Source organism: Leclercia sp. GLN_9, from assembly GCF_043105735.1.
In the GTDB taxonomy this organism is placed as follows: domain Bacteria; phylum Pseudomonadota; class Gammaproteobacteria; order Enterobacterales; family Enterobacteriaceae; genus Enterobacter; species Enterobacter adecarboxylatus.
This window is the reverse complement of record NZ_JBICLV010000017.1, coordinates 681,552-739,222: the sequence shown is the minus strand read 5'-3', so window position 1 is coordinate 739,222 and position 57,671 is coordinate 681,552. Positions and strand designations below refer to the sequence as shown.

Here is a 57,671-nt window from a genome sequence, read left to right as displayed (position 1 = left end):
ACGACTGGACTGACGGCCATTGGGTAAAAGGCTCCGTTCCTCGTAGCGATACTGTTACTACCACTTCATTTGCAACCACCGGCACAAAAGAACCTCTTGCCATCACCGCCGCTACCTTTAATTTCGTGACCAACCTGGTTATTCAGAAAACGAAAACTCTGGCTATCACCGACGACACGCCTTTCGAAGGTCAGTCAACCATGACGCTGGTTTACCTCTAATCGTCATGATCTAATTATACCGGGCCAATAACTGGCCCGGTTGTTTTTGTTTTATGACTGCAAATAGACCACCTGCGTTTGCAAATATTCATGCAGACCGTGTTTGCCGTCCGCCCCACCGATCCCGGATTTACGCCAGCCCGCATGGAAGCCCTGCATCGCTTCAAAGTTCTCGCGGTTAATATAGGTTTCGCCGAACTTCAGCCCTTTGATGGCTTTCATCGCCACATTTAGATCTTGCGTATAGAGAGAAGACGTTAAACCGTAGTCACTGTCGTTGGCCATTTTCAATGCCTCTTCCAGCGTCTCGAATACCACCACCGGCAGAACCGGCCCGAAGGTCTCTTCGTGCATGATGGTCATATCCTGGCGGACATCCAGCAGCAGCGTTGGCGGATAGAAATACCCTTTCCCCTCCACCGCTTTACCACCGAGGACCACTTTTGCCCCTTGCTGCACGGCAAGTGCCACTTTCTGCTCGACGCGCTCCAGTGCCGCAGCGTTGATCAGCGGCCCCATGGCAATATCATTGCGCTCGGCAGGATTGCCAAACTGCACCGCTTTCATCGCTTCGCCCAGACGGTTCACAAAGCGGTCGTAAATGCCCTTCTGCACATACACACGCTCGGCGCAGTTACAGACCTGCCCGGTGTTAATCACGCGGGAGTCAACAATCGCTTTCACCGCCAGCTCCAGATCCGCATCGTCCATGACGATGGCCGGGGCTTTACCGCCCAGCTCCAGGCACACTTTGGTAATGTTCTTCGCGGCGGCGGCCATGATCTTCTCCCCCGCCCCCACGCTGCCGGTCATGCTGACCAGTGCCACTTTCGGGTTACCCGCCAGCTCCTGGCCTACGGTTTCGCCGCGCCCCAGCACCAGGTTGAAGACCCCCTTCGGCAGACCAATCTCGTCAACGATTTTGGCAAAGGCAATGGCGTTGTTCGGCGTGAATTCGCTCGGTTTAATGACGATGGTGTTACCGGTCAGCAGCGCCGGACCCAGCTTGCGGGCGATCAGGAAGAACGGGAAGTTCCACGGCAGAATGCCGGTGGTCACACCAAGGGCACGTTTGAACAGCAGAATGTTTTCGCCCGGGCGATCGCTCTGGATGATTTCGCCTTCGTAGCGACGTGCCCACTCGGCCATATAGTCGAGATAATCGGCGGTGAAAGCCACTTCCACCTCCGCGAGCTGCTGGATCTTGCCACCTTCAGCCACGATCAGGGCGCTGATTTCGCTGGCGCGTTCGCGGATACCCGCCGCAATTTTACGCAGCCAACCCGCGCGCTGGATGGCAGGCAGTGCCTCCCAGTCGGCCTGAGCGCGCTCGGCGGCGTCGATGGCCTTGCGGGCATCGTCGGCACTGCCATCGGGAATACGGGAAATGACCTCTTCGGTGGCCGGGTTGATCACATCAATCCAGGCTTCACCCTGCCAGGCAACAAACTGTCCATCAATATACATAGGATGTTGTACGGGTACTGTCATGACCTGCTCCTGTAATTGCACTGTTTTTAACAAGTAAAATTATTGTTAAAAACTACAGTTCCCGATCCGCAATCCCAGCCTATCGCGCTGTTTTTGTGAGATATCTCATAAAAGAAACGGGTCAGCAGGCGGAAATAATTACAACCTGACAACAAAGATTGCCCGTTTGCGGCAAAGTCATCGCAAACGGGCAATGCATTACAGCAGAGAGCGGCTGGCCAGCGCCTCGGTGAGGATGACATCGTTACGCAGGATCTGCCAGGCGGCCTCCACCTCAGCAGGGATATCGACATGAACGATAAAATCGCGCCCAAGCGGACCATAGCCATTAATGTCATCGCGCAGGCGTGGAAGCTCGCCCAGTACCAACGACAGATAGCGCTCGACGGGCCACAATCCTTCGCCGCCGCCGCGGAACACCAGCCCGTCCTCGCTGTTTTGCAGTTGCGGCACAATGCCGGGATGGCTGGTCCACGCCGGGGCATCGGGCTTATCACGCCAGACCCGGGCAAAGGTAGCCATCGTGCGACGCTGCATGGTCGGATCCTGTACCACAATTCCGCGTTTCACCCGCAGCTGATGATGGGTGATGGCCGCGGCGCTGAACCGGGCATTTTCACCACAGTTGGTGGACTGATCTTCCATCAGCAGGTGTTCCGGTGGAATCTGCCAGAACGCCCGGGCAATCTCCGCCAGGATGGTGGCTTCGGCTTTGCCGGTGGTTCGTATTCTGTTGTAACGCGGATGACGCGCAATGGCAGCGTATAAGAAGGTGGTCGAATGGCCAATGCCGCCGCTGATCAGCAAAGGAATGCCAAGCTCAGACGCCAGACGGCAGGCCGCATCAATGGAGGGGATCACCGCATTACCGGCCAGCACCACCAAATCCGGCAGCAGTGCGGGCGGATTATAGGGCAAGTTATCTTCAGCGAGCCAGGCGCCGACGGTATTGACCGCAGCCAGCGTTTTATCCGGCAGAGACGGGAAGATTGTGAGACTCATCGTTACCTCCTTCCAGCAATTACGTTAAGGGTAACGCGCGGGCCGTGACTTAACAGAGGATCCCTCTGAAAGCGAAATCGGCAGTTACCTTATAAGGATAGTCATTAAACTGAAATAACCAGAAAAGTCTAAAAATCAGTCGGTTGCACCTGCATTATATGCTGTGACTTGCGACATTAAAAAAATTAAGCGCCAGAATACCTGCTATTAAAAGCATCGATTGCTGCTTATTTCACCGTGATCTGACCAGTTTTAGCCCCCTCTCGCTTGCCAAACGTAATAGCCCTCCCTAAGTTGCTTAACAATTCGACAACCTTTTTCCTTTATCGGTTGCACCCGAAGCGCGCCGGGTGTCACCCGATTCATCCTCCACTAAGCGGGATCACGGGTATGACACAACAACACGAAAGCAGTACCGCAGTTTTACGCAAAAACAAAAAGGTGCTGGTCGCCAGCCTGACGGGCAGTGCTATTGAATGGTTTGACTATTTTCTCTACGGCACGGCCGCCGCGTTGGTGTTCAACAAGATCTTCTTTCCGATGGTCGACCCGGTCATCGGCCTGATTTTATCCTATCTCTCGTTCTCGTTGACCTTCTTTATCCGACCCATTGGGGGCGTGATCTTCGCCCACATCGGAGATCGGATCGGGCGCAAAAAAACATTGGTATTAACCCTGTCGCTGATGGGGGGGCAACCGTCATGATTGGGCTGTTACCGACCTATGAGCAGATTGGCCTCTGGGCGCCCGCCCTGCTGATCCTGATGCGTATTATTCAGGGGATGGGGATCGGTGGCGAATGGGGCGGCGCCCTGCTGCTGGCCTATGAGTATGCCCCCGAGAAGCGCAAAGGCTTCTTCGGCAGCATTCCGCAGGCGGGGGTGACCATTGGCATGCTGATGGCGACCTTTATCGTCTCGCTGATGACGATGTTCAGTGAAGAGGATTTTCTCTCGTGGGGCTGGCGTATTCCGTTCCTGTTAAGCTCGGTGCTGGTGCTGCTGGGCCTGTGGATCCGCAAGGATATCGACGAAACGCCCGAGTTTAAAAAGGTCAAATCCTCCGGCAAGGTGGCCAAAGCTCCGCTGCGCGACACCCTTAAATACCACTGGCGAGAAGTACTGATCGCCGCCGGGCTGAAGGTGGTTGAGACCGCGCCGTTCTACATCTTTTCCACCTTTGTGGTCAGCTATGCCACCACTACGCTCAGCTATCAAAAATCGCAGGCGCTGGAGGCCGTGACCCTCGGGGCGCTGGTGGCGACCATCATGATCCCATTGATGGGGCTGCTGTCAGATAAGGTTGGTCGTCAGCGCATGTATGCCGTCAGCGTATTTACCCTCGGCCTGTTTATCGTTCCCTGGTTTATGCTGCTCAACACCGGCACGACCTGGGGGATCGTACTGGCGACGGTCATCGCTTTCGGCGTGCTGTGGGCACCGGTAACCGCGGTGCTCGGTACGCTCTGTTCAGAAATTTTCACCGCCAATGTGCGCTATACCGGCATCACTCTCGGCTATCAGCTGGGTGCTGCGCTGGCGGGTGGCACCGCGCCGCTGATTGCCACCGGCCTGCTGGCAAAATATAACGGCGACTGGGTACCGGTGGCCTGGTATCTGGCGGTGACGGTGACTATCTCCCTGATTGCCATCTTCTTCGCCAGCCGGGTAAAACGCGCCGCCCCGGCCATCAACGCACAAACCAACGAACTGTGATCCCCAGGAGGCCAGCGTCGCTGGCCGCTATCATACTTATCCCTCACATTTGCTTAACCCGCTATTATCATATTCACTTGAAACAGACTTTGCGTCAGACGTAGAATCATTAGCCCTCTAACTATTCACTAATTCAATAGGTAATAACCGCTATGCGACTGCCCCAACGCGACCCCTATGCTCCTCGCGAGTGGCAGCCTCACGAAAAGCCGATGCTGTTGGGCTCCCCGTCCACGCCGGTGCACAGCACCCCGAAACGCATTGCCTACGGGGTGGTGGGTTTGCTGGTTTGTCTGACCGGGGCGCTGGGCAATGCGATGGTCGCCGCCAACCTGCAAAATTTACAGGGTACCTTTGCAGCCTGGTCCACCGAAATCGCCTGGCTGCCCGCAGTGTACGTCATGACCAACGTGTCGATAAACCTGCTGCTGGTAAAGTTTCGCCAGCAGTTTGGCCTGCGCGCCTTCACCGAAGGCTTCCTGGTACTGTATGTCCTGGTGACCTTCTTTCACCTGTTCGTTAACGATCTCAGCTCGGCCCTGATGGTGCGCGCCGCCCACGGCATGGTGGCTGCGGCCCTCAGTTCGCTGGGGATCTACTATCAGATCCAGGCCTGGCCGGCGAAACACCGCCTGAAAGCGCTGACTATCGGCATCACCGGCTCGTCGCTGGCGATCCCCATTGCGCGGCTGTTCTCCACCGAGCTGCTGCAGCTGGACGAATGGCGCGGGCTGTACCTCTTCGAGTTAGGACTGGCGCTGATTTCGTTGGGCTGCGTCATTGCCCTTAAGCTGCCTCCCGGCGATCGGCGCAAAGTGTTCGAGAAGAAAGATTTCATCACCTTTATCCTGCTGGCCCCGGGTATGGCCCTGCTGTGCGCAGTGCTGTCGCTCGGGCGGGTGGACTGGTGGTTTGAAGCACCGTGGATCGGCTGGGCGCTGGCGGGTTCGCTGGTGCTGATTGTCTCCGCGATTGTCTTCGAGCATAACCGCAGCAACCCGCTGCTGAACACCCGCTGGCTCTCCAGCGGCAGCATCCTGCGCCTGGGGCTGATCATGCTGCTGATCCGCATCGTGCTGGCGGAGCAGAATACCGGGGTGATCGGTTGGCTGCAGTACGTTGGCCTGCAAAACGAACAGATGACCCATCTGGCATGGTCGATTTTTGCCGGGATCGTCTGCGGCATTGCCGCGAGCTGCCTGACCATCAAACCCACTAAACTTGCCTGGCCGATTATCACCTCGCTGGTGCTGATGATTATCGCCTCGCTGCTCGACAGCCAGTCCACCAGCCTCACCCGCCCGGATCAGCTGATGCTGAGCCAGTTCCTGCTCGGGTTTGGCAGCGCCTTCTTCCTTGCCCCGGCGATGCTGGCGGGGATTGGCGGGGTCATTGCCGATCCCCGTAACCTGGTCAGCTTTTCGGTGCTGTTCGGTATGAGCCAGAACATCGGCGGCCTGCTGGGTTCCGCCATTCTGGGCACCTTTCAGACCTGGCGTGAGAAGTATCACTCCGGCCTGCTGGCCGAGCAGCTCACCAGCCTCAATCCGCTGGTAACTGAACGGTTGCAGATCTACAGCCAGATGTTCCAGAACCAGATTAACGACAGCGCCCTGGTGAGCGTCCAGTCAGCGCTCCAGCTGCAGAACGCCAGCACGCTGCAGGCAAATATTCTGGCTTACAACGATACTTATCTTCTGACGGCAGGCATTGCCACCGCCACGCTGGTCTGGATTTTATGGCGCTTGCTGCGCCTGCGCATCACTGCCCGTCTGGCGCTGAAAAAGGCCACGGGCAGTCAGTAATGGATAAAAATAAATGATGTTTCTGGAGAAGTTATGAGTCAGCAGGATGCCGCTAAAGAGCAGGCCAATACCCGTAATAATCTGCGCGTGGTGTCAGTGTTCGCCGCCGCCGCGATCGGCATCGTTGGCGTGCTGGTGATCCTCTATGCCTGGCAGCTACCGCCCTTTACCCGCCACGTCCAGTTCACCGATAACGCCTACGTGCGCGGCCAGACCACCTTTATCAGCCCGCAGGTAAACGGCTATATCACCGAGGTCAAGGCGCAGGATTTTGAACAGGTGAAGAAAGGCGACCTGCTGCTGCAGATCGACGATCGTATCTACCGCCAGCGGGTGCACCAGGCCGAGGCGCAACTGGCGATGAAAATTGCCACCCTCAACAACAACCTGCAACAGCGTAAAAGCGCCGAAGCGGTGATCCAGCGTAACGAGGCGGCGCTGAAAAACGCCCGCGCGCAGAGCCAGAAAACCCAGGCCGACCTGAAGCGCGTGAAGGATCTGACCGCCGACGGCTCGCTGTCGATCCGTGAGCGGGATGCCGCCCTGGCGAGCGCCGCCCAGGGCAGCGCCAATATCGACCAGGCAAAAGCCACGCTGGAGATGTCGCGCCAGGATCTGCAAACCGCTATCGTCAATCGCGCCGCATTGGAGGCCGATGTCGAAAATGCCAGGGCGGCTCTCGAACTGGCGCAGATCGATCTGCAAAACACCCGCATCGTCGCCCCGCGCGATGGACAACTGGGACAGGTTACCGTGCGCTTGGGCGCGTATGTGACGGCCGGAACCCACCTCACCACCCTGGTGCCCCCGCAGCACTGGGTGATCGCCAATATTAAAGAGACCCAGCTGGCGAATCTGCGCGTCGGACAGCCGGTGAAATTCACCGTCGACGCCCTGAACGACAAAGCCTATGAGGGCCGGGTGCAGAGCATTTCCCCGGCCACCGGGGTGGAGTTCAGCGCCATTACCCCGGATAACGCCACGGGCAACTTCGTCAAGATCGCCCAGCGTATTCCGGTGCGCATCGAGGTGCTCGGAAACGCCGAAGAGGCGGCGCGGCTGCGCCCGGGGATGTCGGTACAGGTGACTATTGATACCCGGGAGGCAGAATGATACGCCGCCCGCTCACCGCCCTGCTGATGACCGCCGCCCTGAGCGCCTGCCAGTCGGTGGATGTCGCGCCGGCGAAGCCCACCCTCCAGATCCCCGCCCAGTGGCGCGCCAGCACCGGCCCCGCCAGCCCGGCAGAGCAGATGTGGTGGCGCAATTTTCATGACAGCCAGCTTAACGCCTACGTGGACCAGGCCCTGCGCAACAATAGCGATGTGCTCATTGCCCGGGAGCGAATCAACGAATATCAGGCGCGGGTATATGCCAGCGAGGGCAGCCTGTTTCCGACCCTGGATGCCGGTTTGAATGCCGGTCGCACCCGGTCCCAGTCTGCCGCCACCGGTTTACCCGTCTACGGCGCGCTGTACAAAGGCAGCCTGACGGCCAGCTATGATGTGGATCTCTGGGGCGTCAATCGCCGCACCGCCGATGCCGCAGAGGCGACACTCGAAGCGCAAAAAGCCGCCGCCGCCGCCGCGGATCTGACGGTGGCCTCCTCGGTGGCTTCAGGTTACGTCACCCTGCTGGCGCTGGACGAGCAGCTCAGGGTCACGCAATCGACGCTGAAGGCGCGGGAAGAGGCGTTTAAACTGGCGCAACGGCAGTATCAGACCGGCTACAGTTCGCGCCTGGAGCTGATGCAGTCCGACTCAGAGCTGCGCTCGACGCGGGCGCAGATCCCGCAGGTGCAGAATCAGATTGCCCGCCAGGAGAATGCATTAACCCTGCTGCTGGGGGGTAACCCTGGCGCGATTGCCCGCAATGCGGATTTCGACACCCTGACACCGCTGCGCCTGCCGTCGCAGCTGCCTTCCTCGCTCCTTAATCGCCGCCCGGATATCGTGCAGGCGGAACGCCAACTGATTGCCGCCGATGCCTCGCTCGCGTCCGCGCGCGCCAGCCTGCTGCCGTCGATCAACCTGACCGCGACCGGATCGATCCAGGATCGCACCCTGCCCGGCCTGCTGGACAACCCACTGGAGCTATGGAGCATCGGCGGCAGTATTCTGGCCCCGCTGCTGAACCGCCAGGCGCTGAACGCCCAGGTGGATATCGGCCAGTCGCAGCGTAACCAGGCGCTTTATAGCTATGAAAAAACCGTGCGCAACGCCTTTAAAGAGGTGAACGACAGTCTCGACGCCATCACCCGTTACGGCGAGCAGTTGACCGAGTTAGTGGCCCAGCAGGAGGTCGCACAGGAGACATTGCGTATCGCGCAGAACCGCTATAACAACGGTTATTCGTCCTATCTGGACGTGCTGGACGCCCAGCGCACACTGTTCTCGGTGCAGACCAGTGTGGTGCAGGCGAAAAACAATCTGCTGCTGGCGCAGATCGATTTGTATAAAGCGCTGGGCGGAGGATGGTCGGCATCGTAAACGCCGGGCGATGTGCGGCCTGATGTCCTCACCCCGGCCCTCTCTCACAGGGAGAGGGAGAAAACATTCGTAGGCCCGCGCAAGCGTAACGCCGCCGGGTAACGCTCTCACTAAGGGGTCAATCTATGCAACAACAGTGGTCTGCCGTAGATAATTACATGATTTCCGAGCTTATTCCGCAGGATGAGGTGCTCCAGCAGGTGCTGGAAAATAACCAGCGCGCCGGTTTACCGGCCCACGATGTCGCCGCCAATCAGGGCCAGCTGCTGGCGCTGTTTGTGCGTATGACTCAGGCCCGGCGCATTCTGGAAATTGGCACCCTGGGGGCCTACAGCAGCATCTGGATGGCGCGCGCCCTGCCGCCGGACGGGCAGCTGATCACCCTTGAGGCCGATCCGGTACATGCTAAGGTGGCGCGCCAGAACATCCATCTGGCGGGTCTGGATCAGCGCATCGAGCTGATCGAAGGCCCGGCGCTGCTCTCCCTTGAACATTTCGGCGACACGCCGCCTTTTGATCTGATCTTTATTGACGCCGACAAACCCAATAACCCGGGCTATCTGGAGTGGGCGCTGCACTACTCCCGCCCCGGGACGCTTATCATCGGCGATAACGTGGTGCGTGACGGGGAAGTGATTAACGGCCAGAGCGAAGATGCTCGCGTACACGGCGTGCGGCGGTTTATCGAGATGATCGGGGAGAACCCGCGCCTGACCGCGACGGCGTTGCAGACGGTGGGCATAAAGGGGTGGGATGGATTTACGCTGGCGATGGTGAACGGTTAAACCCCGTCGGGCGGCGCTACGCTTGCCCGACCCAGGGTCCGGTGTTCTCCCTCGCCCCTTTGATATGCTTGCCCGACTCAGGGTCCGGTGTTCTCCCTCGCCCCTTTGGTATGCTTGCCCGACCCAGGGTCCGGTGTTCTCCCCCGCCCCTTTGGTATGCTTGCCCAACCTACAGTCCGGTGCTCTCCCTCACCCCTTTGGTATGCTTGCCCGACCCAGGGTCCGGTGTTGTCCCTCGCCCCTTTGGTATGCTTGCCCGACCTGCGGTCCGGTGTTCTCCCTCGCCCCTTTGGGGAGAGGGCTGGGGTGAGGGGAACATAGCGCACGCACGCTACGCCGAAATCTGCTCCATCGCCTGCAAGATACGCTTGTCGGAGATCGGGTATGGTGTCCCCAGCTGCTGCGCGAAGAAGCTGACACGCAGCTCTTCGATCATCCAGCGGATCTCCTGGACATCTTCGTCATCGCGGCGGGCAGGTGGCAGCTTGTTCAGCCACTGCTGCCAGCGCTGCTGCACCGCTTCTACCTTCAGCATCTGCGCCCGGTCACGGTGCGGATCGATGGCCATTTTCTCAAGACGTTTTTCAATCGCCTGCAAGTAGCGCAGCGTATCCCCCAGACGCTTGTAGCCGTTCCCGGTGACAAACCCGCGATAGACCAGCCCGGCCATCTGGGCCTTCACGTCCGACAGCCCCAGCGCCATGGTCATATCCACCCGCCCTTTGAGGCGTTTGTTGATATTGAACACCGCGGTGAGGATCTGCTCGACCTGTTTCGCAATGTTCACCACCGTCTCGTTAAGCTCGGCGCGCACTTTTTCGTGCAGCTTCGCAAAGCCCTCTTCTGTCCACACCGGGCCACCCGCGGCGTTGATCAGCTGATCCACGCCGCAGGAGATGCAGTCGTCGATCAGATCCAGCACCTTGCCGTAAGGGTTAAAGTACAGCCCCAGCTTGGCTTTGTTCGGCAACTTCTCGTGCAGATACTTGATCGGCGACGGGATGTTCAACAGCAGCAAGCGGCGCAGCCCGCGCCACATCGCCTGCTGCTGCTCCTGCGGATTATCAAACAGCTTGATTGCCACGCTGTCGCGCTCGTCCACCAGCGCCGGCCAGGCTTTCACCTTGTAGTTGCCGCGCTTCTGCTCGTAGCTTTCCGGAAGTTGACCGAAGCTCCAGATATGCAGCCCGCTCTGCTCGATACCGTCGTCGGCCACAGCAGATAAGGTCTCCTGCACTTTCCCTTTCAGGGCATCTTTCAGTTCGGTAAGGGAACGGCCTTCCTGCAGCTTTTTGTTCTTCTCGTCCACCACCCGGAAGCTGATTTTCAGGTGATCGGGCACCTGATCCCAGTGCCAGTCTTCACGGTCTATGGTGACACCGGTCATCCGGCGCAGCTCGCGCTCCAGCGAATCCAGCAGCGGCAGCTCCAGCGGCGTCGCGCGACCTAAAAACGCCTCGGCGTAGTTCGGCGCAGGGACAAAATTGCGGCGCACCGGCTTCGGCAGCGATTTAATCAGGGCGATAACCAGCTCGCGGCGCAGTCCGGGGATTTGCCACTCAAACCCGCTCTCTTCCACCTGGTTGAGCAACGGCAGCGGGATATGGACGGTCACGCCGTCGGCATCGGTGCCCGGCTCAAACTGGTAGCTCAGACGGAGCTTGAGGTTGCCCTGATGCCAGAAATTCGGGTAATCGAGCTTGCTGACCTGCTCCGCCCCCTCTTTGATCAACATGCTCTTTTCAAAGTTGAGCAGATCCGGGGTTTCACGGCTGACCTTTTTCCACCAGCTGTCGAAATGGCGGGCCGACACCACATCATGGCTGATGCGCTGGTCGTAAAATTCAAACAGCGTTTCGTCATCCACCAGGATGTCGCGCCGACGGGTTTTGTGCTCCAGCTCTTCCACTTCGCTGCGCAGCTTCAGGTTCTCCCGGAAGAAGGCGTGACGGGTTTGCCAGTCGCCCTCCACCAGCGCATGACGGATAAACAGCTCACGGCTGAGGGCCGGATCGATCTGGCTGTAGTTGACCTTACGCGCGGCCACCACTGGCAGGCCGTAAACGGTGACCTTTTCGGTCGCCATTACTGCGCCCTGCGCCCGCTCCCAGTGCGGTTCGCTGTACGAACGTTTCAGCAGATGCTGCGCCACCGGCTCCACCCATTCCGGGTCGATACGCGCGGCAATGCGGCCCCACAGGCGGCTGGTCTCCACCAGCTCGGCAACCATCGTCCACTTCGGCGGCTTCTTGAACAGCCCGGAGCCCGGGAAGATGGAGAAACGGGCGTTACGCGCGCCGGTAAATTCCTGTTTATCAGCATCTTTCATCCCGATATGCGACAGCAGACCGGTCAGCAGCGCGATGTGAATTTCGCGGTACTCTGCCGGTTCGCTGTTCACCGGAATGCCCAGCTCCTTCACCACCTGACGCAGTTGGGTGTAGATATCCTGCCACTCGCGCACCCGCAGGTAGTTCAGGAAATCCAGCTTGCACTGGCGACGGAACTGGTTCGATGACAGCGCTTTCTGCTGTTCGCCGATATAGTTCCACAGGTTTACAAAGGCGAGGAAATCGGACTCTTTATCGTGGAAACGGCGATGTTTTTCGTCGGAGGCCTGCTGTTTGTCCATCGGACGCTCACGCGGATCCTGAATGGAGAGCGCCGAGGTGATGATCATCGCCTCACGCACGCAGCCGTGTTTTTGCGCCTCCAGCACCATTCGCGCCAGACGCGGATCCACCGGCAGTTGGCTGAGCTGACGGCCCTGCGGCGTCAGTTTGTAGGCCGTGGCCTGTTCGTCGGTCGTGATCGCCCCCAGCTCTTCCAGCAGGCGCACACCGTCCTGAATATTACGTTTATCCGGCGCTTCGACGAACGGGAAGGCGGCGATATCACCCAACCCGAGGGCGGTCATCTGCAGAATGACCGACGCCAGGTTGGTACGCAGAATTTCGGGGTCGGTAAATTCCGGGCGCGACAGGAAATCGTCTTCTGAATAGAGACGAATACAGATCCCTTCCGAAACACGCCCGCAGCGACCTTTACGCTGGTTGGCCGAGGCCTGTGACACCGGCTCAATCGGCAGACGCTGCACCTTGGTGCGGTAACTGTAGCGGCTGATACGCGCCGTGCCGGGGTCAATCACATATTTAATACCCGGCACGGTGAGGGAGGTTTCCGCCACGTTGGTCGCCAGCACGATGCGGCGGCCGCTGTGGGACTGGAAGACGCGGTTTTGCTCGCTGTTGGACAGACGCGCATACAGCGGCAAAATTTCGGTGTGGCGCAGGTCGCGCTTGCTGAGCGCGTCGGCGGTATCGCGGATTTCGCGCTCGCCGCTCATAAAGATCAGAATATCGCCCGGGCTTTCGTTGCCCAGCTCGTCTACGGCATCAAAAATGGCCTGCAGCTGATCGCGCTCGGTGTCGTCGGCGTCTTCCACCATCGGACGGTAGCGTACTTCTACCGGGTACGTGCGGCCTGAAACCTCAATAATTGGGGCATTATTAAAGTGGCGCGAAAAACGTTCCGGGTCGATGGTGGCCGAGGTGATGATGACTTTCAGATCCGGGCGACGCGGCAGCAACTCCCGCAGATACCCGAGCAGGAAGTCGATATTCAGGCTGCGCTCGTGCGCTTCATCGATGATGATGGTGTCGTACTGCATCAATAGCCGATCCTGCTGGATCTCGGCCAGCAGGATCCCGTCGGTCATCAGCTTGACCATGGTATTGTCGCTGACATGATCGCTGAAACGCACCTTATAGCCGATGCAGCCGCCCGGCTCGGTTTGCAGCTCTTCAGCAATACGGTTTGCCACCGTTCGCGCCGCCAGACGACGCGGCTGGGTATGGCCAATCAGGCCTTTTAGCCCGCGTCCCAGCTCCATACAAATTTTTGGCAGCTGGGTGGTTTTACCCGACCCGGTCTCCCCCGCCACAATCACCACCTGGTGGTCGCGTACGGCTTCGAGAATTTCCTGTTTCTTCTGGCTGACGGGCAGGTTTTCCGGGTAGGTGATCGCCGGACGCGCCGCTTCGCGCAGCACGACTTTACCCGCCGCCTGTTCGATCTCTTTTGCCATCTCCTGGTAGATGGCCTGTTGTGCATCAGGATTTTTAACCTTCTTAACCCCGTGCAGACGGCGGGCAAACCGCTGTTTGTCACGTAACATCAGCGCATCCAGCTGTTGCATCAGCATCGGAAAGGTTAATTTCTGTTGTTCTGTCATAGCGTTAACGGGCAGTGCACTGCCGGATAAAATCTCTTTTTAATGATTGCTATAGAGTACCACATCGCCGGTTTTTACGCCTTATTCAAAAAATTCGAACATAGGCTTCGATATATTGCGCTATCCCTGCGACAGGATTGTGAATAGAGTGTCAACAAGCAACGGGGCAAGCCCCCTCATCAAATACAACAAAGGAATCACCCATGAGCAAAGTATTAGTTCTTAAATCCAGTATTCTGGCAGGGTACTCTCAGTCTGGTCAGCTGTCTGATTATTTCGTTGAACAGTGGCGTGAACAGCACAGCGGTGACGAAATCACCGTCCGCGATCTGGCCGCTCAGCCAATCCCGGTACTGGATGGTGAACTGGTTGGTGCCCTGCGTCCGAGCGATGCGCCACTGACTCCACGTCAGCAGGAAGCGCTGGCACTGTCTGATGAGCTGATTGCCGAGCTGCAGGCGCACGACGTGATCGTGATTAACGCCCCGATGTATAACTTCAACATCCCGACGCAGCTGAAAAACTACTTCGACCTGGTGGCGCGCGCTGGCGTAACCTTCCGTTACACCGAAAAAGGCCCTGAAGGTCTGGTCACCGGTAAACGTGCGATCGTGCTGACAAGCCGTGGCGGTATTCACAAAGATACCCCAACCGACCTGATTGCCCCGTACCTGTCCGTGTTCCTGGGCTTTATCGGCATCACCGATGTGAACTTTGTGTTTGCTGAAGGTATCGCTTACGGCCCTGAAGTGGCGACCAAAGCGCAGAACGATGCGAAAGCTGCCATCGACAGCCTGGTAGCGGCATAAGATTTCGCCCTCTCACCGCCCGGTGGGAGGGTTTTTGTTTTTTAGCTCTGGCCACTCTTTTTCCAGGGTAGCAATATTCTTCCCGTCCCGGCATTCAACATCAAACCTGTCAACCGACAGCAGGATCAGCTTCAGACCACGCCCGCTTTCCGCCAGCAGCGCATCATCATCAAACGTCTCTTTACGTGCCGCAACAAGGCGTTCTGAAGGAAAGATCGCGCCCGCGTCGGTAAACCGCAGGCGCACGCCCGCGTCGGTGGTGATAAATTCCACCCTGAAAAGGCTGCGCGCATCCTCGTGCAGCGCATAGCGAATAATATTGGTCGCCGTCTCACAGACGGCGAGATCGAGCGCAAAGCGCCACCCCTCATCGACAGGCAGCGAAGCAAGCTGGTGTGCCAGCCACTCCGCCAGCGGCGAGAGCGAGGTTAACGCGGCCGGTAGCGCGATATCGTTAGCCACGGACATATCACGGATTCAGCTGCGCAAGCGCCGCGGCGCGATCCGGGCAGATGCGGAAAATGCGGTCCATCCGGGTCAGGGTAAACATATTGCGGATCCCCGGGTTCAGGGCGCACAGCACCATGTCGCCTTTACCGTTCATCATTTTCAGCAGAGACACCAGCATTCCCAGCCCGCTGCTGTCGATAAAATCAATTTTACTGAAGTCGATAATCAGGGCTTTGCGATCCTCGCCTGTCTCGCGGATGATGGCCTCCTTAAAAACCGCTGCCACCGAGGCATCCAGCCTGCGCACCGCGGGGGTCATAATGTTCACGTTGGGCTGCCGCTCTGTATCAATATTCATGGTTCTTCTCCTGTACGCTCAATCACTAAAAGTGAGACATCATCAGCCATCGCCAGCGGTTCTTTATTATCCCCACTGCGCCAGTGAACAAGATGCCGGGCAAACTGCGGCAGGAGTTCGTTCAGCGTGAGGCCCGCGCCCGCCTGTAGCGACGCCTGGAGCCGCATCTGACCAAATTGTTCACCGACGAGGTTTTCGCATTCGGTAATACCATCGCTGAACAGGCAGAGCCGCTCACCGGCCGACAGCGAGAAGTTAACATCCGTCCAGCAGAGATCCGGCATCAGCCCTACCGGCGCGCCGCCGTTGCCGACTGTCCTCGCCTCGCCCTCCGGCGTGACGATAAAGGGAGTGGGATGACCGGCCTGGCACAGCCTGCCCTCGCCCGTCGCGAGATCGATAACACCGTAAATCATGGTGAAATAGCTCACGATCTCCACCTCGTCGCTGCAAAAACGACCGTTGAGGATCCGCACCACTTCGGCGGGAGATGCCACCTCGTTGTCAGCGGTAAAGAGAAAACGCTCCACCGCCCTGCCGTGCAAAAACTGGCGGGCCACAGCGAGGGACATCATCGCCGCGCCGACGCCGTGGCCGGAGACATCCACGCAGTAGAACCCCAGATGGTTATCCAGCGGGAAGACGTTAAAAATATCGCCGGAAACCCAGGCCGACGGCAGAAAGATCCAGTCGGAGAAGTAGTCCTGGTGACGCTGCTGGTGTGCAGGCAAGACTGACTGCTGAATACGCGCGGCGACCTCCAGATCCTGTTCAATCTGACGCAGGGCCTCACTCAGACGTGCGTTGCGTGCGGCGAGAGTGGACTCCAGGGACAGCACTCGCGCCCCCGCGTGCAGCCGCGCCCGCAGCTCGCTCTGCTCCACGGGCTTACTGAGAAAATCATCCGCCCCGGCGTCAAACCCCAGCGTTAAATCGTCCGGCGCTTCGCGGGCGGTCAGCAGAATAACGTAAACATAGTGCCCAAACTGACGGCTGCGAATTTCCCGGCACAGGCTAAGGCCGTCCATCTCCGGCATCTCCCAGTCACTGATCACCAGACTGACCGGCTGGTTTGCCAGGATGTCCAGCGCGGCGACGCCGTTTTCCGCCTCGCTGACGGTATAGCCCCACTGGGCAAGCATCCGCGCAAGCAAACGACGGTAGACCGGCGAATCTTCAACAATCAGGACGTGCTGTGCTGACATAGCGCCCCCTAAAGCGGTAAGAACCAGACAAGGCTGACCGTGCCTTCACGAAACTTGCCGTTGCCGCTCTCGTGGCCGGGATAACGGGTGCCAGAGTAATTGGCATACTGAACGGAGAAGGAGCCGGGTGTATACCCTGCGTAGCCAAAGCTGTAGCTGTAGTCGCCGTTCCAGGGCTGCTGCTGGCTGCTGTCCGGGTACCAGAAGGCCGTGGCGCGCACAAAGAAATGTTGCTTAAAGGTGTACCCACACCCGCCCAGCATCACATTCTTATTGCTGCGGATATCATTGCTTTCAAGGTCGTAATAGCGCGGCACCCAGCTGTAGCCCACCTGGCAGATGATGGAATCACCTTTGTTAATCAGCAGGCTGTTTTCCAGGGGCTTCGGCAGCGAGAACTTATAGGCCAGGGTCACGGCCCCCTGTTCAAAGTAGGTGTGGCGCTGGTTCCCGGACGTCCAGAAACGGTTATCGCCGTAGTTACTGTAAACCAGACTCAGGGTGTTGGCGTGCCAGTCATCGTAGCCAAAGCTGTAGCGGAAATCGGCCGTATAGCGACTGGTATCGGTGACTGGCAGACGCGATGTCACATTGGCAAACCAGTAGCTGTAGGGGGAATATTGCAGGCTGAGGTTCAGCGTCTGGTTATATTTGCGCTTTTGCTCTGCGCTGTCAGAGCTGTTGGGGATGGACATCCACTGCTCTTTTAAACCCGAGCTAAAGCTCAGGGCACCGGAAAACACATCGTCATTACCGGAGAAAAGCCGTCCCCAGCGGCTGGTGAAAACCCCTGCCTGCACCGGCTCGCCGTTCTTGTCGCGCAGCGGCTCCTCACCCTCTTTCTGAGCGGCCTGTGCCCCCGCAGCGGCGCATAACAGCACGCAGGCCAGTAGATATTTCTCCCGCATTTGCCCTTCCTTAGTTAGGTATCCAGCGTGCGGCGACGTTATATTTCGCCAGTAACCACAGTACGCCCAGTGCTGTCGCGTGAACGAGGGTGTTCACCATCCAGTCCTGACGCCAGAGATCGAAGGTCACGAACTGGCTTACCGCGAGCACGACGTAAACATGCAAAATAAAGGTATAAAGTGAGCGCTGGCCGAGCGGGATCAGAAACCAGCCTGCCAGCCGGTACAGGGGCTGCCAGCACCATGTCAGCAGCAGATAGACCGTCACCATCAGGCAGATATCGTTAAGCACGCGTATCGGCCCGAGACCGTTCTTCGCCGCCCAGGTGTGGTAAAAGGCATTAAACTCCGCCGGCGGGATAACGTGCATCAGGAGCGCGGGCGGCATAAAGGGGTTGGTATGGTTCTGGGCGACAAAGCCGAGGACGAGCGCAACGATCACCAGCGCCACCACCACCACTTTGCCCGGGGAGGTGCGGGCGAAGGAGATGAGTTCCTCTTTGTACCAGCCGCTCGCCATGCCCAGCACAAAAATAAATTGCCAGGCCAACAGCGGGAACGCGAATTCGAACTCAGAGGGCGTGACACGCACCGGCCAACGCTGCCAGCAGCCATAAACCAGCAGTGAAAGACCCAGCAGCCAGTAGACGTGTCCCCTTTGCAGCATCCCTAAAAACAGGGGGCTTAACAGCAGAAGAAAAATATAGAGGCCGAGGATTTGTGTCTGATGGGGACCGATTTGCAGGTACAGAATAATGTTAAACCAGGTCTCTTTTATTTGCGGCGTAACCGGATAGAGCGACCAACTGGTACCTGAAAAACGATCGGTAAAATGGGTCACTTCAAAAACATCAATAAAGGGCAAATACCCCAATAACAGAAAGGATACAATGATAATAATATTAACCCGGTATATTTTCCATGCTCTGAGATAAAGCCCCCATGAAATAGTGAGTAAGACCGCTTTCTGTAATCGGGCGCGATTTAACATGCCTAGCATAAATCCGGAAAGAATAACAAAGCCTTCGGCACCGGTCGTCAGGCCAAAACGTTCCCAGGTAAATATATTAAATATCGACATCACTTCCGTATGCGCGACCACCATCATCACCAGCGCAATGCCACGCATAAAATCAATACGCAGATCGCGATTCCCTGCCAGAGAATAACGCCATGTCATTGATAATATGCCTTTATTCTGCGTTAACGCAGGCGCAATCTGGCTCATAGGGAGTCCTGTTCATGATCCTGAAAAAGCGTCGTGCCAATTATTTAGATAGCGTAAATGTATTCATCTGGCAATTATTGCGGCGCGCTGAATAAAGCTTATTAATAATTAACCTTCATTTAAGCCACCCTAAACTGTTGCAATTTCCCCTGCTGGAATAATTTTTTCCGCGTTCTACACTTACCTTAAATTTTGTTTTTGTGGACGTTATTTTACGTGGCGCTCTGATCGTCGGTAGCAGGCCTTTAATTAATCGTCATCGTGGAATCAGGATATCCTTCGCTATGGATTTTTATTTTTCCCGTTTTGAACATCGCAAGCCGCCTGAACCGCTAAAGACACCGCGCTGGGTAATGATGACCTGGCAGGTATTAGCGGTTGCCGCACTGATTCTTGGGGCCAATTATATTTACTGGCGCTGGACCGCTTCGTTAAATACCGACGCACTCTGGTATGCCATTCCGCTGGTGCTGGCGGAAACCCTGGCCTGGATCGGCACGGTGCTGTTTACCATCAATCTGTGGAAGGAAGAAGATCCGCCGCAAAACCCGCCTCCGGGCGAAATTAACGACTGTCTGCGACCGGAGGATGCGGAAGCGTCGAGACCGATAAAGGTCGATCTCTTTATCGCCACCTATTCAGAAGACGTGGAGTTGGTCAGGCTCTCCATTCGCGACGCCATGAAAGTGGTCTACCCCGGGCCGCTGGATTTTAAGGTGCATGTGCTGGATGACGGCCGCCGCCCGGAGATGAAAGCCGTGTGCGAGGAAGAAGGCGCCAATTACATTACCCGTCAGACTAACATTGGCTTCAAGGCTGGCAACCTGCGTAACGGACTCGAGCAGACCGACGGCGACTTCCTGGTGATCTGCGATGCCGATACCCGCGTCTTCCCCACGCTGCTCAGCCACACGCTGGGCTATTTCCGTGACCCGGACGTGGCATGGGTTCAGACTCCTCAGTGGTTTTTCGACCTGCCGGAAGGGGAAAGTTTGCCGCGCTGGCTCGGTCGCAAGGTGGGCAAAGCGGGATACGGGCTGGGCTGGCTGGCCCAGAAATTCATCGGGCCGGTAACCGTCGGGCGTGACCCCTTTTTCAACGATCCGCGTATGTTTTATGACGTGATCTTACGCCGCCGTAACTGGGCCAACGCCGCCTTCTGCTGCGGCGCGGCCTCCATTCACCGGCGCGAGGCGGTGATGCAGGCGGCCCTGCGCAGCTACGTCTGGACCGTTGAAGAGGAGATCGACCGCCATACCCGGGACATCCGCGATCCCGCGATGCGTGAAACGCTACAGGACGCCATGCGTCCCCATGTGGCCTTCGATACCGAACTGACCCCCTATAAGTTTCACGTCTCCGAAGATATTTATACCTCCATCCTGCTGCACGGGGACGCCGCACGCCGCTGGCGCTCGGTAATGCACCCGCGTATCGAATCTAAAATGCTCTCCCCGCAGGATATGCTGACGTGGATGATCCAGCGTTTTAAATATGCCGCAGGGTCGCTGGATATTCTGTTCCACGACAATATTTTCAGCCGTCGCCGCTTTAAGCTCTCTTTGCCGCAGACGTTGATGTATGCCACCACCTTCTGGTCTTACATGGCCTGCGTATGGAATACCATTTTCCTGATTTCGCCCATTATCTATCTGTTCACCGGCATCCCCCCGGTGTCAGCCTGGTCTGAGCCGTTTTACCTGCATTTTTTGCCCTTTTTTATTATGTCCGAGCTGGCCTTTATGTTCGGTACCTGGGGGATTTCGGCCTGGGACGGCAGGGCTTCTTACCTCTCCTTCTTCTCCATGAACCTGCGGGCGCTGGATACCGTTCTGCGCGGGGAGCAGATCAAATTTCACGTCACCCCGAAAGAGCGCCAGACGGGCCGGTTTCTCTATCTTGTTAAACCGCAGATCGCCATCGTCGTGCTTACCCTGGCGGGGCTTATCTGGGGTGGGATTCAGGTGGCGCGTGGCCAGGTTGACGACCCTTCCGGCTACGTGATCAATATCTTCTGGGGTGCGGTGAATATCGCCGCCATGCTGCCCCTGATCCTCGCCGCCATGTGGACGCCAGCCGACGAGGAGGCGAGCCAATGAGCAAACGCGACGCGCTGCTGTCTGCCCGCAGCTATCTCACCATTTTGATCGGTTTTCTGCTGGGTTTCGCCATTGTCGTCTGGGTCGAGAAGCAGATGCCCACGCGTATTGAGAGCAGCGCGGGCATGACGTTAAGTCAGGATTTTCCGCCCCTGCCCACTTCGCGCGAGCTGACCTTTGACGAGGCGATCTGGGCGCGGGTGGCCTGGCAGTATTATGTCAACAATACCCAGCCGAACGGGCTGGCGAATGCACACGACGGCGAACCCTGGCTCAGTCTGTGGAGTACCGGAAGCTATCTGTTTGCCCTGGTGGCGGCAAAACAGCTCACCATTCTGACAACCGACGAATTTGACGAGCGGATCACCGCGGCGCTCTTTACTCTGGGGCGGCTACCGCTCAATGCCGAGGGGCTGCCCGCCGCCTATTACCACGCAGATTCCCTGGAAATTCTGGGTAAAGCGGACTCCTCCGCTATCGGGATGGGTCGCCTGCTTAACGCCCTGCAAACCCTGCTGTGGCGATACCCTCAGCATGCCGCCGGGGTACGCGATCTCTTTAACCAGTGGAAAGTGGGCGGCCTGGTCGCCAATAACACCGCCACCCAGGCCGCAGCCCCGCTTCACCACTGGGCGCTGGCCGTGGATGAACCGCGCAACAGCTTCGGCTATCGCCTGTATGCCAGCCACACGCTTCGGCTGATCGACAGCGCGGCGGGCCTGGCAGTCACCAACCCGCCGGAAGGGCAACAGATGATCGATATCGACGGCATCATGGTGCCTGACGAGGGACTGCGCACGCCCTGGGGACGACAACCCTCGCTGATTAGCCTTCCCTATCTCTTAACCGGCCTTGAGCTGGGCTTTGATGCCCAGAGCGCGGAGATTGCCTGGCGCATTATGCAGATCCAGCAGCGTCGGCACGGCCTTCGGGTCAGCAAGCCCCCCATCAGCACCGACTACGCCGAGCCTGCGCCCGATTACGTGAACGATCTGCCTGATCGTCAGCCGCTGCAAAATAGCGCCCTGCACGATGCCCCCCCGGAGCAGTTAGCGATCACCTCCACCCGCACCGCCTTTGCCTGGTATGCCCTGTTCCGCAACGGCTGGAGCGAAGCGCTGCGCCAGCAGGTCCAGAAGCTGCAGGTGCCCGGCAAGGGCTGGCAGCGTGGGCTTAACCCTGACAGCAGCGTCAACGACGTCGTTGACGCCGATACCAATGCCGTTGTTCTCGAAAGCCTGGCCTATATCGCCCGGGGCCAGATGCTCTGTCTGGCCTGTCTTGGGCCAATAACACCACCCACTTCTTCAGCAGGAGCTACGCCATGAAGCTGAAATCTTTACTCTATTTTCCTCTTCTGGCCGGGCTCATGGCGATCTGGCTTTCGCTCGCGGCGGCTGAAGCCGCGACCGGGCTGCCGGCTTCTGAGTACGAGCCTCGCAGCGGCGAACTCACCCCGAGAGAGATGGCGATTGCCAAAAATGCCTGGCAATATTTCGTCTCGAACTTTCAGCCCACCACCGGGCTGGTCAATGCGGTAAATAAATACCCCTCCACCACCATGTGGGACAGCGCCTCTTACATGGCCGCCATGACGGCGGCGCGGGAGCTGGGGATTATTGATAAAGCCGAGTTTGACCGCAGGATGCTGAAGTTACTCGCCACCCTGAACAAGCTTGATCTCTTCCGTAACGAGCTGCCCGACAAGGCCTATAACACCATTTCAGGGCAGAAGGTGAACTACCAGAACAAGCCCGGCGAGATTGGGTTTTCGGCGCTGGACATCGGCAGGATGCTGGTCTGGCTGAAGGTGATAAAAGAGCGCTATCCCGAGTACAGCAACAGCATCGATAACGTGGTGTTGGGATGGGATTTTAGCCACGCGGTGGATCCCTGCGGCACCTTGTACGGTGCCTATCTGGAAAACGGCCAGCCGAAATACGTGCAGGAGGGGCGTCTGGGGTATGAGGAGTACGGCGCGGCGGGCTTTGCCCTGTGGGGGTTCAGTACCTGTCAGTCCAGCCGTCCCCAGCCCTATGAACTGGCGGAAATTTACTGCGTGATGGTGCCCTATGATTCCCGCGATCCGCGTCAAACCAGCCAGCATAACTATGTGGTGAGCGAATCTTACGTCCTGTACGGCATGGAGTTTGGTTTTGATAATCCGACAGACCGCAATAACAGCCCGCGCGATTACTCCCATCCGTGGATGAAGAACTTCGCCGACCGGGTATACCAGGCCCAGGAGAACCGCTACGCCATCACCGGTATACTAACCGCCCGCTCTGAGCACCAGCTCGATAAATCCCCCTACTTCGTTTATGACACCGTCTTCAGCGACGGTTTTAACTGGAACACCATTACCGACAAAGGTCAGTTCGTTCCGAATACCGCCGCCGTATCGCTGAAAGCCGCCCTGGGCATGTGGGTTCTCTGGGATTCGCCTTATACCGATCGCCTGCTGGACACCATCGAAAACGCCAATGAGGAAGGGAAAGGCTATTACGAGGGCCTGTACGAAAACGGCGACGGCCCGATCAAGGAGTTCACGGCCAATAACAACGGCATCATGCTGGAAGCGCTGTTGTTCAAAAAAGAGGGCAAATTGCTGCGCTTCAACACCGACAATCCCAAAAACCGCGATTTCGCCCCCTCCCTGTGGGACAAAAAGCTGGTGGATCTTTTTGAGCCGAATAACACTCCGCGCAACCGTCCTTTCCTGAACAGCACGCCAGCCGTCAAAACCTGGTGTGAACAGACCGGGACCACGCAGCGCACCAGACCGGCCTGTCAGGCCTGCCAGTGCGCCACCTGCAACGCGGATGAACCCGTTAAACTGCCGCCGGTGACCGCGCAATGCTTAAAACCCTAGCTCGCTGGCTGGCCGTCGCCGCTCTCGTTCTGCTTATCGCCTTCGCCCTGTTCAGTCGGGAAGGCGCCGGGTGGCGCTGGCTGACCAAAGGCGGCTGGCACTCCACCGCGCGCATAAGCAGTCTGTCGCCGCAGGAACAAGAGTGGGCGCGCATCGCCTGGCGCTATTTCGAGAATAACACCCAGCCGCAGACCGGGCTGGTCAACGGCAGCGACAAGCAGCCGCGCGTCACCCTGTGGCAGATGGGCGATACCCTGATTGCCCTGCTCGCCGCCCGGGAGCTGGATCTGGTCAAAGAAGCCGAGTTTGACGCCCGGCTGACGCGCCTGCTCGGCACCCTGAATCGCCTGACGCTCACCGATACCCGTACCCCGGGGCGGCTTTACTCCAGCCGGACGGCAACCCCCATCGACTTCAGCGGCAAACCGGTGAAAAGCGGCTGGTCAGCAAAAGATATGGCGCGTTTGATGCTGGCCCTGCGCCTCACCGCCGAGCGTGCCCCCCAGTATCGTGAGTACCTGGATAAAATTATCCTGCGCTGGAATTTCTGTCCGGTGATGGATAACGAGGGGGAGCTGCGATCCGCTTCGCTGCAGGACGGCAAGACGGTCGTGCGCGACGAGCTGCGGCTGGGTGAGAGCGAATACGCCGCCACGGCCTTTCACCTGTGGGGTTTTCCGGTGGGTAAAGCGCTTATCCCCCCTTCCCGCAACGTCATTATCTATCAGCGCAGCCTGGCCGTTGACGCCCGCGACCCGCGCACGACCTGGCAGCCTTCGCTGCTGAGCACCCTGCCCGCCATGCTGCCGGGGCTGGAGTTCGGCTGGCAACCGCCCGGCGTGCCCTCTGATGTGCAGAAGACGCTGCGCGAGCGGGCCGAAGGGGTATGGCTTAGCCAGAAAACGCGCTGGGAGCGTGACAAAGTGCTTACCGCACGCGCCGACTTCTATCTCGCCCAGGCTCCCTGGCACGTCGAAGACACCGTCTGGGGTAACGGTTATGCGTGGAACACCCTGGGAGACGACGGCCGGTATTATCCCCGGCTGGCTCAGGTCACCACCAAAGCGGTCTTTGTGCTCTGGACGCTGTGGGAGACCGAGTACACCGACGCTCTGATGGCGGTGACTACGCATCTTAACAACCCTGAACAGGGCTGGTTTGAGGGGCGCGTGGAGGCGACCGGGGACATTAACCCAACCCTGACCCTCTCCACGAACGCCATGGTGCTGGAAGCCCTGCTGTACAAACACAACGCCGGGCCGCTGTTTGAAAACGGTCTGGCGGATGACAACAGCTATTTCTCCCGCCGCACGACGGATCAATTCAACCCACCCGGTCTCTGTCTGCCGGGCGAAAAAGCCGTGAGGACCGCACCATGAAATTTTATCGCGATCTCTTCGAGGCAAGCCTGAACCGGGTGATACCCGAGCACGACAAAAAGCGCTTTTTCGATATCTTCTGGGACACCTTTAGCCATATGTCCCCCGAAACAGAGCAGCATTTCGCCCGGCGTCCGGGTAAAGAAGGCCAGCAGATGATCTTCAAAAGCTTTTTCGCCATGCTCACCGTTGATGGCGTGCTGTTCGTGCCGGACTTTCTTGAGCGCCTGGCACGGGAGCAGAGCGATGAAGGCCTGCGTCTGCCGCCGCGATTCTTCGCCATGTGGCGGGAGGCGATGCTCAACACCGTGCGCGCCTGCGATCCTCTCTGTGATGAGGAGATCATTACCGCCTGGGCGATGGCAATCGCGCCCGGTCTGGAGTATTTGCGTCGCCAGGCGGAGCTGCACTATCAGCCCGGAGGCGATTAGCTATGCAATCCACATCCCATTTCGACCTCAACGCGCTGCCCATGGGCGTGATGATCTACGATCCGGCCGAGTGCCTGCTGGCCTGGAATGACCAGATGACGCGCTTCTATCCGGTGATCGCTCCCTGGCTGACTGTTGGCGCAACGCTGGAGAGCCTGGCGGAGAAATTCATTGATGCTGGCTATAACATCGACCCCGGCCGCCGCCAGACGCTGCGCGAGGCGATTATTCGCAACTGCCGTCAGGCGAGCCATCGTGAAGTGCGGCATTCGGGCAAACGGCGGCTCTACGTGCAGCATCAGCGGCTGGCGGACGGCGGCATTGCCAGCCTGCATACGGACATTACCGAGCTTGATGAGGCGCAGCGCTCACGCCACCAGCTGCACGACGATTTTTTATTGACTGCGGAGTCGATCCAGATCGGCATCTGGGACTGGCAGGTCTCTCACGACAGCCTGCAGGTGAACGATACCCTGCTGGCCATGGTCGGTCAGTCGCGGGTGCAGTTGCACTATCCGCTGCGCTTTTTGCTTAACCTTGTCCACGAGGCGGATCGCGCCACCCTGCGCCAGGCGATGATCGCCTCTAAGCAAGACCATATGCCGGTGTTTGAGTGTGAGATCCGCGTCCAGCACCCGACTCAGGGCTGGCGCTGGATGTTGATCTCCGGCCAGGTAGTGACCCTCACTATTCAGCAGCAGGCTGAACGGGTGATCGGCACCCTACAGGATATTACCCGCCGCAAGGAGGCCGAGCTGCTGGCGATTGAGGCGGCAAAAGTGGCCCGCGAGGCAAACGAGGCGAAAAGCGCCTTTCTCGCCAACATGAGCCATGAGATCCGCACCCCGATGAACGGTATCCTGGGCATGACCCAGCTCTGTCTGGACACCCAGCTCAACCCGGAGCAGCGCGAATACCTCTCTCTGGTGATGAGCTCTGCCCAGTCGCTGCTGCATATTATCAATGACATTCTCGACTTTTCCCGCATTGAATCGGGCAAGATGTCGATGGACGAAGAGCCGCTGGAGATCCGCCCCTTCGTTCAGTCGCTGATCCGCCCGCACATGCCTGCCGCCAGCGAAAAAGGCATCGAGCTGCTGGTGGATATTTCGCCCGCGGTGCCGGAGGTGCTCATTGTGGATGGCCCCCGGCTACGTCAAATCCTCACCAACCTGCTGGGCAACGCCCTGAAGTTTACCCATCAGGGCGAGGTCCTGCTGGCGATTGAGCCCGGCAACGCCGAGAGGGAGTGGCGTTTTCGCATTCGCGACAGCGGTATCGGGATCCCACCTGAGAAGCAAAAGGCCATCTTCGAGGCCTTCAGCCAGGCCGACAGCTCCACCACCCGCCGCTATGGCGGTACCGGCCTGGGGCTGACCATCTCGGCCCGGCTGGTCAGTCTGATGGGCGGAGAGCTGACGGTGCAGAGCGAACCCGGAGCAGGCAGCGAGTTTGCCTTCACCCTGCCGCTGGAGAACCCGCAAACAGCGTCAGCAACGGGCACTCCCATGGCTCGCTTCAACGGCGAACGGGTGTTGGTCGTGGATGACAACAGCACTAACCTGCGCCTGCTTGATACCATGCTTCGCCAGATGGGCCTGACGCCAACCTGTGTGAACAACGCCGGGGAGGCGTTACGGCGGGTCGCCGAAGGTGCCCACTGGCCGCTGATCCTGCTGGATGCACAAATGCCGGACATGGACGGCGTTTCGCTGGCCCTTGAACTTTCGGTTCTGCAGCAGGCCAGTCAGAGTCATATCATCATGTTGAGTTCAATGAGCCGCCATTTTGATGCCAACATGCTTAAACGCATTGGCATCGCGCACTATCTGCACAAACCGGTTGCCCAGCGCGAACTCTACCAGACCATTACCCGTGTCCTTGCACCTGCCCCCCTTGCGGATCCGCCCCCTGTCCCAGTGGCTGCTCCCACACGCGCACAGGCCGAACTGCACATTCTGCTGGCCGAAGATAACCTGGTGAACCAGAAAGTCGCCAGACGCCTGCTGGAGCGGCTCGGTCACCAGTGCGAAGTGGTCAACAATGGCCGTGAGGCGCTGGCGCGCTGGCGCGAGCAGACCTGGGACGTGCTGCTTATCGACCTGCAAATGCCGGAGATGGACGGTGAAACCGCCATCCGGCTGCTGCGGGAAGAGACGGTAGCGCGTGGCCTTAGCCACCAGCCCGCCATTGCCATGACGGCTCACGCCATGCAGGGCGATAAGGAGCGCTGCCTGGCGATGGGTTTCGACGGCTATATCGCCAAGCCGGTGAGCCAGGAGGCGCTGCAGGATGAAATAGCCCGCGTCGGCCAGCCACAAGACCAGGGCATGCCAGACGAAGCGCGTCTGTTGAAACAGTGCGCCGACGATCCCAGCCTTGTTCAGGAGCTATTGGAACTGTTCGGCGAAGGACTCGACGAGGCGATAGCCGCCATCGTCCAGGCTATCGATAATGACGATCGTGAGGCTCTGCGCCGGGCGGCGCACCGGCTTCGCGGCGAAGCCGTCACCCTTGGTTTTACCGGCCTTACCGGGCTGCTCGAGGAGCTTGAGAGCCAGGCGGTGTCCCTGGACCAGACCAGACTTAGCCTGCTGCGCCGGGAGCTGACCGCTGAGGCCGGGCGCAGCGTCGCGTGGCTACGCCACAGAGCGCAGGAGGTAAAGCATGATCTCTAAACTTGGTCTGCTGCTGATGTTCAGCACGCCGCTGGCGCTGGCGAGCCAGCCGGTCACCTGGTCTCTGGCGGGGATGTGGCGGGTACATGACGCCAACGATACCGCCTTTAACGGGGCCAGCGCTTCTGACCAGGGCTGGCGTACGCTTCGGGTGCCTGCTAACTGGTACAGTGCCGGATACGATCATCAGGGTGCGCTGTGGTACCGGCACGAATTTACGCTGCCCGAACGTGCCCCGGATACCATGGCTACCCTGGTATTTGATGGCGTGGACTATTTTGCCGGGGTGACGCTTAACGGCAAAAATCTCGCCCGTCACGAGGGCTATTTCCAGCGATTCTCTGTGGATGTCACTGAGACGCTGCGCCGCCACAATCGGCTCGCCGTTCGGGTAGACAGCCCCCGGGAAGATCCCAAAACAATCTGGCCGCTGCACAAAACGCTGTTCAAAGGGATTCTTAACCAACACGACACTCGCCCTGGTGGTGCCTGGTCTGAGCAGGGTCAGGATGCTAACTCCGGCGGGATCTGGGCACCGGTGAAACTGCATCTGAGCCGCGGCGTCACCATCGACGACGTGATCCTCCGCCCGGACTGGCGCGAGGGGCTGGAAAACCCGGTGCTGCGCGCCGACATTCGCTACCGGGCGCAGACGCACGGGCCAGTGACCCTGCGCCTGTCGGCTGCGCCGGATAATTTTAACGGCCAGCGTATTCAGCAGGACTTTCCGGTAAACCTGACAAAGTCGGACGGTCAGGTCCAGACCCTGAGCGTCACGCTGCCGATGAAAGGTGCCAGGCTCTGGTGGCCGGCAGGCTATGGCAAGCCGAACCTGTACCGGATCCGCGCCACCCTGGTGGATGACCAGGGGGTAATGGACACCGCCGTCACCCGGACGGGTCTGCGCAAACTGGAGGAACAGCCGGATAACAAAGGCTGGCGAATCAATGACAGACGACTGTTTATTAAAGGCAGCAACTACATCGGTTCCCCCTGGCTCGGCACCATGACGCGGGATAAATATCGTCAGGATTTCGCGCTGGTGGAGAAGATGAACGCCAACGCGATCCGGGTTCACGGGCATGTGGCAGGCCGCGCGCTTTATGAGGTGGCCGACGAGATGGGGCTGATGATCTGGCAGGATGTCCCCCTCCAGTGGGGCTACGATAACAGCGTTGCATTTGCTGACAACGCGGTGCGTCAGACCCGCGACATGGTTGAACAGTTCGGTAATTCCCCGGCCATTATCGTCTGGGGCGGGCACAACGAGCCGCCCTGGAACTCGCCGTGGATGGAAAAACGCTTCCCCGACTGGAATAAAACCTTAAACCAGTCTCTGACAAAACGGGTAGGTGATACCCTGGCTGAAGATAGCTCCCGCATCGTGCATCGTTTTTCCGCTGTGGAGGAGCACTACTGGGCGGGGTGGTATTTCGGCACCATGCGCGATCTGCTCGCCCCCGCCAAAACCGGGATCATCACCGAGTTTGGTGCTCAGGCCCTGCCGCGCCTCTCAACCCTGAAAACCATTGTGCCTGCCCACCTTATGTGGCCGAAGAGTACAGCGGCAGACGATCCCGGCTGGACGCTCTGGAAGTACCATAATTTTCAGCCGTTCCAGACCTTTAAGTTCGCCAACATCCCGCGCGGGAAGAACATCCAGGAGATGATTGATAACACCCAGGCGTATCAGGCGGAGCTGGTGGCTATGGCGGCGGAGAGTTATCGTCGGCAGCGTTATCAGCCGGTGACCGCCCTCTTCCACTTTATGTTTGTCGAGACCTGGCCCTCGATCAACTGGGGCGTTGTGGATTATCTGCGCAAACCGAAAGCGGGCTATTACGCGCTGCAACAAGCCTATCAGCCGATCCTGCCCTCCATTGAACCCGTGACCGCCGTCTGGCGTCAGGGAAGCGAGGCGACGGTACGCCTGTGGGCAATCAACGATACCTGGTCTGCCTGCGAGGATTGCCGTCTTACGTGGCAGGTGAAGCAAAGTGGCCAACGTCTTGCTGAAGGTGAGACGGTCATGACTCTGCCGCCCGACTCAGGCAACAAGATAAAAGAGATTAACGTCACGCCGACCCGCGGCGAGCCTGTGACCATTGAGTATCGCATTGAAGATAAAGCGGGCAAGACGGTGGGTAAAAACCGGCGCGAAGAGCCTGTAGAGCCGCCGTCTACGGGGGAGTAAAGCGTCATCGTGTGGCAAACCCTCTTGTCTGAGAGGGTTCACACCTTCTGGTATGGACAGCGAGTTGACGAGACGCCTGCTCGCGACAAAAGCGGAACGTGAGATACTCGCTACAGCAAATGAAAAGGCCCCAGCAAATAATTGCCAGGGCCTTCAGGTTACGAACAAATTAATAATTAACATTCATCAACTTAATTACACACTACAACTTCAAAGATGTACGTATTCTCACAGGATTACCGTTTAAACCAGTTAACGCTACCTCCTCTGATAAGTATGTGAAATAACATCATTTCCTGTCGTGTACATCACCCACGCGATATATACTCTTGATGCGTTGCCTTAATTGCCTCGCGATATTCTTGACGCCATACTTACGTCCCCTAATCGCGGCTATTACTCTTTGAAACAAGGCCTTACATCATCGCGTGTACTTCCCCACTATGCGATCGTACTTATTTACTGCATGGCCTGAAAGCATGTTCTAACTGGTATTCACTTATTTACCAGGACCCAAACTACACAACTTCGTGGCCTTTATCGCATCTCGTTACTGCTTTATTACCGCACCGTGAAACCTTTATTTCGCTGTGGTGCTGAGTTCTAATTTACTCATTATAGATACAGAGTCAACACCCTAATTACGCACTGTTAGACTTTCTTGTTTAATATCATGAAAACAGATAATTACGTGATCCCGATCCCGTTTGTTCAGGGGGTTGCCGCTCAGCTGGACGATTTTGGTCGCAGGTTTTCGTCAAACACCAGCCGCTTACGATCCGGCTCCACCTCATGTAGCGGCTCCACCTGATGCATCGTCTGTTTGCAGCGTTCCACCAGAGTTTGATACTCACGGGTGCCCTGCTTCTTCCATTCCATCTCCTGCTCGCTCAGCGCCCGAATCGCTTTCGCCGGGCTGCCCAGGATCAGATGGTCAGCAGGCATTTCCGCTTTCGCTTTCACAAACGCGGCCGCGCCGACAATGCTGTTCTCGCCAATTACCGCCCCGTCCATGATCACCGCATTCATTCCCACCAGCGCATTCCGGCGGATGACGCAGCCGTGAAGGATAGCGCCATGACCAATATGGCCCTCTTCTTCCACGACCGTGTCCTGCTCGGGGAAACCGTGCATGATGCAGTTATCCTGGATGTTGGCCCCGTCTTTCACCACGATACGGCCAAAATCACCGCGCAGGCTGGCGTTGGGGCCGACGTAGACCCCCTTGCCGAGGATCACATCGCCAATCAGCACCGCTGTCGGGTGAACATAACTCTCTTGCGGAACAACCGGGGTCATACCATCGATTTGATATACAGGCACATTACCTCCTTTACGCAGGCGTCAGGCCGCCGAAGCGTTGCCAATAGGAAGAACCCGGCGACGGCAGTTCGCCGACGGAGGTCTCCCCTTTCTCACTGACAAACGCCAGCGCACCTGGCGCGACGCGCTGATAAATGTTGATGCACAGCTGGCGGGCCGTCTGGCCTGCCCAGTGCGACGGGAGTAACTCTTCCGGCAGGAGCGGATCCTTGAGCACCACCCGGCGATAAAAATGGATCAACAGCAGCTGGATCTGGAAGCAGCGCTCCGGCGTTAGCTCTGCCGGGGTGGCCTCGCGCAGCAGCGGAAGGAGCGGTCGGAACGAGTCGATAAAGGTTTCGTACATCAGGTTCTGCTCGCTAAGCTGCCAGCACTCTTCAACCCTGGAGCGCAGCGCGGCGCGGGAGAGCGCCAGCGGCGAATGCGCCTCAAAGCAGATGACGTTCTCGGCTACGCCCGCTTCGTGCAGCAGGGTCTGGACATCCGCCAGCTGTTGCGACGGGGAGGCCATCAGGCTGGGGGCAAGCGTACCGAAGCCTTGCCAGATCAGCTGCTTTTTCACATCCGCCAGCGTGGCTTTATCCATTCCTTCGGAGAGCAACAGCAACCATTTTCCGTCCCAGGCTGGCAGCTCCGCGCGATAAATTTTTGCCTCAGCCCGCCGGGTTAAGCGCAACCCTTTGTCACTCAGCCGGTAAAAGCTGCGTCTGCCGATGCGAACCACATCCAGCCAGCCCTCTTTATTCAGGCGGAACAGCGCGGTACGTACAAAGCGTTCGCCAAAGCCCATCCCTTCCAGCAGTGCCGCCAGGCTACCCAGCCAGACTTCGCCGCCGCGATGGGACAACGCATCGCCGTATAAGGAGGAGATCAACGACGTGCCGCTGACGGGAACGGAGCTGACCGCGTGCTGAATAAAGGCGTCGAGTTTACTCATGTGATTCATTCTGTTGTGATTATTTTGTCGGATGAATCATAGCATAGCACCAGACGCGTGACCCTCCCCAATACGGAGAGGGTCAGCAGGCCGGGGTTAGCCGTTGGCGGCGACCTTACGCAGGTCGAAGACGCGGCAGGCTTTGCCTTCGGAACGCGGGATACTGCCGCAGTTCACAATGGTAACGTCGGTGGAGATCCCCACCATCGATTTGATGCGGTGGCGCAGCTCATGGCACACATGACAACGCTGTTCGTGGGTCAGGGTTAAGCTGCTCTGTTTCAGCTCCACTTTGACTGAAAGCGAATCAAGATGGCCCCGACGATTCACCTCCAGCTGGTAGTGCGGCGACAGGTGCTCAAACTTGACGATCTCCTCTTCCAGTTGAGAGGGGAAGACGTTCACGCCGCGGATGATCAGCATGTCGTCGCTGCGACCGCTGATGCGATCCATCCGGCGCATGGTGCGGGCGGTGCCCGGCAGCAGACGCGTCAGGTCGCGGGTGCGGTAGCGGATCACCGGCAGCGCCTCTTTGGTCAGGGTGGTGAACAGCAGTTCGCCCTGCTCGCCATCCGCCAGCGGCGTGCCGTCGTTCGGGTTGACGATCTCCGGGTAGAAGTGATCTTCCCAGATAGTCGGCCCGTCGGCGGTTTCGATACACTCCATCGCCACGCCCGGACCCATCACTTCAGACAGGCCGTAAATGTCCAGGGCGGTAATGCCGAGACGCTTCTCGATTTCGCGGCGCATCGCCAGGGTCCAGGGTTCAGCCCCAAAAACACCAACGCGCAGGGAGCATTGGCTGGCATCGCCACCCATCTGGCGCTCAAGCTCTTCGATCAGGTTAAGGCAGTAGGATGGCGTCACCATGATCATGTCCGGCTGGAAATCGCGGATCAGCTGGGCCTGTTTCTCGGTCTGGCCGCCGGACATCGGGATCACCGTCGCGCCTAAACGCTCGGCACCGTAGTGTGCGCCCAGCCCGCCAGTGAACAGGCCATAGCCGTAGGCCACGTGAATTTTGTCTTTCGCACTGCCACCGGCGGCACGCAGGGAGCGCGCCACAATGTTGGCCCAGTTATCAATGTCGTTTTGCGTGTAGCCGACCACGGTCGGTTTGCCGGTGGTACCCGAGGAGGCGTGAATACGCACCACCTGCTCCATCGGCACCGCGAAGGTATCAAATGGATAGTTGTCGCGCAGATCCTGTTTGGTGGTGCACGGGAACTTGCGGATATCCGCTAACTCTTTGAAATCGTCAGGGTGTACGCCCGCAGCATCAAACTTGCGCTTGTACATCGGCACGTTGTTGTAGGCGTGTTCTAGCGTCCACTTCATGCGCTGAGTTTGCAGGGCCTGCAGTTCATCCAGGGACGCGGTTTCGATCGAATCAAGCTTCGTTGTCATTGTGATTGTCATTGTAGGGTACTCACATTTTTATAATTGTTCAGACACGCTCAAGGATCATGGCAATGCCCTGACCGACACCTATGCACATCGTACAGAGCGCATAACGCCCTTTACGACGATGCAGCTCGTTGCTGGCGGCCAGCGCCAGACGCGCCCCGCTCATGCCCAGTGGATGGCCCAGGGCAATAGCGCCACCGTTGGGGTTAACATGCGGAGCATCGTCCGGCAGCCCCAGCTCGCGCAGCACGCCCAGCGCCTGCGAAGCAAAGGCTTCGTTCAGTTCGATAACGTCCATATCAGTGATGCTCAGGCCAGCGCGCTCCAGCACGCGGCGGGTTGCCGGGACGGGGCCGAGTCCCATCAGACGCGGCTCGACACCGGCGGTCGCCATCGCCACAATGCGGGTACGCGGGGTTAACCCCTGCGCCGCCGCCATCTCTTCACTGGCGATAATCAGCGCCGCGGCACCGTCGTTCACACCAGAGGCATTGCCTGCGGTCACCACACCATTGGCGCGGAACGGGGCTTTCAGCCCGGCCAGCATCTCCAGAGTGGTGTCCGGGCGCAGGTGCTCGTCATGCACCACTTCGGTAACGGCCCCTTTTTTGCCTTTAACCATGACTGGCACGATCTCCTGAGCCAGGATGCCGTTGGCCTGCGCCCGGGCGGTGCGCTGCTGGCTGCGGAACGCGAAGGCATCCTGGTCTTCACGGGAAATCCGTAACAATTCTGCTACATTCTCTGCCGTTTCCGGCATGCTGTCAGTACCAAATTGCTGCGCCATGAGCGGGTTCACAAAACGCCAGCCAATGGTGGTATCGAAAATTTCATTCTGGCGCTGGAAAGCGCTGGTGGCCTTGCCCATCACGAAAGGCGCGCGGGACATGGACTCCACGCCACCGGCGATCATCAGGTCGCCATCACCGGCGCGGATAGCGCGGGCGGCAAAGCCCAGCGCATCCAGACCGGAACCGCAGAGGCGGTTCAGGGTGGTGCCGGAAACGGTCTGCGGCAGCCCGGCCAGCAGGAGGGACATCCGCGCCACGTTGCGGTTGTCTTCCCCCGCCTGGTTCGCACAGCCAAAAATCACGTCATCAATACGTTCCGCATCCAGACCCGGATTACGCAGCAGTAGCTCGCGCAGGGGGATAGCGCCCAGATCGTCTGCGCGCATGCCAGACAATGCCCCGGCATAACGGCCAATGGGGGTACGGATCCCGTCACAAATAAAGGCGTCACGCATCATGCTTCTCCTGTAATAGTGCCGCCGATGCGGTGGGATTTCCCACGGAACAGGGCAACGGTTTTGTGCTCTTGGTTAACAATTTCGATGTCGTACACACCGGTCTGTTTCCCCTGATGACGCACCTGTGCGGTGGCGGTGAGTTTGTCCTGGGCAAAGGCCGGGCGAACAAAATCGATGGTGCAGCCCGAGGCCACCGCAGCCAGCCCCTGGCTGTTGCAGGCGTAGGCGAAGGCGGTATCCGCGAGGGTAAAGAGCTGGCCGCCGTGGCAGCTCTTATGGCCGTTAAGCATCTGTGGCGTGACGGTCATGGTAAGGACTGCGACGCCCTCATCCATCTCTATAATGTCGATGCCATAGGCCTGGGCGCAGGCATCGTTTTCATACATGGCGCGGGCGTTGCGCCAGGCGTTATGACTCATAGCTACTCTCCAGAAGCGCGCGCTGGCGCAGCAGGGACGACGGACGGTAACGCTCTTCACCGTAGTGACGTTGCAGGTTTTCCAGAAGGCGCAGCAGACGCTGCCAGCCAAGCTGTTCTCCCCAGGCCAGCGGGCCGCGCGGATAGTTCACCCCGAGGCGCATGGCGGTATCGATATCCTGTTCGCTGGCGACCCCTTTTTGCAGGGCGTCGAGCGCTTCATTGACGATCATCGCCACCGTGCGCCAGATCAGCAGGCCGGGATAATCGGCTACCTGCAACACGCGCTTGCCCTGCTGCTGCAGATGCCACACCGCTTTGCGGTTGGCAGAGGCCGGGTTGCTGGCGGCAACGGCGATCACCGCGACATCCCCTTCCTGACGATCGCACACCACCACGGGCTGACCGTAACGGTTCGCCAGTGCCTGGGCGGTTTCGCCCTGGGTCTCAATCAGCAGCAGGCCGTCTATTTCGGTGACACCGTCACTTCTTCTCTGCACGCTTATGGCGCTGTCCGCGTCGCTGACGGTCTCCAGCCAGCTTGCCGCAGGCCTGTCGCTGCGCCAGTTGTAGACCCCCTGGCCGCTCTTTTTGCCGAAGCGCCCGGCCAGCACCAGCTCCTGCTGTACCAGCGACGGCAGGAAACGGCGCTCCTGCCAGAAGGCGTTAAATACTGAACAGGTGACGGCGAAGTTCACGTCCTGGCCGATCATGTCGGTCAGCTCCAGCGGCCCCATCGGGAAGCCCGCACCTTCACGCAGCGCGGCATCGATCGCTTCCGGGGCGGCAACTTGCTCTTCGAGCGCGCGCCAGGCCTCGGCGTAGTACGGACGCGCCACGCGGTTAACGATAAAGCCCGGCGTGGACTGGCAGCGCACCGGCTGTTTACCCCATTTCACCGCCAGCGCGCTCAGTTGCTCAACCACCTCTTCCGAGGTCGCCAGCCCGCTCACCACTTCTACCAGCTTCATCACCGGTGCCGGGTTAAAAAAGTGCAGCCCGGCCACGCGTTCGGGGTGGCTCAGGTCCGCGGCAATCGCGGTAATCGAAATTGACGAGGTGTTGCTGGTCAGCAGCGTTTTGGCCGGGCAGATCTCTGCCAGTTGGGCAAACAACGCTTTTTTGACCGCCATCTGCTCAGACGCGGCTTCGATGACCAGATCGGCCCTCGCCAGCGCCTGAATGTCGGTCACCGGGACCAGGCGCTGGAGCGTCTGCTCGCACGCCTCGGCACTCAACTTGCCCCGCGCCACACGGGATTCCAGACGGGTGCGGATCCCGTCGATGGCGCGGGAGATGGCGTCGGCATTGATGTCATACACCAGCACCGGATGCCCGTGGCTGGCCGCCACTTCGGCGATCCCTGCGCCCATGATGCCGCTACCAATCAGCGCTACGGTATGAATCGTCATCTTATTTCCCCGTAAACTGCGGCGCGCGTTTGTTAAGGAAAGCGCTGACCCCTTCGCGGTAGTCGGCGCTGCGCCCGGCCAGGCGCTGATAGTCGCGCTCCAGATCCAGCTGCGCATCAAGGGTGTTGGTTTCAGCGGCGTTGATCGCCTGCTTGATCAGCCCTAAGCCAAAGGTAGGCTGCGAGGCCAGATGCACCGCCAGCTGACGTGCGGTGTCGGTCAGTTCGGCATCATCCACCACCTGCCAGATCATCCCCCAGGCATGGGCCTGCTCAGCGCTGATCTTCTCCCCCAGCAGAGCCAGCCCCATCGCCCGGGCGCGGCCCGTCAGACGCGGCAGCAGCCAGGTGCCACCGGAATCTGGCACCAGCCCCAGCTTGCTGAAAGCCATCACAAAGTTAACCGAACGCGCGGCAATCACGATGTCGCAGCCCAGCGCCAGCGTGGCACCGGCTCCGGCAGCCACGCCGTTCACCGCACAGATCACCGGCTTAGGCAGTTTTGCCAGACGGCGCACCAGCGGGTTGTAAAATTTCTCCACCGACATCCCGAGATCGGGCGCAGGGCTGTTCGGGTCCACGTTACGGTCGTTAAGATCCTGCCCGGCGCAAAAACCGCGTCCGGCTCCGGTCACCAGCAGGCAACGCACGCTGTCATCGCGCTCGGCCTGCTTCAGGCACTCGGCCAGCTGCAGGTGCATCTCCTCGTTAAAGCTGTTGAGTCGCTCCGGGCGGTTCAGGGTGAGGGTCATCACGCCCTGCTCAACATGACTCAGAATGAAATCCATGGTTAGCGTCCTTTAAAGTCGGGGGTGCGTTTTTGCAGGAAGGCGTCGATCCCTTCCCGGCGGTCGTCGGTGGCGGCCAGCAGCGTAAAGAGCTGGCGTTCCTGCGCCAGCCCGGCTTGCAGGGCCACTTCCTGGGACTGACGCAACGCCTGCTTCGCCGCCTGCAAAGCCAGCGGCGAATGGCGTGCCATCAGTGCCGCCTGCTGCAGGGCATATTCCAGGGTTAAGGCTTCGGGATAAACGTCGCTCACCAGCCCTGCCGCCAGTGCCTGACGGGCGGTGATGCTTTCGCCGGTCAACACCATTTTGCTGGCAAGGGATTTCCCGACGCTGCGGATCAGCCGTTGCGTGCCGCCTGCCCCCGGCATAATGCCTAAGGTGATCTCCGGCAGACCGAAGCGGGCGTTTTCTCCGGCGATGACCAGATCGCACAGCAGCGCCAGCTCGCACCCGGCACCCAGCGCGTAACCATTAACCGCGGCTATCAGCGGTTTGTTAAAGGCATTGATCCGCGCCCACAACTGGGGGCGAATGTCGTTAAGGGTGGCGGCCAGATCTTTTTCGGCCATCTCATTGAGATCGGCCCCGGCGGCAAAGAAACGTTCGTTACCGGCAATCACGCACACTGAAATCTCGCTGTCAGAGGCAGCGGCTTCCAGGGTGGCGGCCAGCTCGCTCAACAGGGCGTTATTCAGCGCATTACGGGCCGCCGGGCGATTCAGGGTCAGGTGCAGCACCCGGCCGTGGCGGGTGACAATCAGGTCGCTCATGCCATCCCCTTCGCATCAAAGTCCACCACCACGTCGTGGGTCAGCGGCAGCGCCTGGCAGCTCAGGACGTAACCTGCCGCCAGTTCGTCCGGCTCCAGGCTGTAGTTGGTGGCCATGTCCACTTTGCCGCGCACCACTTTGCATTTGCAGGTGGCGCAGACCCCGCCTTTACAGGCGTAAGGCAGATCGGCACCCTGACGCAGCGCGGCATCGAGAATGCTTTCGTCATCGGCGGTGAGGGTGATTTGGCGGTCGCGTCCGTCCTGGCGCACCGTCACTTTTTGCCCCTCGGCCTGGACGGCGTGGGCACGTTTCACCGTGGTGCCTGGAGTGTTAAAACGTTCAAGGTGCAGCGATTTTTCCGGCATCCCCAGCGCTTTCAGCGTCAGTTCAGCTTCATCCATCATCGCCGCCGGGCCGCAGATAAAGGCTTCGTCAAACTGGCTAAAGTCAATGAGGTGTTTTGCCAGCGCCTGCAGTTTTTCGCCGTCGATACGCCCGTGCAGCAGCTCGCTGTCCAGCGTCTCCTGACTAAAGATGTTGACCACCTGCAGGCGGGTCGGATAGCTATCCTTGAGATCGGCCAGCGCCTGGCGGAACATCATGCTCTGACTGCTGCGGTTGCCATAAATCAGGGTGAACTGGCTGTGCGGTTCGGTTTTCAGGGTGCTGGAGATGATGGCCAGCATCGGGGTAATGCCGGAACCGGCGGCAATCGCCAGATAGCAGCCTTCCCGCTCGGCCAGCGGCTGATAGCCAAAATGGCCCTGCGGTACCATCACATCCAGCGCCATTCCCTGTTTGATCTCATCCCGGGCATAGCGCGAGAAGCGCCCGCCGTCAATGGCCTTAACCGCCACGCTGATCTCGCCTGGCTGCACGCTGCGGCAGATGGAGTAGCAGCGGCGCAGCTCTTCGCCTGCCAGATGGGCTTTCAGCGTCAGGTGCTGGCCCGGACGGAAGCGATACGCCTCCTGCAACGTCTGGGGAACCGCGAAGGTGATGGTCACCGCATCGCGGGTTTCGGGTTCTACTTTTGCCACCGTTAAGGAATGAAACGTTGTCATGGCGACCTCAAATACATTTGAAATAATCGAAGGGTTCGCGGCAGCTGTCGCAGCGGTAAAGCGCCTTACAGGCCGTGGAACCAAATTCACTGATCAAAGTGGTGTGGGTGCTGGCACAGCGTGGACAGGTCACCCCGGCAGGCAGATGCGCATGGCAACTGTGTCCGGCTGGTGGGCTGATGCCGTACTGGCGCAGACGCTCACGGGCGTCCGGCGTCATCCAGTCGGTGGTCCACGCCGGATCCAGCTGAATGGCAATGTGAACCGGTGCATAACCATGCGCTGTCAGCGTGTCGCGGATCGCCCCCATCAGATGGTCGGTGGCCGGGCAGCCGGAATAGGTCGGCGTGAAGCCGATCGCCCAGCCTTCACCCTGTGGGGTCACGCTGCGCACCATCCCTAAATCGGTAATGGTCAACACCGGGATCTCCGGGTCCGGGATCTGGCTTAACAAAGACCAGATCTGCGGGACGGCGGCGGGGGCGAGGTCAGCAAAACGTTGCATGGCGATCTCCTGCGTTACCACTGCTGGCCGGGGTAGACGCGCTGCAGATACTGCATCTCTGCCAGCATCGGCCCCAGATGTTCGGTGTGCAGCCCTTTACGACCGCCGCTGCGGTAGGCCGACTCGTCCGGCACGCTCAGCGTTGCCTCGCTCAGCCCGGCAAAGACTTCGGCTTCCCATTCGGCACGCAGGCTGCGTGGATCCACGGCGATACCCTCGGCCACCAGCGCCAGGTCGATCTCATCGGCTTCGAACAGTTCGGCAGTGAAGCGCCACAGGTCGTTAACCGCCTGCTGCATTTTTTGCGTGGAGAGCGCGGTGCCGTTACCCAGACGTTCCAGCCAGCCGCGACTGAAGCGCAGGTGATAGCGTGCTTCTTTAGTGGATTTGGCGGCGATGGCGGCCAGCTGCCGATCCTGGCTCTGGGTCAGACGGGTAAACAGCGCCACATGCCAGGCGTCGATAAGGTACTGACGGGCAATGGTGTCGGCGAAGTTGCCGTTCGGCTGCTCTACCAGCAGCAGGTTGCTGAACTGACGTTCATCACGCTGGAAGGCCAGCGTATCTTCGTCGCCCTCGCCTTCCAGTTCGGCGGCATAGGTTAAGAAGTTGCGCGCCTGGCCCAGCAGGTCGAGGCCGATGTTAGCCAGCGCGAGGTCGATCTCCAGCTCCGGGGCGTGGCCACACCAGGCCCCCAGACGCTGGGAGAGCACCAGGCCGTTATCACCCAGGCGCAGAACATAATGCGTTAACGTTTTCATCCCGGACCTCACATGTGCTCGATGCCATCAGGGATGGTGTAGAAAGTGGGATGGCGGTAGACCTTGCTTTCCGCCGGGTCGAAAAACTCACCGCGCTCTTCTGGCTGCGAGGCCACGATTTCACTCGCCTTCACCACCCAGATAGAGCAGCCTTCGCTGCGGCGGGTGTATGCATCCCGCGCGTTTTCCAGCGCCATGCGATCGTCGGCGGCGTGCAGGCTGCCCACGTGACGGTGGGATAAACCCTGTTTGCTGCGGACGAACACTTCGTATAACGGCCAGTAGGTTTTGCTCATCTTGATTCCCCTTACGCGACTTTGCGGGCGTGTTGTTTTTCTGCGTGCGCCAGGGCGGCTTCGCGCACCCACGTCCCCTCTTCCCAGGCTTTATTCTTGGCGGCCAGGCGTTCGTGATTGCAGACACCGCGTCCGTTGATCACCTCATCAAACTCCTGCCAGTCGATCTCGCCAAAACGGTAGTGACCGCTTTCGGCATCAAAGTGCAAATCGGCATCCGGGACGGTCATCCCCAGCATCTCTACCTGCGGTACGGTGTTGTCTACAAAGCGCTGACGCAGTTCGTCATTGCCAAAACGTTTGATTTTCCAGGCCAGGCTGCGGGCGCTGTTCGGCGAGTTGTCGTCGTTTGGGCCGAACATCATCAGCGCTGGCCACCAGAAGCGGTTGATGGCGTCCTGCAACATCTGACGCTGGGCTTCACTGCCCTGCGCCAGGGCCATGCAGGCTTCAAAGCCCTGACGCTGGTGGAAGCTCTCTTCTTTACAGATTTTCACCATTGCCCGGGCATAAGGGCCGTAGGAGGTACGGCACAGCGCCACCTGGTTAACGATGGCCGCGCCATCCACCAGCCAGCCAATTACGCCGATATCGGCCCAGCTCAGGGTCGGGTAGTTGAAGATGGAGGAGTATTTCATCTTGCCGTCGAGCATCTTCTGGTAGATGTCTTCCCGGGCACAGCCCAGCGTTTCCGCTGCGCTGTACAGGTAGAGACCATGCCCGGCTTCATCCTGCACTTTCGCCAGCAGAATGGCCTTGCGGCGCAGCGTCGGGGCGCGCGTGATCCAGTTACCTTCCGGCAGCATGCCGACAATTTCAGAGTGGGCATGCTGACCAATCTGGCGGATCAGCGTCTTGCGATACGCGTCAGGCATCCAGTCCTGCGGCTCGATGGCAGTCTCTTGCGCGATTCGCTGTTCAAAGCGTTGTTCTTCGGTCACGTCATTACCCTTATGATTCGTTTAACAAGCAAATCTCATTCGATCGTGAATCACTTCATTTCTTAAAAGTTACACAAAGGTTAAATATAACCCCAAGGAGTGTTTGTTTATTTTGTGATGCAGCTCGCAAGCCTTTTGCTAAGCCCCCGCTGATAGCGGGGAGCACGGGGCAGGAATAGTCAGACAAGATCACAATGTTAACAAATCATTAAAACATCACTTGCATTTTATGATTCATAATCAAACTATCTATAGCGATATCACGAACCACCTGGAGAGAAAAATGCAGCAGTTAGCCAGCTTTTTGTCCGGCACCTGGCAGTCTGGCCGGGGCCGTGAGCGCACGATTCAGCACGCCATCAGCGGCGAAGCCCTCTGGCAGGTCACCAGCGAAGGGCTGGATATGGCCGCCGCGCGTCGTTACGCCATTGAGAAAGGCGGCGAATCGCTTCATGCCATGACCTTTATCGAACGTGCCGCCATGTTGAAGGCGGTAGCAAAACATCTGTTGAGCCAGAAAGAGGTGTTTTATGCCCTGTCCGCGCAAACGGGGGCGACCCGCGCCGACAGTTGGGTCGATATCGAAGGGGGGATCGGCACGTTATTCACCTTCGCCAGCCTCGGCAGCCGCGAACTGCCGGACGACACCCTGTGGCCGGAAGATGAACTGATCCCGCTGTCAAAAGAAGGCGGCTTTGCTGCGCGTCACGTCCTGACCTCTAAATCCGGCGTGGCCGTGCACATCAACGCCTTCAACTTCCCCTGCTGGGGGATGCTGGAAAAACTGGCGCCCACCTGGCTTGCCGGGATGCCCGCGATCATTAAACCGGCGACGGCCACCGCGCAGGTGACACAGGCCATGGTCAAAGCGATTGTCGACAGCGGCCTGGTGCCTGAGGGTGCGATCAGCCTCATCTGCGGCGGCGCGGGCGATCTGCTCGACCAACTGGATCATCAGGACGTGGTGACCTTCACCGGTTCCGCCGTTACCGGCCAGATGCTACGCGTCCACCCGAACATCGTGGCAAAATCGATTCCCTTTACCATGGAAGCCGACTCCCTGAACTGCTGCGTGCTGGGTGATGACGTGACGCCAGAGCAGCCGGAATTTGCCCTGTTTATCCGCGAAGTGGTGCGTGAGATGACGGCCAAAGCCGGACAGAAATGTACCGCTATCCGCAGGATCATTGTGCCGCAGGCGCAGGTGGAGGCTGTCAGCCAGGCGCTCATCGCCCGACTGGAAAAAGTGGCATATGGCGATCCGGCTCAGGAAGGCATCAAAATGGGGTCGCTGGTCAATGCTGAACAGCGTGCTGACGTGCAGGAGAAAGTGGATGCCTTAGTCACGGCGGGTTGCCAGATCCGTCTCGGCGGTAAAGCTGACCTGAATGCCGCCGGGGCGTTCTTCCCGCCGACGCTGCTGTTCTGCCCGCAGCCGGATGAAACCCCGGCCGTGCATGCCACCGAAGCCTTTGGCCCGGTCGCCACCCTGATGCCGTATCAGAGCCGCGATCATGCGATGGCCCTCGCCCGTGCCGGGGAAGGTAGCCTCGCCGGGACGCTGGTGACGGCCGATCTGCGCCTGGCGCGTCAGTTTATCGCCGGGGCCGCACGCGCGCATGGCCGTATTCAGATCCTTAACGAAGAGTCTGCCAAAGAGTCTACCGGTCACGGCTCCCCACTGCCGCAACTGGTCCACGGTGGCCCGGGCCGCGCAGGGGGCGGCGAAGAGCTGGGCGGCCTGCGAGCGGTGAAACACTATCTGCAACGCACCGCGATCCAGGGCAGCCCGAGCATGCTGGCCGCCATCAGCCAGCAGTGGGTGCGTGGCGCTCAGGTACAGGAGGACCGCGTCCATCCTTTCCGCAAATACTTTGAAGAGTTACAGCCGGGCGACAGCCTGTTGACGCCGCGCCGCACTCTGACCGAGACCGACATCGTCAACTTTGCCTGTCTGAGCGGGGACCATTTCTACGCCCATATGGACAAGATTGGCGCAGCGGAGTCGATTTTTGGCGAGCGCGTGGTACACGGTTACTTCCTGATTTCCGCTGCGGCCGGGCTGTTCGTCGATGCGGGCGTCGGGCCGGTGATTGCCAATTACGGTATGGAGAACCTGCGCTTTATTGAGCCGGTCAAACCGGGCGATACCATCCAGGTGCGTTTGACCTGTAAGCGTAAGACGCTGAAGAAACAGCGCACGGCGGAAGAGAAACCGACCGGTGTGGTCGAATGGGCGGTGGAGATCTTCAACCAGCATCAGCAGCCAGTGGCCCTCTACTCCATCCTGACCCTCGTCTCACGTCAACACGGGGATTTTGACGCCTGATCCCTCTCCCTCCGGGTAACGTCGCGCACGTTACCCGGCTTCTGGCACATCTGACAAAACATCTGGCAAATGCAGGCAAACGGTACGCACAGCGTTGTTGCTATGTTGGCAATGAATAAACCGCGCGCAGAACAGCGGTCCCGAGTGGATAACAACACATACAACAGAGGTTAATCATGGGAAGCTCCTTACTCTTTTCACCACGTAAAACGGTGCTGGCGTTGGCCGTTGCTTGTCTCTTTTCAGGCCAGGCGCTGGCGCACGGTAGCGCAGCGCATATGGTCGAGCTGGATAAAACCCTGACCGAGTTTGGTGCTGATGTGAAATGGGACGATTACGCCCAGATCTACACCATCAGCAAAGACGGGGCCTTCATCAAAGTGAAGCCGGGCGCGACCACTGCCATCGTCAACGGCAAACCGCTGACCTTGCAGGTGCCGGTAGTGATAAAAGATAACAAGGCCTGGATCTCCGATACCTTTGTTAACGATGTGTTCCAGTCCGGCCTCGACCAGACCTTCCAGGTGGAAAAGACTCCGCATCCCCTGAATGCGCTATCCGCAGATGAAATTAAACAGGCCGTCGAGATTGTGAAAGCCTCGCCGGACTTCAAACCGAACACCCGCTTTACCCAGATTGCGCTGGCTGAGCCGCAAAAAGCCAAAGTGTGGGATTTTGTGCTGAATGGCACGGCGGTGGATGCGCCGCGTCAGGCGAATATCACCATGCTGGACGGTAAATTTGTTATCGAAGCGCTGGTGGATTTGCAGGATAAGAAGATCCTGCACTGGGAGCCGATCAAAGATGCCCACGGCATGGTGCTGCTGGATGACTTTATGGCGGTGCAGAAGATCGTCACCGGCAGCCAGGAGTATGCCGACGCGTTGAAAAAACGCGGTATCAATGACCCAAGCAAAGTGATGACCACCCCGCTGACGGTCGGCTACTTTGACGGCAAAGATGGCCTGAAACAGGAAGATCGCCTGCTGAAAGTGGTGAGCTATCTGGATACCGGGGACGGTAACTACTGGGCGCACCCGATTGAAAACCTGGTGGCGGTGGTTGACCTGATCGAGAAGAAGATCGTCAAAATCGAAGAAGGTGCGATCGTTCCGGTGCCGATGCAATCGCGTCCTTATGATGGCCGCGACCGCGAACCGGTCGCCCATAAGCCACTGGATATTACGGAGCCGGAGGGCAAGAACTACACCATCACCGGCAATATGATCCACTGGCAGAACTGGGACTTCCACCTGAGCCTCGACTCACGCGTCGGGCCTGTTATCTCCACCGTCACCTTCAACGATAACGGTAAAAAACGTCAGGTGATGTACGAAGGATCGCTGGGGGGAATGATCGTCCCTTACGGCGACCCGGACGTGGGCTGGTACTTCAAGGCCTATCTTGACTCTGGCGACTACGGCATGGGCACCCTTACCTCCCCGCTGGTGCGCGGCAAAGATGTGCCATCCAACGCCGTGCTGCTGAATCAGACCATCCCGGACTACACCGGTGCGCCAATGGAGATCCCGCGAGCCATCGCCATCTTCGAACGCTACGCCGGGCCGGAGTATAAACACCAGGAGATGAATCAGCCGAACGTCAGCACCGAGCGTCGGGAGCTGGTGGTGCGCTGGATCAGTACCGTAGGGAACTACGACTACATCTTCGACTGGGTGTTCCACGAAAACGGCACCATCGGCATTGATGCCGGGGCGACCGGTATCGAAGCGGTGAAAGGTGTGATGGCGAAAACCATGCACGACCCGAGCGCGAAAGACGATACAAAATACGGCACGCTGATCGACCACAACATCGTCGGCACGACCCACCAGCATATTTATAACTTCCGTCTGGATCTGGACGTGGATGGCACCAACAACAGCCTGGTGGCGATGGACCCGGAAGTGAAGCCGAATACCGCAGGCGGCCCGCGGACCAGTACCCTGCAGATCAACCAGTACAACATTGATTCTGAGCAGCAGGCCGCGCAGAAATTTGACCCGGGCACCATTCGTTTGCTGAGCAACACCAGCAAAGAGAACCGCATGGGCAACCCGGTCTCCTACCAGATCATCCCTTATGCAGGCGGTACGCACCCGGTGGCGACCGGCGCCAAATTTGCCCCGGACGAGTGGATCTATCATCGCCTGAGCTTTATGGATAAACAGCTGTGGGTGACCCGCTACCATCCAAACGAGATGTACCCGGAAGGCAAATTCCCGAACCGCTCCGCCCAAGATAAGGGGCTGGGCCAGTTCAGCAAGGATAATGAATCGCTGGATAACCAGGATGACGTCGTGTGGATGACCACGGGGACTACGCACGTGGCCCGTGCGGAGGAGTGGCCAATCATGCCGACCGAGTGGGTCCATACCCTGCTCAAACCCTGGAACTTCTTCGACGAAACGCCGTCGTTGGGTAAGAAGAAAGAGGCGCAGTAAGCGTTAAAACGCCGGGCGGATTACCTTAATGCCCGTCAGTTAAGCCCGGCAGATTACCTTAATGCCAGTCAGTTAAGCCCGGCGGATTGTTCCGTTCACCTCATGTTCATTAGAACATGGCATTACACAACCCGTGAACGTGACAAGGGGGGCCGCCGGGCCCCCCTTGTCAATCCCCGCGGCCCCGCAATGAAACCGGTGCTTCGCACTGCGCTCACCTCCCGACCGGCTGCCTGCGGTCGGCTCAACTCGACATCCTGTCTCGATTCGCCTCTGGCCGCCATCCCTGGCGTCCAGCCCTTGTCATCCGGTCTCCGGTTCGCCGGTTTCAGCGGGGACTCAACACCGGTGCCACATTCAGGCGACTGAGAAGCATGAGGGGGAAGAGTCCGGCTGAAAATCGCCGAAGCGTTGACCGCAGCGGAAGGGGCATAAAGCAGAGGTATTTTAGTGAATGGAACTCTTCCACTTCAGTCATTGAGAAATACCGAAGCGTTTAACTGTCTGGCATCAGGGCAGATGCCCGGCTTATTTGTGCCTGTGCGGTTTGCATTGTCGGGTGGCGGCTAACAACGGGCATTGTGCGGCCTGATGCCCTCACCCCGGCCCTCTCCCACAGGGAGAGGGTGCAAACCACACTGCGCACGGTCTGTTCCCTCTTCCACAAGGAGAGGGAGAAAACCACACCGCGCACGGTCTGTTCCCTCTTCTACAAGGAGAAGGAGAAAACCACACCGCGCACGGTCTGTTCCCTCTTCCACAAGGAGAGGGAGAAAACCACACCGCGCACGGTCTGTCCCCTCTCCCCTTTGGGGAGAGGGTTAGGGTGAGGGGAAATCGCTGCGGCCTGATACCCTCGCCCCGGTCTTCTCCCACGGGCAGAGAGTGCAAAAACTAAAAACGGTCACCTCGGTGACCGTTTTGCTTTTACCTAATACCGCACGCATACCGACTTGGTTTCACACCAGCCATCCAGCCAGTCCGGGCCGAAATCGCGGCCGGTGCCGGACTGCTTCATGCCGCCGAACGGCAGGTTGGCGTCGATCAGGGTATGGCTGTTGACCCACACGGTGCCGGCCTGCAGGCGATCGGTGTACTCCAGGGCCTGGCTGATGTTTTGCGTCCAGACGCTGGCGGTCAGGCCGTATTCGGTGTCGTTCGCCAGGCGCAGCGCCTCTTCACCGTCGGCGACGCGCACCAGGTTCACCACCGGACCAAACACCTCTTCGCGGGTCAGGCGCAGACTGGCATCCGGGTTGACCACCAGCGTTGGCGAAACGTAGTAACCCTCGCCGTTCGGGCCTTGATTACCGGTGATAAGCTCAGCCTGACGTGACTGCGCCTCGTCGAGGAAGGTCTGCACTTTGTCACAGTGGGCGCGGGACACCAGCGGGTTAATGTGCGCCTCCTGGGACATGCCCGGGCCGACGCTCAGGGATTTCACCGCCTGCTCAAAACCACTGACCACAGTATCAAACAGCGGGGCTTCGATATAAATCCGCGAGCTTGCCGCACAGACCTGGCCCTGGTTCAGGAAGCTGCCGGTCATCAGTCCTTCAACAACCCACGACGGATCGGCGTCTTTCAGAACGATGGCCGGGTTTTTACCCCCCAGTTCCAGAGTCACGCCCATCAGGCGATCGGCCGCCGCGCGTGCAATCTGTTTGCCAGTGGCGGTCGAGCCGGTAAAGCTCACTTTGGCGATATGCGGATGGCTGGTCAGGGCGGCACCACACACGGCACCGCTGCCGGTCACCACGTTGAAGACGCCGTCCGGGATCCCGGCCTCACTGGCCAGTTCCGCCACGCGCAGCAGGGTCAGTGGCGTGGTTTCAGAAGGTTTGATAACGATTGAACAGCCTGCCGCCAGGGCGGGCATCACTTTCCACATGCCGATCAGCAGCGGGAAGTTCCACGGCACGATCCCGGCCACCACGCCGATAGGCTCTTTACGGGTCCACGCCTGATAGCGGGCGCCCTGCGGCATCGGAATGGAAAGATCCAGCGTCTTGCCCGAAATTTTCGTCGTCAGCCCGGCGGTGTAGCGCATCCAGTTAAGGGTGCAGCCCACTTCAAAGGCGCGGGAGATGTTAATGGATTTACCCTGCTCCAGCGTTTCGAGCTGGGCCAGTTCTTCGGTGTGCTGCTCCACCAGATCGGCAAAACGCAGCAGAATACGTTCACGTTCCGCAGGCAGTTTTCCCGACCAGCTGCGGGCGACAAAGGCGCGCCAGCCGGACATCACCGCGCGATCCACATCCTGCGCGCTGGCATCAGCCGTCGAGGCAATCACCTGGCCAGTGGCCGGGTTAAAAATCTCCAGACGCTTCTCGCTGTCGGAGGCGGACTGGCGTCCTTCAATCCAGAGGCCATGCTGGCGATCCAGAAATTGCTGCACGCTGTGCAGTACGGCGACCTGTGTATCAGACATAGCGATTCCTTATTATTCGCAGGGTGTCAACGCAGTCTAAGATGGCTTTGCAGAATGCGCTTTTATCTCTGTGACATTCGCTTTGTCGGCTGTGACAGGCACCGCAAAACGCGACAATACCGCCGTTTCGCTCTGTCGTGCAGCGCAGTTCTTGCCTATATTTCGCCCCATGTCACGGGTAATTCGAAACATAAATGCAACAATGTTTAAACATTGACGACGTAGCGGGTATGACATGCGTGCAAATGAACAGGACAAATACCAGCGGTGGCTGGCGCAGATTAACCAGGTTTGCGGCAGTTTTGCCGCCCGGCCCATGACCGGCGAATTTTATGGCGAGCTGGACGCGACCTGGACCGGCAACCTGAAACTCAGCACCGTTACCGCGGGCGGCGTGAACCTGTTTCGCACCCGTCAGGAGATCAAAAACAGCAATGATGCCTGGTTCTATACCGTTTTTCAGCTGGAAGGCGAAGCGGGGCTGGAGCAGGACGACCGGCAGATTGTGCTGAACGCGGGGGACATCACGCTGATTGACGCCTCCCGCCCCTGCTCGATCTACTGGCCGGAAAAATCACGTCAGATCTCGCTCCTGCTGCCGCGTCAGATCCTCGAGCAACACTTTCGTTTTCAGGAAGTCAGCTGCGCGCAGAAACTCTCCCACAGCCTGCCTACCGTCCAGCTCAGCTACCGTCTGCTGCAGGACAGCATGAACAACCCGGCATTAAGCGAAACCGAAAGCGAAGCCGCGCTGGAGGCGATGGTCTGCCTGTTGCGCCCGGTGTTGCAGCAGCGGGAAAGCGTGCAGCCGCGCAAGGCGCGTCAGTTCACTAACGTGCTGACCCTGATTGACGATCATATTCAGGCCGAACACCTGCGCCCGGAGTGGATCGCCTCGGAGTGTGGCATGTCAGTGCGGAGTCTGTACCGGATGTTTGCCGAGAAGGGGCTGGTGGTGGCGCAGTACATCAAAAATCGTCGTCTGGATCTCTGTGCGCAGATGCTGCGCAGCACCCGCGACGACGAAAAGCTGGCGGGCATTGGCTACAGCTGGGGATTTACCGATCACAGCCACTTCTCCACGGCCTTTAAGCAGCGTTTTGGGGTTTCACCGGGCGAATACCGTAAACGCCACCGCTGATCATTTCTGCATCCACTTGCCGTTGATCCCCTGGACATATTCGCCGGGGTTAGCGCGCGCCACCAGCTTTGTCCCGGCCATTTTTGCCACTTCATCCACCGGAATGTTATTGCTGTCGGCAAGCTGCTGATAGCTGTCGGTGCGGGCTTTATTGATCTGCTCCACCAGCGCCAGGGTTTCGCGATCATGACTGCGCGGCGCAATATAACCACTCAGGGTTTCGCCGACCCGACCGGCACTGCGGGCCTCGTTGAGGGTCAACGCCAGCGCGGGTGCGCACAGCCCCAGCGTCAATATCATCAGCGGGATAAGTTTTCTCATGGCAGCCTCAGAACAGATCGCTGCGTGATTTCAGCAGCGTCTCAACGTCTTTATCCACTTTGATATGGATTTCATGTTCAATTTTGACGTTCATGTTGATGGTGATCGGCTCTTTCGACGCCGCCACTTCGATCCTCGGCGTACAGCCTGTTAGCGTCAGGATCACAATCGCGGTGAACCCACCGGCCAGCTTTTTCATGGTTGTTCCTTACATTCCTTGCCTGTCGGGCAGCGGTTATCCGGTAATGCTGCGTGTTGCTCCAGCCAGGTCTGCAGATTGTCGCCAAAACGCAGGCTGCGCCAGAGGGTAAACAGGTTCTCCTGATGGGTATAGTTGAGGTTGACGGCCTGAGTCTGGCCCTCGACGCGGCTGGCGCCGCGGAGTGTCGACGCCAGGGTTAATTCACCCAGGTTATCTAAATTGAGTTTCGTCCACGACTGCGAAATTTCCATATAGCGAAGCCAGTTAATCGCCCCCGCCGCACTGTTATCTTCGACCAGTGCATCGGCCGTGTCTTTGTCGAGACGCAGGGTCATCGGCCCTGAATTCGTCAGCCAGCCATCTTTGATGATCCATTTATTGTTGTCCAGCCAGAACGGCAGCGCCCCGCTGAACGGCCCGGACATAGCGAACTGTTTCGGATTAATTGCGCTGATCAGCTCGCTGGAGGAGATGTTATTCACCCGCAGCAACGCCGCATCGTGCTGCGGCATGCGCAGCTGCTGCATGGTCACTTTGCCGCCCAGCAGATCCACGCTCACGTCGGTGAGCAGCAGCGGATTCGCCTCGCTCCAGGGGTAGTCGCCCTGTAGGTCGGCGGTGATGTTGCGGGCCGTAAATTGATTGATCACTTCGCCGATGCGCAGCGTCACCGGGCCATGGGTGCCCAGCGACCAGGTGCCCTGGCTGAAGCGGAACGGTAAGACAAAATCAACACCATTGATTTTGTTGTCCGGCATCCAGACGCTGCCGCTTTTCACCACGCCGTGCCCACCGGCCTCAAAGCCCTGGTCGGCCGCTGCGGAGAAGGCGACCTGAGCATACAGATCCCCTTCGCGGAGGGTCATTTTCCAGTCCGGCGGGATCAGCGGCTGGAACACGGTCAGGGACTGCTTCGGCCACCAGGCCTGGCCACGCAGCCGCTCCCCATCCCAGCGTCCGTTCAACTGCACCGGGCCAATCGCTTCGGCATTAAGGGTGCCTTTAAACCGGAACAGGGTCGGATCGCTGCCATCAACACTGAATTTGACCGTCGAGGGGGGCAGTACGCTGCCGCCGGTGAAGGTGGTTTCCCCGGCCTCAAAGGATAATGCGCCGCTAAAGTGTGGCCGGGCGGGATCGCGCTGCCAGCGGATCGGGCTTTCCAGCACCATACGCGGTGCGCTGGCGTGCAGGGTGCCGTACTTCAGTTGGTCAAACCCGGTTGAGAGTTCGCTAAGCTCAATCACGCTGTCACGCCACTCCCCTCTCCCTGCCACGTCCCAGCGGGCCTGCATTGGGGTGAAGTTGCCCTCTCCCCAGTAGCGCCACTGCCATAACCCGCTGTCCGGCAGGAAGTCACTGGCCCGGCCGTCAAGATGCAGGGTGAAATCCCCCATCTCCCGTTCATGGGCGCGAAGAATGGCCTGCAGGCGACCATCAATGCCCTTGCGGGTCAGCACCACCCCGGCCAGCGGCCAGCGCACCTCGTCAATGTTGAGGGAGTCGATGATTCTGCCGCGGGAGCGCAGCAGCGCCCCTGGCGCAAAGGCCAGCCGTGGCTCGGCCAGACTCCCGGTCAGCATAGCGGGCAATCCGACATAGAGGATGAGATCGTTCTGCTTGGCAACGCCGGTGAGCTGCAGCGGCATGGCGCTGTTGTCCATGCTCAGCTTGCCGGGGCCAAAGGTGAGTACCGCGTTGCCTTTCCCGGCATCGCCCTGAGTCAGAACGTTCATTCGCCCACTGACGACGGCGTTCTCCGTGCCCTGTTGCCAGTTGTCGATCTTCAGCCCCAGGCGGCCGCTCAGGGGAATACCGGCCTGGTCCCAGCGCCAGCGTCCGTCGCTGATGGTCAGCTGTTCAGGGGTGATCTGCCAGGGAAGATCTAACAACGGCTCGCCGCTCTCCCGCTCAACCATCACCAGCTGGCCCTGATTGTCCTGCCACGCCAGATCGGCATCCACCAGCGACGTAAGCTGCGGCACCGAGAAGGTCGCTTCCGCATGCCCTTGCACCGGCAGGCCGTCCGGCACCAGCGGCAGGGTAAATTCCCCTACCAGCGTCACCGGCTGTGGGTTGTCGGGCAGCTGCAGCGTCACGTCGCTGACGGTCAGGGAACGTCCCCGGAGGGTGCCGCGCAGGCTGAACTGCTCCCCGTGGTAAGTAATGTCCTGTCGCGACGGCGTCAGCGAGGCGGTTAATTTTCCCTGCCACTGCTGCCAGGGGGAAAGCGTCAGGCGATCGATGGTCAGCCAGGTATTGGGCAGCAGCGACTGCCATTCAGCCAGTGTTTTTGGTGCGGAGGGCGTGGACTCGCTCGCAGGGATTTTACTCAGGCAGGTGCTGTTGAGATCCAGCGCGGGGATGTCGATTTTCCAGCGGCTCGGGTGGCTGAGGGTGGCGTTTTCAATGCGGGCGATTTCGCAGTCTTCGACCAGGTAGCGCAGATCGGCAATCACCAGGGCGTTGCGGGTCAGGCGTGGGCTTTTTTCAAACGCGATCCGGGTGCCGGCAGGCAGCCAGATGCCAGCAAGCGTGGGAACCCACTGCGCAAGGGTCAGCAGCAGCGTCAACGGTAAAAGAATGATCAGCAGCAGCAGTGCGATCGCGGCTTTGTATTTACCCCTCATGGGCAGTTAATATCCTGATTTAGCGAAAAAATTAGCCGACAGTACCGAATAGTGTGGCATGTTTCGTCAGGCAGGTGAAGCGAAGGCCTGTTTAAGGATAGATGCGATCACCCTGAATGTGAGCGTTTTTACGCTTTGCGCCTGCCGGTTCAGGACCACAAAAAAACCGCCCGGAGGCGGTTTAGAAAAGGCTTTCTCACGCTATTTTCTGATCACGTCAGGGTCATCAGGATCCAGCGGGTCATTGACATCAGGGATGTCATCATCAGTCAGGGGATCATCTTCACCAGGAAGCGGATCGCTACTGCCAGGAAGCGGTTCATCATCAGGAACAGGATCAATATAATCTGGACGATCAGCCATAAAGCCTCCGTCAAACGCTGTTATGAGAGGTTATTTCGATTTACCCGGTTTCTGTTTGTTCTGCTCATCTTGATTCTTTTGCGGCTGCTTAGGTTGTTCTTTAGAGACATGTTGGACGGTGGATTTCATTTTGAAAACTCCGAGGTTAGATGCAGCAAGTCGCCACCCTAAAACTATAAGTTACGCTTATAGTTATTTCGAGCGGGGCGGCAGGAAATTCTGTTTATCGCCTTGTTTTGAAGAGGATTATTTGATCATGCCGGGCCTGCTCTCCCCCTCTCACCGGCTGGCAGCGGAGTGGCGCTACACAAAAAAGCGCGTCAGGTTAAAGAACATAGGGTTATTGTGCCGGGATGTTGTAAAATTATTATCAGAACTTATTGAATTCAATAATATTTTAAAATTTGTATGATTATTTTAATCATGCTAACGTAGTTCCAAAACCACTGGAGAAAGTCTTATGAAACTCGCGGTATACAGCACAAAGCAGTACGACAAAAAGTATCTGCAACATGTTAACGAGGGATATGGATTCGAACTTGAATTTTTCGACTTTCTGCTTAACGAAAAAACAGCGAAAACCGCGCATGGGTTCGATGCGGTCTGTATTTTTGTTAACGATGACGGCAGTCGTCCAGTGCTGGAAGAGTTAAAAAAACAGGGCGTGAAGTATATCGCGCTGCGCTGCGCGGGCTTTAACAATGTCGATCTCGACGCGGCTAAAGAGCTGGGTCTGCAGGTAGTACGCGTTCCGGCCTACTCACCGGAAGCGGTGGCGGAACATGCTATAGGCATGATGATGTCCTTGAACCGCCGTATTCATCGCGCTTATCAACGTACCCGTGATGCGAACTTCTCGCTGGAAGGCCTAACCGGTTTCACCATGTACGGTAAAACCGCCGGGGTGATCGGCACCGGTAAAATTGGGGTCGCGGCGCTGCGGATCCTGAAAGGCTTTGGTATGCGTCTGCTGGCGTTTGACCCCTATCCGAGCGCTGCCGCACTGGAGATGGGCGTGGAGTATGTGGACCTGCCGACGCTGTATGCCGAGTCAGACGTTATCTCTCTGCACTGCCCGCTTACCGCAGACAATTACCATCTGCTGAACCAGAGCGCATTTGACCAGATGAAAGATGGCGTGATGATCATCAACACCAGCCGCGGTGGCCTGGTGGACTCTCAGGCCGCCATTGAAGCACTGAAAACGCAAAAAATCGGCGCGCTTGGGATGGACGTCTACGAGAACGAACGCGATCTGTTCTTTGAAGATAAGTCTAACGACGTGATTCAGGATGACGTGTTCCGTCGCCTCTCGGCCTGCCACAACGTATTGTTTACCGGGCATCAGGCATTTTTGACCGCCGAGGCGCTGATCAGCATTTCGGAAACCACGCTGGGCAACCTGAGCCAGCTGGAGAAAGGTGAAGCAAGTCCGAACGCGCTATAAACGCATAAACGCCAGGGGAACGGAGCCCATACTTTAGCCGTATGTTCCCCCTTACCTTAACCCTCTCCCCCTGGGGAGAGGGATAAGCATCCCACCCGGTTTTCAGATTATCCCGCAAGACAATCCCCGCCAGCGCAATACACTATGCATTAGCTATTTATGAAGTGAATATATTGAGAAGAACCATGAAAACGCTCGTCGCAGTAACACTCCTGAGCATGGCGCTGGCAGGCTGTGTCAATCCAGGAAAAGCCTCCGTGCAGGAAGAACAGCTTCAGCAGCACCGCTTTGTGCTGCAAAGCATTGACGGCACCGCCATCAACCCGACCACTACGCCGCCGGAAATCGCCTTTGGTGAAGGCCTGGCAGTATCAGGTGTGATGTGTAACCGCTTCAGCGGCCAGGGCAAGCTGTCGGACGGCGAGCTGAAGGTGAAAGCGCTCGCCATGACGCGCAAACTGTGCGCCGAGCCGCAGCTCAATGACCTGGACCACGCGATCGGCACGATGCTACGCAACGGCACCCAGGTCGATCTGACGGAAGACGTGTTAACCCTGGCGACGGCAGAGACGACGCTGGTCTTTAAACGCGCAGAGTAATCAGTAAGACCCGCAGGATCCCACGGCAAGCGACTGTTCACTGCAGCGTTTGCCGTTAGGCAGCGCACACATGCCGATGGCCGAACCATCCAGCTGACGCGCAACGGACAGCGCCCCGCCAACCATGGCGCAATTTGCCTGCCCGGAACTGGACATTGCCGCCTTCAGACCCGGCGCTACGTGCGCGGCGGTGGCCTGCTGAACAGGTTCATTGCTGCAGGCCGACAGTAACAAAGCGGCACATCCTACCCAAAATGCTGCGCGCATAATCTCTCCCCATGTTGAATTGCAAAACCTATGCATAATAGGCACCCCACGCCCTGCCGTCGAGAGCCGAAGCGCGGTTTTCTGCGCTGTCAACGAAATTGCAGACCAGTTTCAGGCAAAAGTTTGATCAAACCATTGATGGCATTAATAAGCAAGACACAAAAGCGAAAATCGTTTCAGCGGGCCTTTGCTAAAATAAAAAGATAATTACAGGACTCGCCGATGTGTCACGGGTCCCTCTTTTTTTGCGCAATGTAAGGGTGTCATATGCAAACTATTGACGGGAATGGCGCAGTTGCGTCCGTCGCGTTTCGCACCAGTGAAGTGATCGCCATCTATCCCATTACGCCCAGCTCAACGATGGCTGAACAGGCCGATGCCTGGGCCGGGAATGGGCTGAAGAACGTCTGGGGAGATGTCCCTCGCGTGGTCGAAATGCAGTCTGAAGCCGGAGCGATTGCTACCGTCCACGGCGCGCTGCAGACCGGGGCGCTGTCCACCTCCTTTACGTCATCGCAGGGGCTGCTGCTGATGATCCCGACGCTGTACAAGCTGGCAGGACAGCTCACGCCCTTCGTCCTCCACGTCGCGGCGCGCACCATCGCCACCCACGCGCTGTCAATTTTTGGCGATCACTCTGACGTGATGGCCGTGCGCCAGACCGGCTGCGCCCTGCTCTGTTCCGGCAGCGTGCAAGAGGCGCAGGATTTCGCCCTCATCTCCCACATGGCGACGCTGAAAAGCCGGGTGCCCTTTATTCACTTCTTCGATGGGTTCCGCACCTCCCACGAAATCAACAAGATTGTGTCGATTTCCGATGACACCATCCGCAATTTGCTCCCGCAGGCCGAGATTGACGCCCACCGCGCCCGCGCGCTGAACCCGGAGCATCCGGTGATCCGCGGCACCTCCGCCAACCCCGATACCTATTTCCAGTCCCGCGAGGCCACTAACCCGTGGTACAACGCGGTTTATGACCATGTGGATCAGGCGATGGCCGATTTTGCCGCCGCTACCGGACGCGAGTACAAACCGTTCGAGTATTATGGCCATCCGCAGGCGGAGCGCGTGATTGTGATCATGGGTTCCGCGATTGGCACCTGTGAAGAGGTGGTAGATGAACTGCTGAGCCGGGGCGAAAAAGTGGGTGTGCTGAAAGTCCGCCTCTATCGCCCGTTCTCCGCGAAACACCTGCTGGCGGTATTGCCAGAGAGTGCGCGGACGGTAGCGGTGCTGGATCGTACCAAAGAGCCGGGTGCGCATGCCGAGCC

The 57,671-nt window shown here is 58.7% G+C and carries 46 protein-coding genes and 1 pseudogene (2 of these 47 cut by a window edge); 20 read left to right on the top strand and 27 right to left on the bottom strand.

Features of this window, described 5'->3' with window-relative positions; all coding sequences use genetic code 11:
* Positions 1-221, top strand: the final stretch of a protein-coding gene (locus tag ACF8PE_RS14325; RefSeq protein WP_130588766.1) for a DUF1120 domain-containing protein. 442 nt of this gene lie to the left of the window's left edge; the window shows 221 of its 663 coding nt (coding positions 443-663); the start codon falls outside the window, past its left edge; its stop codon occupies positions 219-221.
* Between the two features lie 51 nt (positions 222-272).
* On the opposite strand, the gene aldA is transcribed toward ACF8PE_RS14325, so the two are convergent.
* Positions 273-1,712 (bottom strand): aldehyde dehydrogenase, encoded by a 1,440-nt coding sequence (gene aldA / locus ACF8PE_RS14320; RefSeq protein ID WP_130588765.1) that lies wholly within the window; start codon positions 1,710-1,712, stop codon positions 273-275.
* Positions 1,713-1,910: 198 nt separating this feature from the next.
* Positions 1,911-2,714 (bottom strand): YdcF family protein, encoded by an 804-nt coding sequence (locus ACF8PE_RS14315; RefSeq protein WP_392495006.1) that lies wholly within the window; start codon positions 2,712-2,714, stop codon positions 1,911-1,913.
* 390 nt (positions 2,715-3,104) lie between these two features.
* On the opposite strand from ACF8PE_RS14315, the pseudogene ACF8PE_RS14310 reads away from it, so the two are divergent.
* The 5 genes and pseudogenes from ACF8PE_RS14310 (at position 3,105) to ACF8PE_RS14290 (ending at position 9,508) form a co-directional block, all read left to right on the top strand.
* Positions 3,105-4,429, top strand: a pseudogene (locus tag ACF8PE_RS14310) (MFS transporter).
* Positions 4,430-4,581: 152 nt separating this feature from the next.
* The gene (locus ACF8PE_RS14305) at positions 4,582-6,234 is read left to right on the top strand and encodes an MFS transporter (RefSeq protein WP_390888506.1); all 1,653 of its coding nucleotides are present in this window, start codon (positions 4,582-4,584) and stop codon (positions 6,232-6,234) included.
* A 33-nt stretch (positions 6,235-6,267) separates the two neighbouring features.
* Positions 6,268-7,347 carry an HlyD family secretion protein gene (locus ACF8PE_RS14300; protein WP_392495005.1) on the top strand — a complete coding sequence of 360 codons (1,080 nt, stop codon included), beginning with the start codon at positions 6,268-6,270 and terminating at the stop codon, positions 7,345-7,347.
* A complete protein-coding gene (locus ACF8PE_RS14295) occupies positions 7,344-8,723 on the top strand; it encodes an efflux transporter outer membrane subunit (protein WP_223610584.1) in 1,380 nt (459 codons plus the stop codon). The genes ACF8PE_RS14300 and ACF8PE_RS14295 overlap by 4 nt, the downstream gene beginning before the upstream one ends.
* A gap of 125 nt (positions 8,724-8,848) precedes the next feature.
* Positions 8,849-9,508: an O-methyltransferase gene (locus ACF8PE_RS14290; protein ID WP_392495004.1), complete on the top strand. Its 660-nt coding sequence runs from the start codon at positions 8,849-8,851 to the stop codon at positions 9,506-9,508.
* 331 nt (positions 9,509-9,839) lie between these two features.
* Here the strand turns inward: ACF8PE_RS14290 and hrpA are convergent, their stop codons facing one another.
* Positions 9,840-13,742 carry an ATP-dependent RNA helicase HrpA gene (hrpA, locus tag ACF8PE_RS14285; RefSeq protein ID WP_148569412.1) on the bottom strand — a complete coding sequence of 1,301 codons (3,903 nt, stop codon included), beginning with the start codon at positions 13,740-13,742 and terminating at the stop codon, positions 9,840-9,842.
* 203 nt (positions 13,743-13,945) lie between these two features.
* Here hrpA and azoR point away from each other — a divergent pair, with 203 nt between their 5' ends.
* Entirely contained in the window at positions 13,946-14,551 is a 606-nt protein-coding gene (gene azoR, locus ACF8PE_RS14280; RefSeq protein ID WP_032611010.1) for an FMN-dependent NADH-azoreductase, read from the top strand.
* A gap of 12 nt (positions 14,552-14,563) precedes the next feature.
* Here azoR and ACF8PE_RS14275 read toward each other — a convergent pair whose 3' ends face one another.
* Genes ACF8PE_RS14275 through opgC form a run of 5 tightly spaced genes read right to left on the bottom strand, consistent with a single transcriptional unit; the run spans position 14,564 to position 18,700 of the window.
* Complete coding sequence (locus ACF8PE_RS14275; protein WP_151584839.1) at positions 14,564-15,019, bottom strand: ATP-binding protein; 456 nt, start codon at positions 15,017-15,019, stop codon at positions 14,564-14,566.
* 1 nt (position 15,020) lies between these two features.
* Positions 15,021-15,359, bottom strand: coding sequence for an STAS domain-containing protein (locus ACF8PE_RS14270; protein WP_032611013.1), 339 nt, complete (start codon positions 15,357-15,359; stop codon positions 15,021-15,023).
* Positions 15,356-16,564 carry a PP2C family protein-serine/threonine phosphatase gene (locus tag ACF8PE_RS14265; RefSeq protein ID WP_392495003.1) on the bottom strand — a complete coding sequence of 403 codons (1,209 nt, stop codon included), beginning with the start codon at positions 16,562-16,564 and terminating at the stop codon, positions 15,356-15,358. Before ACF8PE_RS14265 ends, ACF8PE_RS14270 begins: the two co-directional genes overlap by 4 nt.
* A gap of 8 nt (positions 16,565-16,572) precedes the next feature.
* Positions 16,573-17,472: a hypothetical protein gene (locus ACF8PE_RS14260; RefSeq protein WP_032611015.1), complete on the bottom strand. Its 900-nt coding sequence runs from the start codon at positions 17,470-17,472 to the stop codon at positions 16,573-16,575.
* A 10-nt stretch (positions 17,473-17,482) separates the two neighbouring features.
* Complete coding sequence (gene opgC, locus ACF8PE_RS14255; protein ID WP_117385553.1) at positions 17,483-18,700, bottom strand: OpgC domain-containing protein; 1,218 nt, start codon at positions 18,698-18,700, stop codon at positions 17,483-17,485.
* A 284-nt stretch (positions 18,701-18,984) separates the two neighbouring features.
* On the opposite strand from opgC, the gene ACF8PE_RS14250 reads away from it, so the two are divergent.
* The 7 genes from ACF8PE_RS14250 to ACF8PE_RS14220 are packed head-to-tail and all read left to right on the top strand — an operon-like array spanning position 18,985 to position 30,353.
* On the top strand, positions 18,985-20,799 hold the full coding sequence (locus tag ACF8PE_RS14250; protein ID WP_059307783.1) for a glycosyltransferase: 1,815 nt from the start codon (positions 18,985-18,987) through the stop codon (positions 20,797-20,799).
* Entirely contained in the window at positions 20,796-22,127 is a 1,332-nt protein-coding gene (locus tag ACF8PE_RS14245) for a DUF3131 domain-containing protein (RefSeq protein ID WP_059349871.1), read from the top strand. Before ACF8PE_RS14250 ends, ACF8PE_RS14245 begins: the two co-directional genes overlap by 4 nt.
* 41 nt (positions 22,128-22,168) lie before the next feature.
* Entirely contained in the window at positions 22,169-23,671 is a 1,503-nt protein-coding gene (locus ACF8PE_RS14240; RefSeq protein ID WP_392495030.1) for a DUF3131 domain-containing protein, read from the top strand.
* Positions 23,656-25,050 carry a DUF3131 domain-containing protein gene (locus ACF8PE_RS14235; protein WP_279866880.1) on the top strand — a complete coding sequence of 465 codons (1,395 nt, stop codon included), beginning with the start codon at positions 23,656-23,658 and terminating at the stop codon, positions 25,048-25,050. Before ACF8PE_RS14240 ends, ACF8PE_RS14235 begins: the two co-directional genes overlap by 16 nt.
* The gene (locus ACF8PE_RS14230) at positions 25,047-25,481 is read left to right on the top strand and encodes a globin (RefSeq protein ID WP_270735426.1); all 435 of its coding nucleotides are present in this window, start codon (positions 25,047-25,049) and stop codon (positions 25,479-25,481) included. Before ACF8PE_RS14235 ends, ACF8PE_RS14230 begins: the two co-directional genes overlap by 4 nt.
* Positions 25,482-25,483: 2 nt before the next feature.
* On the top strand, positions 25,484-28,159 hold the full coding sequence (locus tag ACF8PE_RS14225; RefSeq protein ID WP_392495002.1) for a response regulator: 2,676 nt from the start codon (positions 25,484-25,486) through the stop codon (positions 28,157-28,159).
* On the top strand, positions 28,149-30,353 hold the full coding sequence (locus ACF8PE_RS14220; protein WP_117385548.1) for a sugar-binding domain-containing protein: 2,205 nt from the start codon (positions 28,149-28,151) through the stop codon (positions 30,351-30,353). The genes ACF8PE_RS14225 and ACF8PE_RS14220 overlap by 11 nt, the downstream gene beginning before the upstream one ends.
* 726 nt (positions 30,354-31,079) lie before the next feature.
* On the opposite strand, the gene paaY is transcribed toward ACF8PE_RS14220, so the two are convergent.
* From paaY to paaA, 13 genes are all read right to left on the bottom strand, one after another.
* Positions 31,080-31,676 carry a phenylacetic acid degradation protein PaaY gene (paaY, locus tag ACF8PE_RS14215; protein ID WP_059307778.1) on the bottom strand — a complete coding sequence of 199 codons (597 nt, stop codon included), beginning with the start codon at positions 31,674-31,676 and terminating at the stop codon, positions 31,080-31,082.
* A 10-nt stretch (positions 31,677-31,686) separates the two neighbouring features.
* Positions 31,687-32,622, bottom strand: a complete 936-nt coding sequence (gene paaX / locus ACF8PE_RS14210; protein ID WP_059307777.1) for a phenylacetic acid degradation operon negative regulatory protein PaaX — start codon at positions 32,620-32,622, stop codon at positions 31,687-31,689.
* 87 nt (positions 32,623-32,709) lie between these two features.
* A complete protein-coding gene (paaK, locus tag ACF8PE_RS14205) occupies positions 32,710-34,026 on the bottom strand; it encodes a phenylacetate--CoA ligase PaaK (RefSeq protein ID WP_077227297.1) in 1,317 nt (438 codons plus the stop codon).
* 34 nt (positions 34,027-34,060) lie between these two features.
* Entirely contained in the window at positions 34,061-35,266 is a 1,206-nt protein-coding gene (gene pcaF / locus ACF8PE_RS14200; protein ID WP_059307776.1) for a 3-oxoadipyl-CoA thiolase, read from the bottom strand.
* Positions 35,266-35,688, bottom strand: a complete 423-nt coding sequence (paaI, locus tag ACF8PE_RS14195; protein ID WP_032611049.1) for a hydroxyphenylacetyl-CoA thioesterase PaaI — start codon at positions 35,686-35,688, stop codon at positions 35,266-35,268. Before paaI ends, pcaF begins: the two co-directional genes overlap by 1 nt.
* Positions 35,678-37,099: a 3-hydroxyacyl-CoA dehydrogenase PaaH gene (gene paaH / locus ACF8PE_RS14190; protein WP_338533785.1), complete on the bottom strand. Its 1,422-nt coding sequence runs from the start codon at positions 37,097-37,099 to the stop codon at positions 35,678-35,680. The genes paaI and paaH overlap by 11 nt, the downstream gene beginning before the upstream one ends.
* A 1-nt stretch (position 37,100) precedes the next feature.
* Entirely contained in the window at positions 37,101-37,886 is a 786-nt protein-coding gene (paaG, locus tag ACF8PE_RS14185) for a 2-(1,2-epoxy-1,2-dihydrophenyl)acetyl-CoA isomerase PaaG (RefSeq protein ID WP_059307774.1), read from the bottom strand.
* A gap of 2 nt (positions 37,887-37,888) precedes the next feature.
* The gene (paaF, locus tag ACF8PE_RS14180) at positions 37,889-38,656 is read right to left on the bottom strand and encodes a 2,3-dehydroadipyl-CoA hydratase PaaF (protein WP_148569404.1); all 768 of its coding nucleotides are present in this window, start codon (positions 38,654-38,656) and stop codon (positions 37,889-37,891) included.
* A complete protein-coding gene (paaE, locus tag ACF8PE_RS14175; RefSeq protein WP_032611054.1) occupies positions 38,653-39,723 on the bottom strand; it encodes a 1,2-phenylacetyl-CoA epoxidase subunit PaaE in 1,071 nt (356 codons plus the stop codon). The genes paaF and paaE overlap by 4 nt, the downstream gene beginning before the upstream one ends.
* Positions 39,724-39,730: 7 nt before the next feature.
* Positions 39,731-40,228, bottom strand: a complete 498-nt coding sequence (gene paaD / locus ACF8PE_RS14170) for a 1,2-phenylacetyl-CoA epoxidase subunit PaaD (protein WP_103792240.1) — start codon at positions 40,226-40,228, stop codon at positions 39,731-39,733.
* Between the two features lie 14 nt (positions 40,229-40,242).
* Positions 40,243-40,989, bottom strand: coding sequence for a 1,2-phenylacetyl-CoA epoxidase subunit PaaC (paaC, locus tag ACF8PE_RS14165; RefSeq protein ID WP_392495001.1), 747 nt, complete (start codon positions 40,987-40,989; stop codon positions 40,243-40,245).
* A gap of 8 nt (positions 40,990-40,997) precedes the next feature.
* Positions 40,998-41,285, bottom strand: a complete 288-nt coding sequence (paaB, locus tag ACF8PE_RS14160) for a 1,2-phenylacetyl-CoA epoxidase subunit PaaB (RefSeq protein ID WP_032611057.1) — start codon at positions 41,283-41,285, stop codon at positions 40,998-41,000.
* 11 nt (positions 41,286-41,296) lie between these two features.
* Positions 41,297-42,226: a 1,2-phenylacetyl-CoA epoxidase subunit PaaA gene (gene paaA, locus ACF8PE_RS14155; RefSeq protein WP_059307771.1), complete on the bottom strand. Its 930-nt coding sequence runs from the start codon at positions 42,224-42,226 to the stop codon at positions 41,297-41,299.
* A gap of 283 nt (positions 42,227-42,509) precedes the next feature.
* Here paaA and paaZ point away from each other — a divergent pair, with 283 nt between their 5' ends.
* Together paaZ and tynA are read left to right on the top strand one after the other, a co-directional pair.
* Positions 42,510-44,555: a phenylacetic acid degradation bifunctional protein PaaZ gene (paaZ, locus tag ACF8PE_RS14150; RefSeq protein WP_144838129.1), complete on the top strand. Its 2,046-nt coding sequence runs from the start codon at positions 42,510-42,512 to the stop codon at positions 44,553-44,555.
* Between the two features lie 176 nt (positions 44,556-44,731).
* Positions 44,732-46,999 (top strand): primary-amine oxidase, encoded by a 2,268-nt coding sequence (tynA, locus tag ACF8PE_RS14145; RefSeq protein ID WP_032611060.1) that lies wholly within the window; start codon positions 44,732-44,734, stop codon positions 46,997-46,999.
* A gap of 931 nt (positions 47,000-47,930) precedes the next feature.
* Here tynA and ACF8PE_RS14140 read toward each other — a convergent pair.
* The gene (locus ACF8PE_RS14140; protein ID WP_392495000.1) at positions 47,931-49,430 is read right to left on the bottom strand and encodes an aldehyde dehydrogenase family protein; all 1,500 of its coding nucleotides are present in this window, start codon (positions 49,428-49,430) and stop codon (positions 47,931-47,933) included.
* A gap of 235 nt (positions 49,431-49,665) precedes the next feature.
* On the opposite strand from ACF8PE_RS14140, the gene feaR reads away from it, so the two are divergent.
* Positions 49,666-50,571 (top strand): transcriptional regulator FeaR, encoded by a 906-nt coding sequence (gene feaR / locus ACF8PE_RS14135; protein WP_103792235.1) that lies wholly within the window; start codon positions 49,666-49,668, stop codon positions 50,569-50,571.
* Here feaR and ACF8PE_RS14130 read toward each other — a convergent pair whose 3' ends face one another.
* From ACF8PE_RS14130 to ACF8PE_RS14115, 4 genes are all read right to left on the bottom strand, one after another.
* Positions 50,572-50,892, bottom strand: coding sequence for a YdbL family protein (locus ACF8PE_RS14130; RefSeq protein ID WP_059307767.1), 321 nt, complete (start codon positions 50,890-50,892; stop codon positions 50,572-50,574).
* Positions 50,893-50,899: 7 nt separating this feature from the next.
* Entirely contained in the window at positions 50,900-51,091 is a 192-nt protein-coding gene (locus ACF8PE_RS14125) for a YnbE family lipoprotein (protein WP_059307766.1), read from the bottom strand.
* On the bottom strand, positions 51,088-53,724 hold the full coding sequence (locus ACF8PE_RS14120) for a YdbH family protein (protein ID WP_392494999.1): 2,637 nt from the start codon (positions 53,722-53,724) through the stop codon (positions 51,088-51,090). Before ACF8PE_RS14120 ends, ACF8PE_RS14125 begins: the two co-directional genes overlap by 4 nt.
* 201 nt (positions 53,725-53,925) lie before the next feature.
* A complete protein-coding gene (locus ACF8PE_RS14115; RefSeq protein ID WP_164529851.1) occupies positions 53,926-54,087 on the bottom strand; it encodes a hypothetical protein in 162 nt (53 codons plus the stop codon).
* A 460-nt stretch (positions 54,088-54,547) separates the two neighbouring features.
* Between ACF8PE_RS14115 and ACF8PE_RS14110 the strand changes: the two genes are divergently transcribed.
* Both ACF8PE_RS14110 and hslJ read left to right on the top strand, forming a co-directional pair.
* Positions 54,548-55,534, top strand: coding sequence for a 2-hydroxyacid dehydrogenase (locus tag ACF8PE_RS14110; protein ID WP_032611068.1), 987 nt, complete (start codon positions 54,548-54,550; stop codon positions 55,532-55,534).
* A 185-nt stretch (positions 55,535-55,719) separates the two neighbouring features.
* Positions 55,720-56,133 carry a heat shock protein HslJ gene (hslJ, locus tag ACF8PE_RS14105; protein WP_392494998.1) on the top strand — a complete coding sequence of 138 codons (414 nt, stop codon included), beginning with the start codon at positions 55,720-55,722 and terminating at the stop codon, positions 56,131-56,133.
* Here hslJ and ACF8PE_RS14100 read toward each other — a convergent pair whose 3' ends face one another.
* Positions 56,134-56,400, bottom strand: a complete 267-nt coding sequence (locus tag ACF8PE_RS14100; RefSeq protein ID WP_032611070.1) for a DUF333 domain-containing protein — start codon at positions 56,398-56,400, stop codon at positions 56,134-56,136.
* Between the two features lie 267 nt (positions 56,401-56,667).
* Between ACF8PE_RS14100 and nifJ the strand changes: the two genes are divergently transcribed.
* On the top strand, positions 56,668-57,671 hold the 5' end (the start) of the coding sequence (gene nifJ, locus ACF8PE_RS14095; protein WP_289896932.1) for a pyruvate:ferredoxin (flavodoxin) oxidoreductase. Its footprint extends 2,521 nt past the window's final position; 1,004 of the gene's 3,525 nt are visible here — the first part of the coding sequence; the start codon lies at positions 56,668-56,670; the stop codon falls past the right edge of the window.

Coding starts and splice junctions, on each gene's coding strand:
- aldA (WP_130588765.1), bottom strand. CDS start 1,712: ATGACAGTACCCGTACAACATCCTATGTATATTGATGGACAGTTTGTT.
- ACF8PE_RS14315 (WP_392495006.1), bottom strand. CDS start 2,714: ATGAGTCTCACAATCTTCCCGTCTCTGCCGGATAAAACGCTGGCTGCG.
- ACF8PE_RS14305 (WP_390888506.1), top strand. CDS start 4,582: ATGCGACTGCCCCAACGCGACCCCTATGCTCCTCGCGAGTGGCAGCCT.
- ACF8PE_RS14300 (WP_392495005.1), top strand. CDS start 6,268: ATGAGTCAGCAGGATGCCGCTAAAGAGCAGGCCAATACCCGTAATAAT.
- ACF8PE_RS14295 (WP_223610584.1), top strand. CDS start 7,344: ATGATACGCCGCCCGCTCACCGCCCTGCTGATGACCGCCGCCCTGAGC.
- ACF8PE_RS14290 (WP_392495004.1), top strand. CDS start 8,849: ATGCAACAACAGTGGTCTGCCGTAGATAATTACATGATTTCCGAGCTT.
- hrpA (WP_148569412.1), bottom strand. CDS start 13,742: ATGACAGAACAACAGAAATTAACCTTTCCGATGCTGATGCAACAGCTG.
- azoR (WP_032611010.1), top strand. CDS start 13,946: ATGAGCAAAGTATTAGTTCTTAAATCCAGTATTCTGGCAGGGTACTCT.
- ACF8PE_RS14275 (WP_151584839.1), bottom strand. CDS start 15,019: ATGTCCGTGGCTAACGATATCGCGCTACCGGCCGCGTTAACCTCGCTC.
- ACF8PE_RS14270 (WP_032611013.1), bottom strand. CDS start 15,359: ATGAATATTGATACAGAGCGGCAGCCCAACGTGAACATTATGACCCCC.
- ACF8PE_RS14265 (WP_392495003.1), bottom strand. CDS start 16,564: ATGTCAGCACAGCACGTCCTGATTGTTGAAGATTCGCCGGTCTACCGT.
- ACF8PE_RS14260 (WP_032611015.1), bottom strand. CDS start 17,472: ATGCGGGAGAAATATCTACTGGCCTGCGTGCTGTTATGCGCCGCTGCG.
- opgC (WP_117385553.1), bottom strand. CDS start 18,700: ATGAGCCAGATTGCGCCTGCGTTAACGCAGAATAAAGGCATATTATCA.
- ACF8PE_RS14250 (WP_059307783.1), top strand. CDS start 18,985: ATGGATTTTTATTTTTCCCGTTTTGAACATCGCAAGCCGCCTGAACCG.
- ACF8PE_RS14245 (WP_059349871.1), top strand. CDS start 20,796: ATGAGCAAACGCGACGCGCTGCTGTCTGCCCGCAGCTATCTCACCATT.
- ACF8PE_RS14240 (WP_392495030.1), top strand. CDS start 22,169: ATGGCGATCTGGCTTTCGCTCGCGGCGGCTGAAGCCGCGACCGGGCTG.
- ACF8PE_RS14235 (WP_279866880.1), top strand. CDS start 23,656: ATGCTTAAAACCCTAGCTCGCTGGCTGGCCGTCGCCGCTCTCGTTCTG.
- ACF8PE_RS14230 (WP_270735426.1), top strand. CDS start 25,047: ATGAAATTTTATCGCGATCTCTTCGAGGCAAGCCTGAACCGGGTGATA.
- ACF8PE_RS14225 (WP_392495002.1), top strand. CDS start 25,484: ATGCAATCCACATCCCATTTCGACCTCAACGCGCTGCCCATGGGCGTG.
- ACF8PE_RS14220 (WP_117385548.1), top strand. CDS start 28,149: ATGATCTCTAAACTTGGTCTGCTGCTGATGTTCAGCACGCCGCTGGCG.
- paaX (WP_059307777.1), bottom strand. CDS start 32,622: ATGAATCACATGAGTAAACTCGACGCCTTTATTCAGCACGCGGTCAGC.
- pcaF (WP_059307776.1), bottom strand. CDS start 35,266: ATGCGTGACGCCTTTATTTGTGACGGGATCCGTACCCCCATTGGCCGT.
- paaI (WP_032611049.1), bottom strand. CDS start 35,688: ATGAGTCATAACGCCTGGCGCAACGCCCGCGCCATGTATGAAAACGAT.
- paaH (WP_338533785.1), bottom strand. CDS start 37,099: ATGACGATTCATACCGTAGCGCTGATTGGTAGCGGCATCATGGGCGCA.
- paaG (WP_059307774.1), bottom strand. CDS start 37,886: ATGGATTTCATTCTGAGTCATGTTGAGCAGGGCGTGATGACCCTCACC.
- paaF (WP_148569404.1), bottom strand. CDS start 38,656: ATGAGCGACCTGATTGTCACCCGCCACGGCCGGGTGCTGCACCTGACC.
- paaE (WP_032611054.1), bottom strand. CDS start 39,723: ATGACAACGTTTCATTCCTTAACGGTGGCAAAAGTAGAACCCGAAACC.
- paaD (WP_103792240.1), bottom strand. CDS start 40,228: ATGCAACGTTTTGCTGACCTCGCCCCCGCCGCCGTCCCGCAGATCTGG.
- paaC (WP_392495001.1), bottom strand. CDS start 40,989: ATGAAAACGTTAACGCATTATGTTCTGCGCCTGGGTGATAACGGCCTG.
- paaB (WP_032611057.1), bottom strand. CDS start 41,285: ATGAGCAAAACCTACTGGCCGTTATACGAAGTGTTCGTCCGCAGCAAA.
- paaZ (WP_144838129.1), top strand. CDS start 42,510: ATGCAGCAGTTAGCCAGCTTTTTGTCCGGCACCTGGCAGTCTGGCCGG.
- tynA (WP_032611060.1), top strand. CDS start 44,732: ATGGGAAGCTCCTTACTCTTTTCACCACGTAAAACGGTGCTGGCGTTG.
- ACF8PE_RS14140 (WP_392495000.1), bottom strand. CDS start 49,430: ATGTCTGATACACAGGTCGCCGTACTGCACAGCGTGCAGCAATTTCTG.
- feaR (WP_103792235.1), top strand. CDS start 49,666: ATGCGTGCAAATGAACAGGACAAATACCAGCGGTGGCTGGCGCAGATT.
- ACF8PE_RS14130 (WP_059307767.1), bottom strand. CDS start 50,892: ATGAGAAAACTTATCCCGCTGATGATATTGACGCTGGGGCTGTGCGCA.
- ACF8PE_RS14125 (WP_059307766.1), bottom strand. CDS start 51,091: ATGAAAAAGCTGGCCGGTGGGTTCACCGCGATTGTGATCCTGACGCTA.
- ACF8PE_RS14120 (WP_392494999.1), bottom strand. CDS start 53,724: ATGAGGGGTAAATACAAAGCCGCGATCGCACTGCTGCTGCTGATCATT.
- ACF8PE_RS14115 (WP_164529851.1), bottom strand. CDS start 54,087: ATGGCTGATCGTCCAGATTATATTGATCCTGTTCCTGATGATGAACCG.
- ACF8PE_RS14110 (WP_032611068.1), top strand. CDS start 54,548: ATGAAACTCGCGGTATACAGCACAAAGCAGTACGACAAAAAGTATCTG.
- hslJ (WP_392494998.1), top strand. CDS start 55,720: ATGAAAACGCTCGTCGCAGTAACACTCCTGAGCATGGCGCTGGCAGGC.
- ACF8PE_RS14100 (WP_032611070.1), bottom strand. CDS start 56,400: ATGCGCGCAGCATTTTGGGTAGGATGTGCCGCTTTGTTACTGTCGGCC.